Below are 57,671 nucleotides of genomic sequence, written 5' to 3'. Positions count from 1 at the left end.
TCGTCGGCAACGCTGCGGAGCACAGCGCGGCAGTAATGCTCGCGATGAAGAATAAAATAGGAGCCGCGGTTGAGATCGCGATCGGCAGCAGCTTACAGATTGCTCTATTCGTTGCACCAGTTCTTATTCTGGTGAGCACACTGTTTAACAAATCATCCATTATGGACATTGTATTCTCTCCAATTGAGCTGACCGCAATCGGGGTGTCTGTCTTTATCGCCAAATCGGTATCCAAGGACGGTTCGACGAACTGGTACGAGGGTGTCCTGCTGCTTATGCTGTACGTCATTCTCGGCTTTGCATTTTATCTCGTCTAGAAGCTTCAAAAAAAAGTAGTCCCGGGTACTCGGGACTACTTCTTGTTATTCAACGCTTCATAAAGCTTCGCTAAGTTTCGTTCAAGCTTATTGACGATATTACGGCCTACCGATTCTTCTACAAGCCCGGCGCGCACCGCAAAATCAACCTCACGGGAGAAGCCATACATCTGAGTGTCTAACACCTCTTCGTACAGAGGGCATTGACGTGTCGTCAAGTTCTCCATTTGAACTTCAATCAGCTTCTCGATTTTATTTGCATCTTCTTCAAGAAGATAGAGCGCTTTCTGGTGCAAGTGGTCAATCACATTCGGTGAAGACATCATTTTCCCCCCTGTGCGCATTTCCTCGCCGTCTTCTATCCTTTTACTTTATATTAGACGAAAAAGCCAAGAAGTTCAAGGAGGAAACAATTTCAACACACAGCTCAGCGCTAGATGAAGTGGTTCAAACAAAACAAAGCGCCCTTAAAGGGCGCCTTGTTCGAAAGACCGTCATACGGGCTTGATCGTAATCACTATTCGGAAATAACGGTAACGTTCAAGTTGTGCTTCGCGAACACATCCGCCATCGCTTTCTTCGCTTCTTCAGCATCCGGGCCATGTACATGGAGCTCATATGCATGTCCGCCGAGTAACGTTGTGAACAGTCCAAGGATGCTCTTTACATCAATATACTTGTTCTCAGCTTGAAGAACGATCGAAGATCGAAATTGGCTTGCCGTTTGGGAAATCTCTACGATTGCTGCATTGTTGGACATGACAATCCCTCCACCATTCAATTGTAACCATTTCCTGCAATACATTCATCATACCGTGAAAAACAGCAGCGTTCAAGAGAAAAAAGAACCATTCCGCCTAATTTTTCATTTCCAATTGTAAGCTGTCTACTCGGGTAAAATCAATCATCCATCGTGAATAGAATACGCAGGAAGATTTAATTTATACCGGCTTGGTTTTAATCGACCGGATTGAATATAATACAGTATATGCAAAAATATTAGCAAAGGGTGACTGCAATGATAGACCCAAGATTAGACCGTTTAGCTGACGTGCTTGTAAATTATTCAACGACTGTACAGCCTGGCGAGAATGTGCTTGTTGAAGCGTTCGGAATCGATAACGCGCTTGTGAAATCGATTGTCCGCAAAATCCACGCCGCAGGCGGCAGACCGTTCGTAAATATTCGGGATAACCAAATAACGAGAGAGCTGCTGATGAACGCATCCGAAGAACAAATCCGCACATGGGCCGAATACGATGCGGCTCAGATGTTGAACATGCAGGCATACATCGGCATCCGCGGCGGCTCCAACATTTATGAGCTGTCTGATGTACCCGACGACAAAATGAAGCTGTACAGCACAATTTACAGCCATAAGGTTCATTCAACAATTCGAGTAAAGAAAACAAAATGGGTCGTCCTTCGCTACCCGAGCCCATCGATGTCACAGCTTGCTTCTGTAAGCACCGATGCGTTCGAGCAATTTTATTTTGATGTGTGTACGATGAATTATGAGAAGATGAGCCAGGCCATGGATGCCCTCGTCGAGCTGATGAACAAGACCGATAAAGTACGCCTAACAGGCCGAGACACTGACCTGACGTTCTCCATTCATCAAATACCGGCGGTCAAATGCTGCGGCAAACGCAATTTGCCAGACGGCGAGGTCTATACCGCCCCCGTGCGAGACAGCGTTAACGGCGTTATTGCCTATAACACGCCAAGCCCGTACAACGGCTATGTATTCGAGAATGTGAAGCTCCGATTCGAGAATGGCAAAATTGTTGAAGCAACGGCGAATGATACAGACCGCATCAATCAAATATTTGAAACCGACGAAGGCGCTCGCTACATCGGCGAATTCGCCATAGGCGTTAACCCTTACATATTGAACCCGATGAAAGATATTTTGTTCGACGAGAAGATATCTGGCAGCATTCATTTCACACCAGGTCAGTGTTATGATGAAGCATACAACGGCAACGTATCGGGCATACATTGGGATTTGGTGCTCATTCAACGTCCAGAGTACGGTGGCGGTGAGATTTGGTTCGACGACAGACTGATCCGCAAAGACGGCCGTTTCGTCATACCAGAGCTGGAAGGCTTGAACCCAGAGAACTTGAAATAGCTTTAAAATATTAAGGCGTGCACCCAGGTAAACCGGCTCGCACGCCTTGTTTCGATGCTGATGCTCAATCACTCTTAAACGTCACGACACCGCAATGAAATTCCTCTCGGCTTTCCCCATTCACCTCGAAGCGCAGCGTAGAATGCTCGACGACTTTTATAAGCTTCATTGTATGTCGATCAGCTGTTAATTCCATTCGGGTCTCGGCTTGGAGCGAGTCCAGCATAGAAGCAAGCTTTCTTTCCGCTTTAACATAAGCTGCTTCCTTATCGCTTGAAGCTGCCTGCATGGTCTGAGATAATTTGCCGCCAGCAATGGCCTTCCACTCTGCTTCGATACGATGCCGCCATTCCTGCTTCGCTGCCGATGGCTCTAATACGATTTGCACAATCCGATGACGGCTGTTGCCGTCCGATGGTCCATAGGAGACGCTTTTGGCTGCTTCCTTCATTCGTTCAAGCCTATCTAAAGGGTTGATTCCCGCCCATGTACCGACAGACCACGAGGGAGTTGAAGCCCGCAGCCTCATCCTATCCTTAGTTTGAGCAGGCAGCCATTGGTCCGCTCCACGGCGAGTAAGCAGTGTCCAATGACCGTCCACCGACATCGTACCAACACCGCTTACCCCTCCAGCGACATCTCCACTTCCTATCATGCGAACGGTCATCTCAGAATGATCCGTCACTTCCCCTTTGTAGGAAACGGATCCAACCGTAACACCGACCGGCAGCCCAACTCCACTATTTCCTTCAAACGTATAATGGTCAATTCCGGCAAGTCCCGACAGCGAGAGCGACAAAAATTTGTCTGCCGGCATCGACTCTGAAACCGTGCCGCAGCCGGACAATCCAAGCGTTATTGTCAACATGAAAATTAAAACCTTACGAGGCACATCTAAGATCCACTGGTTACGCATGCTTGATGACCTCCGCTTCCGCCTCAAGAGGCTGCTCAAGCCTAATGTAACCATAAAAAAAGGACACTATGCTTGTGTCCTTAACCGATCGATATACAATTCCGGCCAAGCTTCTTCGCTTGATACAATGCCATGTCCGCACGATAAAATAACGACTCGACACTGATACGATTATCCTCGAACGTCCACTCCGAAACGCCACAGGATACCGTTACCGAAGGATTCGTCTTACTTTCGACCTGCACCCGAATCCGTTCCGCTACCCGAAACGCTTGATCCTTGCGAATCTCCGGCAGGTAAACGGCCATTTCCTCACCGCCCCACCTCGCTGCGATATCCGTATCGCGTATAACTGACCGTATGATCTCAGATACTTGAATTAATATCCGGTCACCGACAAGATGTCCATGGCTGTCGTTCACTTCCTTGAACTTGTCGATATCGACGACGATCAGCGAGCCGCATCGGTCTTTGCGCTGCTTGCGTACAATCCGATCGTTCAAGTAATGTCTTGCGCTCAATCCGGTCAGATGATCGGTTATGACCATCCTGCGCACTTCAGCATGCAGAGATGCGTTCGACATCGCCAACCCGATATGACTCGATAATACTTGTAGAAGCTTAAAGTTATCGTATGAGAAATAATGTGGGCTTCGGTGACCTACAAGAATGACGCCAGCCACCTCCGAGCCGACAAGAATCGGCGCTGCAATTAGGGAGCGAGATCCAGATTCTTCCATCCATCGAGACGGTATTGAATTGGTCTGCCAATAATCCGAGACGATAACGGGCTCTTGCGATCGATAGACCAATCCCGTAAATCCATAATCGGATGAAATTTGCTCATTCTCGAACGAAGGAAGACTGCTAGACATGACGAGGAAACGATCTTGCTCCTTATCGTAACTCAGTAAGCTGCAGCAATCCGCATTATAGATACGGAGCAGTTCGCTCGTCGTATAGTGGAACACATCCTTCAGCTTAAGCGATTGGCTAAGACGCTTCGTCAATTCGTTAATAAGCCGAAGCTCGGCAATCAGCAGATTCGACTGCTCGTACAGCTTAGCATGCTCAAATGCATTTCCAGCCGTATCTGCAAACAGCACGAGCGCTGGAAGATCAGCATCGTCCCACTGTTCTTGACGAACTACAAGCCGAAGGACGCCATATACCGCCTGCTTACCCGCCATCGGTATAACGACATCTACACATCCCGTGTCACTCTGGCGAACAGCCGGCTTCGCTTCCAGAAACGATTTCACAACAAAATTACCAGATGGATGGTTGAATTGGAGCGACTTGACTCGTTTATCTCCGTTAACATGATCTTGAGACAAATATAGACGAATGCGCGATTCCGGATATAAGGAGCTTAAGCTTTGCATCATCTCTGACAAGACGGTACCGACGTCTATTCCGTCGTATAACCTCTTCGCTGCAGCGAACAGCGACGCTCGATGATGCGCTTCCGTCTCCGACAGACGCTGCTGGCGCATAATATCCGCTATAAACATCCGTTCAAATCTTCTATAAAAACAGCTTCGTAAATGGAACGTTGCAGAACGAAGCTGTGCCGCGAGCGATTCGTCGACATGAGAAGCAGCAGCAGCAAGTACGGCAAATGGCAGCCGATCGTCAGTTCTTCTCATAATCGGCACAGCAACAGCCATATCCCCCTCGTCCTGCCTGCTCACAGCAGGACGGTTGTCCGCTAATGCGGCGGCGGCAGCCGACCGGACGAGCTTCTCATATCCTACATCCGTATAGGTTAACCCTGCAGCATCGATGATGATCTGATCATCTGTCGATAACAAAAATATTGAGGCTTGTCCAAGGAGCGGCAGACCGGTTGAATCGGCTACCCAATCGCTGAAGCTTTCCTTCAGCAGCGCGTTTAAATAAGGAACATCGCTCTTATTAATATCTTGACCTTCGTACCACAGCTCCGGTTGTTCACCTGCTGAACGAAAGCTAGAGATGTTCGTGTGCAATAAAATATGTTGGCGCATAAATAGGTAGCTCACCATCCTTCCAACTTACCAGGAATGAATGCTTACAATAGCCGATCGGTCGAAAATTCATCCTGCCGAATAAATCTAGTTGACTTTATCATACTTTATTTTCATGAAATATGCACTACTTCTATAGGTCTTTTGAATCAAGGAGATTTATGGAAGACACCCTCTTTCTCCCTTATGATGCCATCTCTTGATCAAGCGATTCTCTTGACAACCAATGCCGTCATCCTATAAAATTTATTAATGATTATTGGGCGGGGCTTTTTGTGTCACCCTTAGGAACGCATTGCTGACAAGCCAGCGGCTGAACTTGTTTGTCAGATCTTTAAGAGTTACTATCTCTTAAAGTGAAGATCGTTTCCGGCGAAACAGCAACCCCCTTTTCAAAATCCCAATTTGAAGAAGGAGTTACACACATATGTCACGTTATACGGGTCCTAAATTTAAACTTAGCCGCCGTCTCGGTATCTCTCTGAGCGGTACAGGCAAAGAACTTGCTAAACGCCCATTCCCTCCAGGCCAACACGGCGCTAACCTTCGTAAGAAAATTAGCGGTTATGGCTTGCAATTGCAAGAGAAACAAAAGCTTCGCCACATGTACGGCTTGAACGAGAAGCAATTCCGCAACCTGTTCGACCGTGCTTCGAAGATGAAAGGTATCTCCGGCGAAAACTTTATGTTCCTGCTTGAAAGCCGCCTGGACAACCTCGTATACCGTCTTGGCTTTGCGAACTCCCGTGCAGGCGCACGTCAGCTCGTATCGCACGGACACGTTACGATTAACGGCAAGAAAGTCGACATCGCTTCTTACACGGTTTCCCCTGGCGAAGTTATCGGTCTGCGTGAGCGCAGCCGCAACCTGAAATCGATCAAAGAAGCTCGTGAAGCTCGTACGCACATTCCGAACTACCTGGACTTCAACGAAGCAGCACTGGAAGGAAAATATGTTCGTCTGCCAGAGCGCGCTGAGCTGTCCCAAGAGATCGACGAGAAACAAATCGTCGAGTTCTACAGCCGTTAATAATTGGTTTCTGCTGCATGCAGAACAACAAGAAACCTTGGACCATTCGGTCCAAGGTTTCTTTGTTTATTAGGACTTGTCCGCGGATATCGTTAGCAAGTCTTCTTCTATCGACTGTCTTCGAAATAACCGATAGGTCAAAGCAGACTGACCGATCATAAATAGAGCGCCTGTTGTCCAATACAGCGGCAATGCAGCCGGTACAGTAAAGGAAAATAACCCCATCGCGATCGGTGATAAATAAACGAGCGCTGCTAGCGGCTGCTGGGGACCTGAGCTTGCTGTAGGTAATAAACGCTGGGATATCACCGTCTGACCCCAATACACACCCGCTACAACGAATGGCATTATCAGATCCTTGGAGCCTAGTTCAAACCATAGGAAAGAGTGCATCGTAAGCTCTGGTGTCATTTGAATCGCAAAATATAAGCCGGTCAAGATCGGGAGCTGAATGAGCAGCGGAAGACAACCTATGGCAAAAGGGTTGACACCGTGCTGCTGATACAGCTGCAGCATCTCTTGCTGCTTCTGCCGCAGAGCATCGGGCTCCTTACTTTCTTTATACTTTTTATTCAGCTGTGCAAGCTCTGGCTCAAGCTTCTTCAGCTTCGCTCGCTGCTTCAGTACGCCAAGCTGCTGACGAATCATCAGCGGCATAAGGACAAGCCTAACGATCAGCGTTAGGAGCATGATCGAGATACCGTAGCTGCCGCTGAACGAGCTGGCGATATGCTGGATCAGCTCAGAGAACGGATAGACGACATAATGATTAAATAATCCTGGCGTGTTGCTATCAATTGTACCGGAAGCACTGCAGCCGCTTATTAGAACGAGAACAAGAAACGAAAGAATAAGAATATAACGACGCGGGATCGGGAACCTTTTGTTTGTAATCTTCATGTTTGCCTCCTCGAATAGTAGAGCATTTATCCATATTCGAGGACAAGCAATCTGAAGCGTCATCATCAGGTGCTTCCTTCCGCTTTACTTTTCGAACGAGACGATGACGATACCATGCCCATTCGCGGACTACACCTTCGATTCGTACTCCATCATGAATGAGCATCCTTTCTCCACCGACCGTATATACCTGTGGTCGCCGATACCAAAGAAAGCAAACATAAGCCAACGAGTACAGCACACTGATGGAAAACAAGTACGGAATGATATCGTGCAATTCAAACATCTGGTTCACCTCCCTTCTTCGCTATGCTTGAAAAGATAAAGGATATGTTAACTATCGGCAGCACTTGCCTGATTAGATCAAAGGCGGTATGCTGAATGCGGTTTATTCATTACAGTAATACGATCAGATTGTTGGAGATGACATCTTAATGTTGAATTACGCAAGCTCTAAACAAAAGTTTCATCCAACACCGCCTCAGACGCTCGCAATCGGCTTTATCATAATCATTTTGATCGGTTCATTCATACTCGAAGCGCCTGCTTCCCATACCGATGGCCAATCTTTATCCTATTTGAACGCGCTGTACATGTCCACATCGGCTGTATGTGTAACTGGTTTATCCGTCGTCAATGTCGGTGCCGATATGACAACGTTCGGCCAAGTAATACTTATGCTTCTCATCCAAATTGGCGGCCTCGGCTTTACGACGATGGCGAGCTTGATTGCGATCGTATTCCGCCGAAGAATCTCGTTTCGCGAACGGCTCATTCTGCAAGAAGCATTAAACCAGTCTACACTGGAAGGCATAATACCGCTAATAAAAAAGATTATCCTTTACTCACTTGTAATCGAGGGCTGCGGCGCTCTTCTGTTCTCAGTACGCTTCATGACTGAAATGCCTGCAGGACAAGCGATATATTTTGGTGTGTTTCATAGTGTATCCATCTTCAACAACGCCGGCTTCGATCTATTCGGCATGTTTCCAGAGTATGCAACTAGCTTCACTCATTATGCGAAGGACCCGCTCATTAACGTCGTATCGATGCTGCTCATTATTTTGGGCGGCCTCGGCTTTATTGTCATATCCGATCTTATTACATACCGCCGTAATAAAAGGCTGACGCTGCATTCGAAAGTCGTACTTACGACTTCCGGTATTCTAATCGTTCTCGGCGCGGTGATAATATTCATCTTCGAATATACGAATAGCCTTACGATGCAGCCGCTCACCATCGCAGACAAAATTATCGGCTCGATGCTGCAATCGGTCAGCTCCCGTTCTGCTGGTGTCAGCACGGTAGATATCGCTTCGCTTCGACAAGCGACTCAGTTCCTTCTTATCCTGTTCATGTTCGTCGGCGCTGCGCCTGGATCGACAGGCGGCGGCATTAAGGTTACGACGCTTGCAGTATTATTCGGCGCTGCGGCCTCAATGATTCGAGGGCGGCAGGATGTCGTTCTGTTTCGTTACCGGCTTGATCAGGAGCGCATTCATAAGGCAATCACCTTCACACTGCTCTCCTTCTTCCTCCTTGTCATTGCGACGATGGTACTAATGACGACGGAGAACGGCCCGTTCCTGTCCATTTTGTTCGAGGTAACGTCCGCCTTCGCAACGGCTGGAATGTCAACCGGTTTATCGAGCGAGTTTTCTCCATTCGGCAAAATATTCATCGTCATCCTCATGTTCGTGGGCCGACTTGGTCCCGTAACTCTCGCTTTCGCTCTAACAAGACAGCCGGAGAAAGAGAAGTTCCGGCGGCCAGAAGGTCGCATTACGATCGGATAACGCTTATCGAATAAGCCGCCTTGGACATCGTCCAAGCGGCTTGTTGTTTACACCCATGTACCTATTCAGACGGTCAATTGCAGTAGGACGGAAAATGTGTCCCCGATGGTAATTCAAACCATGAAAATATGCCTCCAAGGACGGAGATATGCTATAATAGTTCTGTTAATCGGAGGAGGAATTGGCTTTTATGGCAGAAGGGCAGAAGTCACCATCACCCGCGTCACACAGCAAATGGCGAACGTTCGGACTCGTCGTATGGATAACCTTCAAATGGATGTTTATTTTCGGCTTAATGATCGGATTATTCGCTGGAGGAATTGCTGCCGGATACGTCGCTTCTCTCGTGAAGGACGAGCCTGTTCGGCCGCGGGCATTAATCGAGAAGAAAATCGGGGAAGACTCTGAAACCGGTTTCGTCTATTTCAATGATAACGTAACGCCAATCGGCCAGCTGCGCACGCAGGAAGACCGCCGACTTGTCGAACTGAAGGATGTGCCGAAGCAGGTTATCGATGCTGTTCTCGCTACGGAGGACAACAACTTCTACCAGCATTTCGGCATTGATCTGAAAGGCACTGCTCGCGCAGTACTGCAGAAGCTTACGAACAACGAAACGCAGACCGGCGGCAGTACGCTCACTCAACAAATTGCAAGACGGATGTTTCTAAGTCTCGACAAAACCGACAGCCGGAAAGTGAAAGAGATTTTCCTCGCGATCCGGATGGAGCGATTCCTGACGAAAGACGAAATTTTAACCGCCTACTTAAACAAGGTTCCTTTCGGCAATGGTTCGAGCGGGTATAACCTTTACGGCATTAAAGCAGCCGCGAAAGGGATTTTCAACATCAACGATCTCAATAAACTAAATATTGCACAGGCTGCTTACTTGGCAGGGCTGCCGCAGCGTCCTTCCGCTTACACCGCCTATACAGGTAAAGGTGAATGGAACGAGAAAGGGCTGAAGCTTGCGATTGAACGGCAGCGCAACGTGCTGTCCTATATGCTCAAGAAGAATCGAATTACACAAGCTGAGTATGAAGAGGCACTAGCCTTTGATATCCGTTCATCTATGGCACAGCCAACGAAGAAAGCCTATACGACGTTCCCGTACCTTATGCTTGAGACTGAACGACAAGCGTCGATCATCCTGCTTAAGCTGGAGAATCCGGAACTAACTGACAAAGATATCGAAGCGAATCCATCTTTGCTAGAAGAAGCACGTGATCAGCTTCAACGCGGCGGATATCGGGTCTACACAACGATTGATAAGAAAATCTATAATCTAATGCATGAAATAGGCGAGAACCCAGACAACTTCTCACCAGACAGCAAGGAGAAAGGCATGGAGCAGATCGCCTCGATTATGATCGACCATAAGACAGGCGCAATACTGGGCATGCTGGAGGGTCGCGACTTCTATGAGGAGCAAATGAACTTCGCTACACAGATGACGCGACAACCAGGCTCAACGATGAAGCCGATTGCAGCCTACCTGCCAGCGCTTGAACAAGGCTATATTCAGCCAGCTGGCGTTCTCGACGATTCGCCGATCGTGCTTAAGGACGGTCAGAAAGGATACCATATTCCGAAAAACTCAAACAACCGGTATCTAGGACTCGTCACAGCTCGTGAAGCGTTAAATCGCTCTCTGAACTTACCAGCATTGAAGCTGTTCCTGAATGACGTCAAGATCGAGAACGCATGGAATTTCGCTCGTTCTCTTGGCATTACGACGCTGCAGCCAGAAGATGCCCATGCACAGACAGGCGTTATCGGCGGTCTCAGTAAAGGCGTTACGGTCGAAGAGCTGACGAATGCATACGGCTCGATCCCGAACAACGGCGTATTCAACGACGCATATATGATCTCGAAAATTACGGATGCAAGCGGCAAAGTGATTTACGAGCACAAAGCGACGCCGAAACGAGTTTATTCCGAGCAGACGGCATTTCTAATGACTGACATGCTGCGGACCGTTATCTCCGACGCGAACGGAACGGCGCATTCGATTACATCCTCGTTCAAGAACTACGGCAAAATTCCAGTTGCCGGTAAGACCGGTTCGACGAGCGACTACGGCGACGTTTGGTTCATCGGCTTTACACCGGATGTGACGCTCGGCGTATGGGCCGGCTACGAGAAATCAATTCATACGCTGTCGAAGGACGGCCGCTCGCGTGCTCGTTCCATTTGGACGAAGATCATGAACGAAGTTACGGAAGCGAAGCCGGAGCTGTTCTCAACGAAAGAATGGTCGCAGCCCGACGGTATCGTCAAAGCGACCGTATCACGCGTTAGCGGCAAGCTGCCGACCGATCTGACGAAGCAAGCCGGCAAGCTCGTAACCGATTGGTTTAACAAAAAGTATTTGCCTAAGGAATCGGATGACGCACTTGTGAACATGGCGTTTATCCCGTACAACGGCGTGAACTACATTCCAAACGACGCTACGCCTGCCGACATGGTCCGTCAGCAAGTCGTTATTAAACGCGCGAAGCCGCTTGACCAGCTCATGCAGGAGATCGAAAAAGCACAGGCGGCTCTGCCTTCAGGAAGCCGCAGGCCGTTAAGCTTCTACTTGCCGGAGGATGCAAACAATAACGCACCTTCGCTCATCGATCCGCGTGTTGATGACGGAAGTGCGCCGAGTACACCGGCTAACGTTAGAATGAATCCGGTTAGCGCCTCGGAATCGAGAATTACGTTCAACGCAAATCCGGAGAAAGATGTTGTCGGGTACAGACTGTACCGCTCCAGCGGTTCCGGTTCGTTCAGCGCAACCGGAAAGACAGTTCTTACAGGCGAGTCGACCGTGTTCAAAATTACAGCAGCTGAAGCAGCTGCATACAGCTTCTACATTACAGCCGTCGACGTTGTTGGGCATGAGTCACCGCCAAGCCGAACGGTAGGAAAAACGAGCTCGAATCCGCCGTCAAGCGGCAGTACTACTACTACCGAAATTGGCACCGGGACAAAAAGCGAAACGATCATTGACCCGAATACCGGTATACCGGCAGAGCCGAATGACGAAGGCGATACGGACAATGACCGTACGAACAGCGGTTCAACCGACACCCCTCTCTCTGAGCCAAGCGCTCCTACTGGCGTAAAGGTTGAAGCGACGGGCCTCGGCGTACAGCTTACGTGGAGCTTGAATCCGATATCCGATCAAGTAACCCAATATAACGTATATTACAGCGCCGAAAGCAGCGGTAATTATGTGTTACTGGGGTCCACCTCGGAAGATCATTTTGAATATGTAGCCCTAATTACGAAAGGCACGTATCAAGTGCGTGCACAGAACGATAAAGGCGAGTCTTCGGGGGCCTCCGTGGAATTTAACGGATAAACAATCGTTTACAGCAGCACAAAAGCGGTCCATACAGCGGTCAACCTTCCGCTGGTATGGACCGCTCTTTTATGTCTCATACAGCACAAACAAAAAGGCTGTTCAAAAGTGAACAGCCCCTTAAATAATTATGCTTAGCTTAGTCTTCAATTGTCGACAAGTCACCTGTCGGTAAATTCAGTTCCCAAGCTTTCAGTACTCGGCGCATAATCTTGCCGCTGCGCGTCTTCGGAAGCTTATCTTTAAACTCAATCTCGCGAGGCGCCGCATGAGCCGACAGCCCCACTTTCACGAATTTGGAAATGTCCTCCTTCAGCTCGTCGGAAGGCTCATACCCTTCGCGTAGTGCAATGAACGCTTTAATAATTTCTCCACGCAGTGGGTCCGGCTTGCCAATTACACCTGCTTCAGCTACAGCAGGATGCTCGACCAGCTTGCTCTCTACCTCGAACGGACCAACCCGTTCACCAGACGTATTAATGACATCGTCAATCCGGCCCTGGAACCAGAAGTATCCATCCTCGTCCATATAAGCCGAGTCACCAGATATATACCAACCATTAATTCGGAAATACTCTTCGTATTTCGCCTCATTGTTCCAAATCCGGCGCATCATCGACGGCCATGGTGTAGCAACCGCCAAATTACCCATCCGATATGGAGGCAGCTCATTACCTTGATCATCAATAATCGCAGCGCGTACACCTGGGATCGGCTTACCCATCGAGCCTGGCTTAATATCCATAGACGGATAGTTACAGATAAGCTGCCCGCCTGTTTCTGTCATCCACCATGTATCATGAATACGTTGATTGTACGTTTTCAAACCCCAACGAACGACTTCAGGGTTAAGCGGTTCACCAACGCTGAGGACATGGCGAAGACTCGATAGATCGAAGCTAGACGCGACATCGTCACCTGCCCCCATCAGCATGCGGAAGGCGGTTGGCGCGCTATACCATACAGTAACGCCGTATCGTTGAATCGTACCATACCAATCCTGCGGACTAAACCGCCCGCCACGAATCACGTTCGTTGCGCCGTTCAACCATGGTGCGAATATGCCGTAAGATGTACCCGTCACCCAGCCTGGGTCGGCTGTACACCAATATATATCATCCTCACGAAGATCGAGTACGACCTTGCCTGTATAGTAATGCTGAATCATAGCATTCTGAACATGGAATACACCCTTCGGTTTGCCCGTTGAGCCCGACGTGTAGTGGAGAATCAAACCGTCCTCTCTTCCAAGCCACTCAATTTCCGCTTTATCGGAAGCAGCGCTCATCTCCTGCTCATAGCTTACAAGGCCGCTATCGGATTGATCCGTTTCGCCGAAGACGATAATATGCTTCAGCTCAGGCAATTCATCACGTTTAATCCGGCCCAGCAGCTGCGGCGTCGTTACGATCGCTTTAGCACCGCTGTCAAGCAGACGGTCTTTGACAGCTGTTTCCATGAATGCCTCAAACAGTGGACCAACAACCGCTCCGACCTTCAGTATGCCAAGCAGACTGATGTAAAGCTCTGGTGTACGCGGCATAAAAATAAATACACGATCGCCTCGTCCAATGCCGTACTTACGGAGAACGTTGGCAAATCGATTTGAATGTGTGCTCAGTTGCTCATAAGTCCAGCTCTCGTCTCGAACCGCATCGCTGTAATATAAAGCAACTTTACTTCCCTTACCCTCTTCCACATGACGGTCAATCGCTTCATAAGCCATATTGACTAAGCCTGTCTTGTGCCAAGTAAATCGTTCTTCAACCTGTTTCCAATCAAATTGCTCGCGTGCCGTCTCATAGCTACCCATATTAGAACGGCTCGTTGTTGCCGGAATTCGTTCTTGATGTAAGTTGATCATAAACGTATCATCTCCCCATCTAGGCTATCCGAATTGAATGACAAACTGGTTTCAAGAATGCGTTTTCATTTTACGTAGGCTATTATAGCATAGAAAAATCAACTAGACTATTCTTTTCAATACTTAGTAATTTTGCTATAAGTGTAGTAGCAGTAATAATAGGCAATGATGCAGCATCACCATTACATCAAGGTTGAAGAGGGTGACATATTGGAGCATATTAAGCGGCTTCAACGGATGACCGTAACGCTACACGACCGCGAGTTAGTTATTGAAGGTCCAATCTCGCCTGATCGATTACGCACATTACAGATGCATCAAGGCTTGCACGCCTTTCGTCAGCCTGCCGATCAACTAGAAGCTTTAATTGAAATCGCCGGCTTGCCAGAAGGCAGAATCATTGTATGCCGGGACGGCGATACAATTGTCGGCTACGTGACGTTCCATTATCCCGACGAGCTTGAGCGATGGTCTGATGCGGGAATGGACGATCTAATTGAGCTGGGCGCTGTTGAGGTTGCTGCAGAATACCGTTCGGGCGGCATTGGTAAACGGATGATTCAGATTGCATTTGCCGACGGACAGCTAGACCGGATGATCGTATACACGACGGAATATTACTGGCATTGGGATCTTGAAGGCATGAAGCTATCAGTGTGGGAATACCGCAGCATGATGGAACGGGTCATGAAGTCGGTTGGCATGGTGTGGTTCGCAACGGACGATCCGGAAATTTGCTCGCACCCTGCGAATTGCTTGATGGTTCGAGTCGGCCCTGAAGTCCCCTTGTCCTCCGTTGAGAAATTCGATCGAGTCCGGTTTCGTCAACGGTTCATGTACTAACATACGAGCTTATACGATTGTATACTTATGTTCGTTTGCAAGCGTAATGAGCGGAAGAAAGGGGTTTCATCCTCATGACGACGGCTAATGCCGTATTCATCCACCATCCCGGTTCCGAGCTGTACAAGTTCAATGATCATCACCCCTTCAATCCCATTCGTCTCAGATCCACTATCGATCTACTTATTCGATGTGGGGCGCTGGATAAGGAGCATATGATTACTCCGGCAGCTGCAGACGATCGGATGATTATGAACGTCCACCGTGAAGACTATGTACGTGCTGTACAGCAATTGAGCGAAGCAGCATCTATTGCTGATGCTTCTCTATTAGCAGACTCATACGGGTTATCCGATGACGATACGCCTTACTTCAGAGGTATGCACGATGCGGCAGCCGCGATCGTAGGAGGCTCCGTCTATGCCGCCGAGGCTGTGATGAGCGGCCGCACGAAACGCGCCTTTCATATGGCAGGAGGACTGCATCACGCTTTCCCTCATCGCGGCGCCGGGTTTTGTATCTACAATGATGCGGCTGTCGCAATCCGACATATTCAACGCAAATACGGAGCGAGAATTATGTACATCGATACCGACGTACATCACGGTGATGGTGTCCAATGGGTTTTCTACGATGACCCCACTGTGTTTACATATTCGATTCATGAGACAGGCAAGTTTCTATTCCCGGGAACTGGCTTCATTCATGAGCGCGGCATCGATTCAGGCGTAGGCGCATGCATGAATGTTCCGCTGGAGCCGTACACAGAAGACGAATCCTGGTTGAACAGCTTCCGTGCGACAGTTGAGGCAGCTGTCCATATGTTCAAGCCGGATCTAATTGTAAGCCAGCACGGCTGCGATGCTCATGCATTCGACCCGCTCTCTCATATGCAGTGCAGCATGCGTATTTACCGCGAGATGCCGCTCATCATTCGTGATCTAGCCGACCGATATTCGCAAGGACGGTGGACGGCGCTGGGCGGAGGCGGATATGACATTTGGAGAGTTGTACCGCGCGCCTGGTCATACGTATGGCTCGGAATGACGAACAGCCCCATTGTGACTCAGACAGCCCCTGGCTCCGATTCTGTCCCCCTTCCTAGTGATTGGCTAACCGCTTGGGAGAATGAGGCCGGCGGCGTGGAAGAGCTGCCCAAGCATTGGCTAGACTCGACAGAAGACTGGACGCCAATGCCAAGACGCAGTGCCATTCAAGCTGCGAATGAGCAGACCTGCAATCGAGTGCTGCATCAATAACTATACAATGATATTCGTAACAAATAAGGGAAGGACAGCCTCTCCGATTGAATGGCTGTCCTTCCCTTATTCGATGCGAATCGATTATTCGTTCATATGGCTGACGATATGATCAATGATATGGAACGAATTGTTCGCTGCTATAACCGTAAATTCGGCGAAATTGACATGTGCGGAGCCATCCGCTCGATCTGACATGGAACGGATTACGACGAACGGAACGCTGTTCATATCGCACACCTGCGCAACCGCCGCTCCTTCCATCTCTGTACATGCGCCGCCCAGCTCCTCGTAGAGCTGCTTGACCGTCTCGCGGCTGGCAATAAATTGATCACCCGACAGCACTTTGCCTAGGCAATACTTGCCCGGGAACAGATCATCCGCTGCAGCTTGTGCAAGCTGAATAAGTGCCGAGTCCGCTCGGAAATCCCAATTGTCCTGATACGGAATTTGACCTCGCTCGAATCCGAGAGGCGTCACGTCCATATCATGCTGTACGCATGAGGAGGAGACAACAATATCTCCGATATTAAGGACCGGATCGACTGCACCTGCAACACCTGTAAACAGGATACAATCTGCACCCATATCAATTAGCTTCTGCGTGCATACCGCCGCATTCACTTTGCCAACGCCAGATTTGCAATAAACAACGTTCTTGCCGTGCAGTACACCTTCAAAATACGTAATGCCTGCTTGGCTCTTCTCTGTCTTAACATCGACATGCTGATGCAGCAGCTCGATCTCCTCCACCATTGCACCAATAATGCCGATCGTGTTGTATTTCATCTAAGCAGGTCCTCCTACCGAATTGCGGGTTATAATTTCATGCGGTAGAATGACCCTCGCCTGATCTACCGATTCTTTCTTCATCAATTTCGTAAGAAGACGCATCGATACAGCGCCGATATCGTACATCGGCTGCGCCACCGTCGTTAACTGAGGACGAACCATAGAAGCCATCCGGCTGTTGTCAACGCTGATGACTGATATATGATCCGGCACCTTCAAACCCGCATCTTGAATGCTGTGAATCGCACCGATCGCCATCTCATCCGTCGCAGCGAATACGGCCGTCGGACGTTCTGGTAGCTCAAGAAAATATTTAACCGCGTCTACGCCTGATTCATACCGGTAATTGCCTGTCCGAACGTAGTCCTCCGATATCGCAATACCAGCTTCCTCTAATGCACGCTTATAGCCATGGTACCGCGCATATCCATTCGAAGGGTCCTGCAGCGTACCGCTGATCATCGCAATTCGGCGATGACCTTTAGCAATAAGTGCGCGGACAGCGTCATAAGCCGCTTCCTCATGATTAATATCGACGGAAGGAATGATACCATGCTCGTCGGTTGTCGCACATAAAACAACAGGCACGTTAGCTGTTTTAAACGCTTGCAAATGTTCATCTGTGACAGCGCCGCCCATGAACAGCAAGCCATCCACCTGCTTCTCCAGCAGAGTGTTCACGACACGAATTTCTTTCTCTTTGCGCTTGTCGGCATTACATAGAATAATATTATAATGATACATGTTCGCGATATCTTCGATACCGCGCGCTACTTCCGCAAATATCGCATTCGAAATATCGGGAATTACAACGCCTACAGTTGTTGTCTTCTTGCTGGCCAAACCGCGTGCAACAGCATTAGGACGATAACCGAGACGTTCAATCGCTTCGTATACTTTCTTGCGAGTCTGAGGCTTTACATTCGGATTGTTATTTACAACCCTCGACACAGTGGCCATTGATACGCCTGCTTCTCTCGCTACATCATAAATGGTTACCGTCACGTTCTTCTCTCCATTGCTTGGAATTTTTATCGCACCGTATCATTGTTAACGTAATAATACGACAAAAATTTACTTTCCGCAATGCGCACGAAGATGTTCTTCTATAGAGTCATAGGTAATATGCCAATGAGATGTATTCCATACTACTTGTCCGTTAACGATTAACAGAGCTTGAGGAGATGCATGGGTAACTCCCGTCTGCTCAGCAATTGCATTAGATACCGGACGGTCCTCAACGACATTGACAAGCGTTTGACGAATACCAGATTGTTGATTATCTTCAAGCCACTTATTCCAAGCCTCGATCGCTTCTGCGCTTACCGAGCAGCGAGTGCTGTGCTTAAAGACAAATAACGGCTGAGCTACCGAGGAAGCTGCTGCTTCCTCCCATTGTTCTACCGTTGTCAGCGTTTCATATAATGCCATGATGATTATTTCCTCCTTCGATTCGATAACGCATACAAATTCGAATTGCTGCTCATCGTTACCTATTACTATTCACGAAACTACAGCGGTTTTATGTATAGAGAGCGAATGGCTAAGCTGTACAAGCCGCTTCGAAAGCTCATCTTTCCATTCCATGTCGCCAAGTTTATCAGCCAATGAATAAAGATCGAGCAGCATGTCGATCCGGTCAGCCTTAAGCTTTTCGACAACAGCCGGGTCAGGCAGCTGTTGATTCGTCCCTATACACGACTCCACCAAAATATGAGCCCATTCATTCCATTCGTTAAACTTGAAAATCTGCTTCTTCGGACGAGAGCCGAGCTTGCCAATCAGACCTGTTAAATCCGTCTTCACGACCGGATACACTTCGCTGCGGCTGCACATTTTGCAAGTATACACAGGAACGTTATCAATTTCTACTTTACCTGAATATATGACAGTACGAAGCTTCATTCGCATCATCTGTCCGCATGAACATGTTTTTTGCAACCAAAGTCACTCCTTCACCTGAAGGGCAGTTACGCTGCATGCCGTATAGACAATCGCAACGGATACTGTTTCGACTTCGTTCGTATAAAATCCTTCTCATGAACAGATGTAATTTTTACTATCCGATAAGCCGCCGCCATCGCTTTCGGACCGGCGGGATCGAAAACAGCAGCATTGCCGTGCAGGCGCCGATTCCATCGTGCAGAAGATCGTTCAAATCAAACATTCTGCCTTCAACACCGAGCTGATGGAGTTCGTCGGTCACTCCGTAGACTATACAAGCCAGTACAATCCAGCCCTTGACAGCTAGTCGATCCGAACGCGCCCCGGCATAATAATCAAATGCGACGGCGAGAACGAAGTAAGCCGCATAATGGCCCCAGTTAAAGTCTGACATTGCCGGAAACAGATTCTGAAACCATGGTAGGAAGACGGTGTTCAGCTCCTTCCCCGGCTGTGCTGACAAATAAAAGATTATCGCCATGACGAGGATAGATGGAATACTTCGAATATGGGAGTAGGATTGCGCTCGCCATGGTCGGTCTACGGCCTGATTCGCTGTTTGCTTCATAGCTTCACCTTCGTTACAATGAGAATGCGTAAGGATTGGCAATAATGAATGAATGGAGAGAGGTTCCTTATGAGTCTGCATAATCAAACCGTCATCTGCCTGTTAGATGACGAATTCGAAGATTTAGAGCTCTGGTATCCCGTTTACCGCGTACGCGAGGAAGGTGCTACCGTTCTGTTCGCCGGACCAGTTAAAGGCAAACAGCATATCGGCAAATACGGCGTTCCTGCCGTCGCTGATTTGTCGTATGATGAGCTAAGCAGTGAATCAATCGACGGCTTACTCGTTCCCGGTGGATGGGCGCCTGATAAAATCCGCCGCTATCCGAAGGTATTGCAGCTCGTGCAGCAATTGAACGAACAGAACAAACCGATCGGTCAAATATGCCATGCGGGCTGGGTGCTCATATCGGCCAAAATATTGAACGGCCGCAAAGTAACTTCTACGCCAGGCATTCGCGACGATATGGAAAATGCCGGCGCTATCTGGCTCGATGAGCCTGTCGTCGTGGACGGCAATCTCATATCCGCCCGCAGACCGCCGGACCTTCCCGAGTACGGACAAGCGTTCGCAAAAGCTCTACGTGACCGCAAAGTTTAACTTACAATAAGGATTACAGCCGGCTGGCCGTTTCAATCGTTAACGTTCAGCCGGCTTTTATATGCCTGTCATCAATGTATGGAGGAAGCGAATGCACTGAGCTTCTCACGAATGTCTTTGCTCATGCTGCACTGCAGCAATTCGCTGAATAGCTTCTTACTTTCTTCCTGTGTCGTCCGAAGCAATCGCTCCTTCAATTCCAGTATCGCATGACCTGACATGCTGAGCTCGTCTACATCAAGCGCTAACCAAATCGGTAATGCATTAAGATCGCTAGCCATCTCTCCGCATACACCAATCTTGACGCCGTTCTTCTTCGCAGCCTCAACAGTCATTCGCAGCATCCGTATTATTGCAGGATGAAATGGATCGTACATGTGAGAAATTTGCTCATTCATCCGGTCCACCGCCAGCGTAAATTGAACAAGGTCATTCGTTCCGATGCTGAAGAAATCGACCTCCTCTGCCAACAGATCAGCAATTTGCACCGCAGCAGGCAGCTCAATCATAATACCCGTCTCGATCGTATCGCTAAACGGCAGGCCTTCACTGCGCAGCTCCTGCTTCACCTCGTCCAGCAAACGATTCGCGCTCCGTACCTCCTCCACAGAAGAGATGAGCGGATACATGATTTTCACATGGCCGTAATGGCTGGCGCGCACAATGGCCCGCAGCTGTGTCTTGAATAAATCCGTTCGGTCGAGACTGATTCGGATTGCCCGGTAACCGAGAAACGGATTGTCCTCTTCCGGCAGCTCGAAATAATCAAGATGCTTGTCGCCGCCTATATCGAGCGTTCGAATGATAAGCGGCTTGCCTGCCAATCGCTCCGCAACACTTTTATAAACTTCAAATTGCTCGTCCTCACGCGGGAACCGGTGGCGATCCATATATAAAAATTCTGTGCGAAACAACCCTACGCCGTGTGCCCCGCTCTCAAGTGCCACTTCAAGCTCCTTCATGGAGCTAATATTCGCAGCCAATCCAAGCTCCTTCCCGTCAGGTGTAACTGGAACGACGTCAGCAAAGCTTCTAAGACGCTGCTTCGCTTCCTGCTCGCGCCGCTGAAGTTCCGAGTAATGATCAATTTGCTCGCTAGTAGGATTGATCCAAATGAGCCCTTCTGTCCCATCAATGATAACCATTTCGCCCGTCTGAATCGGTATCGTATCGGCTTGCGCGGGCTCGACCTCCACCCCGACAACAAGCGGAATACCAAGCGCCCGCGCCATAATGGCAGAATGCGATGTCTTGCTGCCAGTCAGCGTTATAATACCCAGTACATGCTGCGGATTCAGGTGCGCAAGCTGTGAAGGAGACAGCTCCTTCGCGACGAGAATGAACGGCTGCGTATCAGACGGCAATGTAATTTCCGGAGCGCCGAGCAAATGCTTTAACAGCCGGTTCCCGACATCTTTGATATCAAGCGCACGCTCCTTCATGTATTCGTCGTCAAGCAGGTCGAACATTGCAACGAAATGATCGATCGCTTCCTTAACTGCCACTTCAGCTGCCTTGTACTGCCGCTGAATCATGCCTTGAATCTCGTTCATGAATGCCGGATCGTCAAGTATAGCAAGATGAGCGTCAAAAATGGTGCTCTCTTCTGTACCAACAACCTCCCGCAGTTCATCCTTCATTTGTTCAATCTCATGTTTAGATGTACGGATGCCTTCGTACAGACGATCAAACTCGCGAGCTAAGTCCGCTACGTCGATTTTCTGGTCTGTCAATTCCCACTCCCAGTTCGGAAGAACAAACGATTTGCCGATTGCAATGCCCGGCGATGCACCTATTCCGTTCATCATCGTTTCTCCCCCTCAGCTTCTCTTTCTGTTAACACAACTGACATTACGGAAGCCTGTCCTTTCTTTACTGCCTTAAATGGCGCAAAACGCCAAGTTTTCACCATGTCGGAGTTCGTAATAATCATCGGCGTAGCGAGCGACTTACTCGCCTTGCGAACGCGATTCAAATCAAATCGAATTAATAGCTGCCCTGGAATGACGGTATCTCCCTCGCCGACGACAGCTTGAAAATATCCTTTATCCGTTAATTTAGACGTCTCGATGCCGATATGCAGCAGCACTTCCAATCCCTCATCCGTTCGAATGCCAATGGCATGCATCGTCGGATACAACAGAATGATTTTGCCTTTAACCGGTGACACTAATTCGCCTCTATCCGGCATGAAGGCGACACCTTGACCGACGAGCTTACCAGCAAAAATAGGGTCTGGAACTTCTTCCAGCGGGATCATGCGTCCCTGCACTGGCGAGAAAAATAACACTTGCGATTGCCCGGTACGGATTACCTTATTCATCTCTTCTTTGATCAACTCAGAAAATGTACCAAACACGATCTGAACATGACCACCGCCAAGCCTTATAACGCCGGCTGCACCTAAATTGCGGAGCGAGTTAATATCGAGCAGTTTTTCGTTCGACACTTTAATGCGAAGGCGCGTAATACAAGCTTCCATCTGTACAATGTTCTCTTTACCGCCAATCGCTTCAAGTATGAGCGGCGCGCGGTACGGGATGTCTCCCGCCCACTCGTCCAGCTGTGAGCCTTCCTCACGACCCGGCGTCGGGATACGGAATTTACGAATCGCCCAGCGGAATAAAACATAATAAAACAGACCAAATACAAGACCGATCGGCAGAATGAGCCAGCCTCGCGTCGCCAAATGCTCATTAAGCAAGTAGTCGATCGCCCCAGCCGAGAATGAAAACCCGTGCCGAATTCCTAACTCGTATGTAACCCACATCATAACACCGGAAATAAACGCGTGAACGACAAACAAATAAGGCGCGACGAACAAAAATGCGAACTCGACCGGCTCTGTAACGCCTGTCAAGAATGAAGCAAGCGCGGCAATCGCAAAGGTGCGACGGATTTTGGGCTTTAAGTCTTCACGCGCCTCTTGGATGATGGCCAGCGCAATAGCGGGCAGAGCGAACATCATGGTCGGATAGAGCCCCGCCATGTATGCGCCAGCTGTCGGATCACCTGCAAAAAATCGCGGCAAATCGCCGAACGAGACCGTCCCGTCAGAAGCTGTATATCCGCCAACCTGGAACCAGAACACATGATTAAGCAGATGATGCAGCCCGAACACGACAAGTATCCGATGAATAAATCCGTATAAAAAAACGCCGAAGCCTCCGGCTGAATCCACGATGTCGCCAAGCTCTATAAGCCCGTTATGGATATGTGGCGCGACTCCCACCATACAGGAGGCGAATATGACAGCGAAAAAGCTGACGAACAGCGGTACGAATCTAGGACCGCCAAAAAACTGGATATATTCCGGAAGCTTTATATTTTTAAATCGTTCATGGCTAAGTCCCGAGACAAGACCGATAATCGCGCCGATCAGTACAGTCGGCTCTATTTCTGCATGTCCTGAGTTGGTGACGCCAGCATAAATGAACATCCCGACAAGTGCAGCCATGCCGGCCGTTCCTGCATTGCCCGCCATCCCCATGGCAACACCAATTGCAAATAGGTAAGGAAGAAACGTGAAAATCGAATGGCCGGCTAACAACAAATATTCGGCCATAGATGTAAGACCGATTCGTTCCCATGGCAGATTGCTTAAGCTTAAAAATATCGATGCTGCGGGCAACGCGATCATCGGCAGCATGAACGATCTGCCAAGCTGTTGCAGCCTTCCGAGCACGTTCACGAAGGTGCTTCCTCCTCTCGTTAACTATTAAGATCGTAAACGCTCAACACCCATTTGTCAAAATGAATGCATAATGAGGGCTGCTTCCAGCCTAGCCGGAAACAGCCCTTCAAATTGTTACCTGTAATTCGACTCGTAGCCGCCATAATGCTGGATGACAGGCCCCGCTTGCTCATAAGCATGGGTCGCTTGATATACCGGATGTTGACTCGTCTGTGAGCCGTAGCTTGTTGTGTGCAGCGGCTGATGCTGGAACGCATTATAGCCTTGCTGTTGAAAAACAGCGTTGACAGGACTGCGAGTATCAGGACCTGCTTGATAGCCATAGCGCGAAATAACCGGCTGATTCGGATAGCTTTGCGAGATAGACGAGCTCGAATGAATCGGGCTATTCACTGGTGTATAGCTGTGCAGCGGCTGATGCAGATCAGGACCTGCTTGATAGCCGTAACGCGAAATAACTGGTCCAAGTGACGGCGATGTCGGCGTAATATTCTGATAGCCCGATGGTGTAGTTGAATACGTGTGGCTCGCCTGCGAGGCGAACGGATGAGGTGATGGAATGATCCCCCCCTGTCCGAAGCTCGGCTGACTCAACTGGCCTTGATAATGAGATTGGACATATCCGCCGCTTGATTGGAATGGCTGGTGTACATTCGTTTGGAACTGCGAGCCTTGTTGATTGGCATACATTCGTAGTCGTCCTCCATTGCAATTAAATTTCGGTATCCGATTGGAACCCCCTCTTATTGTGGGAGACGACTCTTCATTTTATCCCTTCAACTTTTAGATTTTCCTCCAGGCAGTAATATCGAGTCCTCGACCTTGATACAGCGGTCCATGACAACGAAAAGTCCGCCCTTCTCCGCGATTTGAGCCGCTTCTTCATTCGCGATACCAAGCTGCAGCCATATCGCTTTGGCGCCGATCGCTACCGCTTCCTCCGCAACCGGAGGCGTATGCTCGCTTCTGCGGAATACGTTTACGATATCAACGGACTCTGGAATATCCTTTAGGGAAGCGTAGCTCTTCTCTCCCAATATCGTCTCTGCATTCGGATTAACCGGAATAATACGGTAGCCTTTTGCCTGCATCGCCTCGGATACCATATAGGACGTACGGTCCGGTTTATCGGACAAGCCGACGACCGCAATGGTGTTCGAGCGCTCTAGCAGTTCGCGAATCTGATCTCTAGTCGGATGCGTATATGCCAATAATATTTCCTCCCTGATCTTAGAATGCCACGAAGGACGGCTGTTCGCCGTCCACATGGGATTAGTTTATATTCCTCCGTATGAACGGTATCCTATACGAACGATTATGACATCGGGAGCAATGCTTCTACTCCACCCATTCTACTTGCGCTCCAAGTGCCTTCAGGTGGTCGAAGTAGATCGGGTACGATTTCGCAACATGGTGCGCATCCTTAATCCGAATCGGCAGCTTCGAGCGTAATCCGACAACCGTTAGCGCCATAATAACGCGGTGATCGTAATGTGCGTCAATCTCAACACCGCCCTCAACGCCTTCCGGACGGCCATGAACGATAATTTCACTTTGACGCTCTTCCACGTTTGCGCCGGCCTTGCGCAGCTCGTTCAAATAGTCGGTAATACGGTCGCACTCTTTGTAACGCAGATTTTCTACATTGTAGAAACGAGAAGTTCCATCAGCGAATACAGATGCCGCTACCATCGCCAGCACCGCATCCGTCGCCGCATCACCGTCGAACTCTACCGCTTTCAGCTGTTTATTGCCTTGAACGCGGACAACAGAATTCTCGTGCGTCAGCGGCACGTTCATCATTCGGAGCACATCGACGATTGCACGCTCACCCTGCTTGCTCGTCTCGGACAACCCGCGAAGCGTAACGTCCGATTCCGTTACCGCCGCTGCAGCGAGCACCGCAGCTGAGCCTGGATAATCGCCTTGAACGCGGTACGTTTGGGCCTTATACTTCTGACGGCCAGGAATGCGATAGTGCATCAAATCTTCGCTGGCATGAATGACTACGCCGGCCTGTTCGATAACCTCGAGTGTTTGGCCGATTACAATCTTCGACTTCAAATCATGTAAAACCTCGATCTCACTGTCTTCCTCGAGCAGCGGCGTCAGGAACAGAAGCGCGCTAAGAAACTGTGAGCTGATGTTGCCGGATACCGTAATTTTACCGCCCTTCAAATTGCCGCCGCGAATCGTAATCGGCAGCTTCCCTTCGCGGTGCTCGATCTTTGCTCCGAGCTGCTGCAGCGAGTCGATCAAGTCGTCATGCGGACGCTTACCGAGCGAATCCGGGTACCGGTTAATAAATGTTACTTCCGGGCTGAGCGAAGCGATAGCCATCAGGAAACGAAGCACGGCGCCGGCATTGCCGACGTCAAGCTCCTTCACGTTGCTTGGACGGCTTCCGAAGCCTGTAATGACGATTTTCTCCTCATCCTCTTCGATTACAGCTCCGAGATCGCGAATACAACGGCGCATAGCATCGCTGTCCTCGCTGTGTGCAGGATAATAAACGGTGCTTGTCCCTTCAGCCAGTGCTGCGACCAGCAAATAACGAGTCGTATAGTTTTTGGAAGAGAGCGCTTGAATATCGCCCTGAAGCTTCGGTGTAGGCGTTACGATAACGTCCATAATCGTCGAATCTCCTTTATTAAAATTGTGATGGATAGATGACATTCCATTGCTGCACGATGGCCTCACATACAGCCTCCGGTGTCAGCCCGGTCGTATCAACAATAAAAGGTGCAAAATCATAAGCTGTTCTCCGCTCCTCGAGCAGACGGCGAACATTCGCTGCAGCATCTCCTTGAAGCAGCGGTCTGCCCGAATCGTTCCCTACGCGAGAAATAATATGCTCTACATCTGCTTTCAAAGCGACGACGAATGAATGCTTGAGCATGACAGCACGGTTGCCTTCCCTTAGGACGGCGCCGCCTCCAGTCGCGATAACAGCAGGCTCATTCGAAGCCATCAAAGCGTTCAGCGTTTCCGTCTCCATATCGCGGAAATGCTGCTCTCCGCCTTCTTCGAACAGCTCAGGTATCGATTTACCGGTACGCTGCACAATCTCCTCATCCGAATCGACTCTTCGCCAGCCAAGCCGCTCAGCAAGAAGCTTCGAAACAGTCGATTTGCCGGTGCCCATAAATCCGACCAGAACGATCTTATTAACCATCTCTGGCTTCGCAGCATCCGTACGAGGATTAGGTCGTTCAATCATAAGAATCCTCCTTTAGCATTCCGCCTTATCATACCATTTTTTATGTATGGCCGGGTATAAAAATCTTTCATTTGCCGTAAGGATGATAGTAATGCCTTACGTATGAAAGGAGATGAATACCGATGACGAGTAATCCACCCCCGAATAAGGCAAGCAGCATTGCTGCAATTCGTGTCAATCGGCTGCTTGATAACAGCTATCCGCTTTGCCGAGAGGATGTCATCTGGATTCTCGAATATATAAAAAAGAAAGTGGCTGACGAAGATCCGAAATTGCTGGATCTGTCGCAGCCACATTTGCTCAAAATGTTTCATTCATTCGCCGAAGCATCGATGAGCCTTATTCAGCGCAAGCACGGAGATTACGAGATCGACCGTCTTCGCCGTTGGCTAAAGGATGCAGTGGATGGGATTGTCTCCCTGTAATTAGGGACAACCTTATCCAAGTAGGCGATTAGTTGCCCATCCAGTTGTGGTGGAACGTGCCTTCTTTATCCACACGTTTGAACGTATGAGCACCAAAGTAGTCACGCTGCGCTTGCAGCAGGTTCGCTGGCAGACGCTCCGTACGGTAGCTGTCGAAGTATGCGATTGCGCTCGCGAACGAAGGCACTGGAATACCATGTGCGACAGCTGTTGCAACAACTTCACGCCATGCGCCTTGATAGGACTCCACGATCTCTTTGAAGTAAGGATCGAGCAGCAGGTTGCTCAGTGCTGGATCGCGGTCGTAAGCATCCTTGATGTTCTGCAGGAAGCGTGCACGAATAATGCAGCCGCCGCGGAAGATCATAGCGATATCGCCGTAACGGAGGTTCCACCCATACTCGTCCGATGCTGCGCGCATTTGCGCGAAGCCTTGCGCGTAGGAGCAAATTTTACTTGCGAACAGCGCTTTGCGAACGGACTCGATGAATGCTGCTTTATCACCTTGGAATGGAGCAGTCTTAGGTCCTTTGAGCAGCTTGCTTGCAGCTACGCGCTCTTCTTTCATTGCCGAGAGGAAGCGTGCAAATACGGATTCCGTAATGATCGACAGCGGAACGCCGAGATCAAGCGAGCTTTGGCTCGTCCATTTGCCCGTACCTTTTTGGCCGGCAGAATCAAGAATGACGTCAACCATCGGTTTGCCTGTCTCAGGATCATATTTCGAGAAGATGTCAGCCGTAATTTCGATAAGGTAGCTGTCCAGCTCTCCTTTATTCCACTCCGTGAAAATTTCGTGAAGCTCTTTCGCATCCAGACCAAGCACCGATTGGAGCAGGTTGTATGCTTCGCAAATCAATTGCATATCACCGTATTCGATACCGTTATGTACCATTTTGACATAATGGCCAGCACCGTCAGGACCGATGTATGTGCAGCATGGATCGCCGTCCACTTTAGCCGAGATGGCCGTCAGGATCGGTTCAACAAGCTTGTATGCCGATTCTTGTCCGCCTGGCATGATAGCCGGGCCTTTCAGCGCGCCTTCTTCACCGCCGGATACGCCCGTACCGATGAAGCGGAAGCCTTTGGCTTCGAGCTCTTTGCTGCGGCGCTGTGTATCAGGGAAATACGCGTTGCCGCCGTCGATAATGATGTCGCCTTCCGACAGATGCGGTACAAGCGAATTGATCGTTGCATCAGTACCTGCACCTGCTTGTACCATGATCAGAATTTTGCGCGGGACTTCGAGCGATGCCACGAACTCTTCGATCGAATACGTCGGTACAAGGTTTTTGCCCGCTGCTTCTTTCATCAGATCGTCCGTTTTCTCACGGGAACGGTTGTACACCGATACCGTAAAGCCTCTGCTCTCAATGTTAAGAGCCAAGTTTTTACCCATGACGGCAAGGCCGATAACGCCAATTTGCTGTTTAGACATATGTTTCTTCCATCCTTTTTCTCTCATAGTGTGGTTCACAATACCTCTTATTGTACTCGTTTTGCTCGCCGATGAAAACTAGCGGTAAGGAAAAAAAAGCAGCATTCCATTACATTTTCTAATTATACTATTAAGCAAACGTTATAACTTATACATGAACAAACGGGATTGGTCCTCGCAAGAGGTGCCAATCCCGCTTCACATTTTGCACATTCGCATTGTCTATACACCTTTATTGTTTGAATATTAGACGGTTATCTATTTATAGCTCCAGCTGCAGCATTTCGGCTCTTAATCCGATCAGTCTTTCCTTAGAAGCCTGAATCGTTTCCTCATCATGGTTCGATAACGCTTCGTACAGTACCGACAGCTCATAGTCGAGCTCATAGCGTAGAACGGCCGCACGTTCCTCCGCTCTTTTCGATTGGAACGCCTGAATCATCTCTTCGATCGTAACAAACGGTTTTTTTTGATAAATAATCCGATGTTCCATGCCGGACACCTCCACTAAACGTATAATTTCACCGAACATAATGTTTTCAATCACGATTTGCCGATCTTTGATTCGCTTGACGACGGCGTGACCCCTTGTGTCATTAATCAGCTTCTCGATTAACTCCGACAGCTTTTCATCTTTGATCAAATAGTCCCCGACGATTTTGTAACGCTGCTTGATGCGCTGGAACCGAAGCTTAACGAGCTTACGTCCGGTTCGGATCGAAATCAGAAATTGATACTCCGTCTCGCTCCAATACAATGAATAGCCTTCCTGGATAAGATCCCGAATGAGATTTTGGATTTGCCGGCGGTCGAATCGCAGCTCCAAATTACAATATTCAACTTCGTGGCTCTTATTCACGGCAATCCCTCCCTTACTTCGGTAGTAATCCGTCAGTTTTCAAAATGTTCTGACAATTGCTTCTTATATCTAGTTTATACTTCATCATATGTTCTGGCAACTTGGATTATGGACTATTTTTGAACGCTGGAGCGCCCGATTTGTCCCGGCCGTTAGACAATCGACCGCCAGCACTGGCTGGTTGTGTTCCTGTTAAAGAAGAGGGGTATTGTCATCCTATTCACAGTACCCCGTTCAATATCCATATTCCGCGAAAAAAGATCTTGCTCTGCGCGTCCGCTCTGCAACGCACAGTAATGCCCTTTCAATCGGAGCACAAGAATGAGGCGCAACCAGCCGAAGCTTGGCGTTGCGCCTCTTGTTGGACAATCTTATCTAGCTAACAGCCTTCCGATTCGGGCGAAGCACGGCTGCACCGAATGCGAGCAGCACGAGCGCGAAAAGAAGAATGACGGCAAGCGGAATCGCGATGTCGGAAGCGCCTCCCCCAGCGGACAACCGATCCGCTGCTTCAAGCACCCACTTCTGTGGAACTAAATTGGCAAGCTTCTGCATATACTCCGGCATCATCGAAATCGGCCAAAAGCAGCCACTCAGCATACAAGTCGGCGTAATAATGATCGCGCTAATTTGACCCATCTGCATACCGTTGCGAACAAGCCCGGCGAAAGCCGAAGATAAGCCGACTGCTGCGAGCAGGAAGCATTCAAGCAGCACGAACAGCTCCAACGGAGCGAAGCCTGGATCGTAACCAAATACATAACAGGACAGCGCAACCATAATCGCTACTTGAATCGTCCCGACTAAGAAGCTGCCCAAGAAATTGCCAAGAGCAATTTGGTAAGCTCTCACAGGCGCCGTGAACATCCGCGCCATCGTACGCTGTTCGCGGTCTTCAAGAATTAGCGTGATTGATCTGGTTACTAGCAGCAGCACGAACATAAGCATCAGTCCGATCACCATCGGCTGCGAGATCGTACTTCCAAGCTTCGAATCGGATTTCGTGGACGTAATCAGCTGCTTCTGATCCTGTTCAAGCAACTTCGCAAAATTCACTTCATTAAGCGAGCCGCTTCCTGCAAGAAGCTGTGCCGCGTGCTGCATCCGATCCGTCTCCGCTTGAAGCGTCAGCAGCAGCGAAGCATTCCACAGCTGCTCATTCATACGGTACATGATAATCTGAGGATTGTTGCCAGCTAGAAGCGATGAAGAGAAAGAAGCTGGAATGATGACTGAAGCGTCGGCATCCCCATCTTGAACCATCTGCTTCAGCTGCTCTTCTGTTCCGTTCTTATAAACTTCAATTTCGTAACGGGACTCTTTCTCTAGCATCGAAACCAAATGTTGACCATATGCACCTGTGTCACCATTCAATACTTTAATATGCGCTTTCTCATTCATTTGGGAAGCAAACACCCCGACGATAACAGCAAGCACGACGGCAGGAAGGATGAGACCTGTAATAACATCGCGCCGGGTTGCAAACATTCTTTTGACAAGCATCAAGGCGATGACGAAGCTAGGCATGCTGTTTCACCACCTTTGACAAGCGCATAGCGCCTAATACGATTAATCCAATTGCTGCAGCGGCCAAAATGCCGACCGGTTCCCACAACTGTGTTCCGCTCACTCCATTCATGACTTCTCTCAGCCCTTTCGTCGCCCAATAATTAAGTGTGAACTTCCCGATGTCGCCGAGCGTTCCACCTAAATTCGCTACCATCCCGCCGCTTAAGAACAAAGCGACGAACGATATGACTTGATAGATCGACTGGAACGATTTGGACGTCTTTGTTAGTGATGCGATGACGACTGACAGTCCTATCCCAGCTAGTACAATTAGTAAACATACCAATACAACAAGATCAAGTCGGTTGCCCCAATCTAAATCATAGACTTGCGAAGTGAAGGCAATTATAAAGACAGACAATAATAGACCTAAGCAAAGTACACCACCCAGCTTGCCATACACAACGAGCTTAAATGAAACCGGTTGCGAGTAGATACGTTGTAGCGTATTACTGTTCTTCTCCGCCAGCAAAGACGACATCCCGGTCATTCCGACCAGCAACAGGAATAAAATCAGATTCGACGCCGCGTAATATTGCATGGCCGATACGGAGCCAAATTCATGATTCGCACCCGCGCCAAGCGTTCCAACCACAACAGATGGTTCTGTATTGCCTCCATCAAATTCACCTTCTGTCTGCAGGGCATTCACTCCTACACTGTCAAAGCCAGCCATAGCCGCGGCTTGCTGCAGGTTCGCTTCGGACAGAAATCGTTCTGCCACCGCTCTTGCCGCAATATTCCGTTCCACATCGTGACCTTCCATGAGCTCCCATTGTGTCGGTAGACCTTCAGCGACTCGGGAGGAAAAGTCATCCGGAACGATAACGCCGAAGTCTGCGTTCCCTTTCTCAACGAGCAGCTTTACATCGTCAGCCGACTTAGTCAACCGCACTTCTGCATAAGGTTTTATTTGATCCGAATGCCAAAAGGCGTCTATCGCCCCGTTCATTGTCCCTTTATCGCCTATATAAAGAGCAACTTTAGCAGGCTCCATCTGCCCACCGAACGTGCTTCCAAGTAGAAATATGATAAGCAGCGGCAGCCCGAACATAATCAGTATGACGTTTTTCATCCGAAAGAACGTTAATAGTTGATACTTTGCAGCCGTCCATAGCGTATACATTCATCTCACTCCTTTGTTCAATTACGCATCCCGCAGGGAGCGGCCCGTTAATTGCAGGAACAGTGTTTCCAATCCCGGCTCGATTCGAGTTAACTTGCGCACCGTTACATTATGTTTATTCAGAATGAACAGCAGATCCTGAAGTACAGTTGGAGAGTCCTTAATTCCGATTTCCAAATGGCGTTCATCCACTTGCTTCACATTGTTGACACGTGGATGGCTACTTATCTCAGATACAGCATCCTGTGAATCGCGGTCAAGCTCGAATTCGAGCTTATCCTCTTGACCGGATTGCAGGATCAACTGCTCCTTCGTCCCAAGTGCGATCAGCTTGCCGCGATCGATAATCCCTACCCGTGTACAAATGGCTTCAACTTCCTCCATATAGTGGCTCGTATAAATAATGGTCGAGCCAAGCCGATTTAACTCTCTGACTGATTCCAATATATGATTGCGGGATTGAGGATCAATGCCCACCGTAGGCTCATCCATAACAATCAGCTTCGGTCTGTGCACAATTGCACATGCAATATTGAGACGTCGCTTCATACCACCGGAAAACGTCGAGGGCTTATCTTTTGCTCTATCTGTTAACCCGACGAATTGAAGAGCCTCGTCTACACGCTCTTGAAGCAGCTTCCCGCGTAAGCCGTACAGCTTACCAAAGAAAGTCACGTTCTCTCTCGCCGAGAGCGTTTCATACAACGCTAGATCCTGAGGGACTATACCGATTTGCCGTTTCACATCAATTGGGCTCTTTTTGACTGAGAATCCGCCAACTACGATGTCTCCGCCGCTCATCTCTACCAAACCCGACAGCATGCTGATCGTGGTGCTTTTGCCAGCTCCGTTCGGCCCGAGCAAGCCGAAAACTTCCCCTTCCTCGATGTCCAGCGTCAAATAGTTGACCGTCGTAACGGCATCATATTTTTTGACAACCTCTTTAAACTCTACTAATTTGCTCATGTTCGATTCATCCTCTCGTTTCTTTATCCTTGATCTCATTGTAATGCCTCTAGCTCTATACCACAGGTCTCAAAAGTCATAAGACGGAAATGACAAAAGTCATTTTGTAGAACGATGACAAAATTAATTGTGTTATAATGTAAGAAAACATTACAGGGAGTTCATTACATGACGATGCTCATGAGGTGGCTTCGCCACTTATTCATTATCATTCCAGCTGGTGCCACCCTATTGATTCGTCCGATTGAACTGTCTAGTGACCTATTGATCATTTGTATCCTGCTAGCGCTGCTTGCCGCACGTTTGAGCGAGCATTATCCTCGCTATACAACAATCATAGCCATTATGGAGTTCATCGGTTTTGGCTACATGTCATATGAGTGGGGCGGCTTCCTGTACTTACTTCCCTACTCGACATTAATAGCGGTATTCTCCTTATCTCTTCCTCTAAGTGCGCTCATTGGATGGACTGTGGGCGGATTAGCGATTCAATTCATTGCACTGGATCAACGATCGCTTGAACTAAGGCTACCAGACGGTTTGCTGTGGCTGATGCTCGCGGCAACTCTAATCACAGCACGACAGCTAGCCGATCGGCGGCAGCACACTGAACAGCTCTATGATCAGTTAGCGAATCAACATGAGGAATTAGAGGCAGCAAGACGCAGACTGCTCGAATATGCAGCACAAATCGAGCTTCATGCACAGACCGAAGAGCGAAACCGAATCGCCAGAGACATCCATGATGACCTTGGTCATCAGCTTATTCGAGTAAAAATGATGTCCGAAGCCGCCCTTCATCTATTCGAAGTGGATATCGGCCGTGCGCGCAGTACAGTGGAGCAAATAAGGGATCAACTGCAGATCAGTATGGAACGTATGAGACAGACGGTACGCAAACTGTCCGCGCCAGATGCAAGCAGCAACGTATATTCTATGGAGAAGCTTGTGAAAGAAGCGCGCTCATCGCTCGGTATTAACATATTTCTCTCCTACGCAGGTCAACCGCATACTCTTTATCCAAGTATAGAATATGTGCTGTACCGGAATGCGCAGGAGGCGATCACGAACGCCGTCCGTCATGGCGGTGCAACAGAGGTAACGATCATTGTCGATTATCGCGAAGACGGGACAGCACTTATTGTCTCGAACGACGGTAGCGTTCCTGAAGGACCTCTAACGAACGGGATCGGAATGCGAGGAATGGTCGAAAGAGCATCGCTTGTAGGCGGAGTAATCGACTGCGAATGGCAGAACAGTCAGCGGTTCACCGTTACGACCTGGCTTCCCGCCCTGCAGGATACAACAAGATAATTCCATAGAGAGTAGGCCTGAATATGATCTCGATATTAATCGTCGACGACGATCCGTTTATTCGTGAAAGCATGCAAGTAATACTCGGGTTAGATCCGGAGCTTTCGGTTGCCGGCACATGCAAGGATGGTAAGGAGGCTTATGAGTTCGTTGCAGCAAGCCCCGTCGATGTCGTATTAATGGATATGCGCATGCCCGGCTGTGACGGAGTAGAAGGCACCCGCTTGATCAAATCACTCACTCCAGCCCCCGCAGTTCTAGTCCTGACGACATTTGACGATGACGAGTACATTGCGGCAGCCATTCGTCACGGCGCTAACGGCTATCTGCTCAAAAATGTTCCGCCAAGCCGCATTGTCAGCGCCATTAAAACGGTATATGAAGGCTCATTGCTCATTCATCCTGACATCGCCCGCAAACTTTTTGGCATGATTCAATCCCCGTCTGCAGAAAACTCAGCGGCAAACGCTATACATCAATCTGCTCCCTCAGACCGTGTACGCGATTTGAGCGCATTTGGGTTAACAAGCGCGGAGCAAGCAATCGTCCGACATATCTCAGACGGCTTATCGAACAAAGAGATCGCCGCAGCGTTATTTTTAAGCGAGGGGACCGTCAAAAATTACATTTCCGAAATACTGGATAAGCTAGAGCTGCGAGACCGTACACAGATCGCGATTTTTTATTTGAAATTGCCTTAATTCCATACATTTAAGCAAGGAGCGAAGTATCCCATCATGACACAAACTCAACCAACTCAAGCATCAATCCCCATTCAAGATGCAGGCTTTAACAGAGCCGACTTTGACGTTTTTACAATAGATGGATTGGAGCAGCGCATGGCTGCGATACAATCTCGTATTAGACCGAAATTCCAAGCGCTTGGAGAACGGCTGACCGCCGAGCTGGCTCCATTAGCAGGCGGCGAGCTGTTCCTTCATATCGCTAAGCATGCGCGCAGAACGGTGAACCCACCTAAAGATACTTGGTTCGCATTATGCGAGAATAAGCGCGGCTACAAAGCGCATCCGCATTTTCAGCTCGGTTTGTTCGACGATCATTTGTTTATGTGGCTAGCCTTTATATATGAGCTTCCATCCAAATCAGCCGTTGCTGCAACGCTGCTTAATGAGCTCGATACAGTCATAGCAGCTGTCCCTGAAAATTATGTCATTTCACTCGATCATACGAAGAAAGAATCGACCCCTGTCTCCCGCATGAGCAAGAATGACTGGCGCGACGCACTTATTCGCTTCCGGGACGTCAAATCAGCCGAGCTGCTGATCGGCCGACACCTTCAACCGGACACCTCCGCTGTTCTTAATGGTATAGAGTTGTTTCAATACGCACAGCAAACATTCGAAACATTGATGCCGCTATACCGCCTCGCAACAAAACAATTGTAATAAGCAGTAAGACTGAGTCCTTACCCGTCAAGTTAACATTACCAATCAGCAAATTAAGCGGCCTTCGTCCAGCATTCCATGAGACTAAGGCCGTTTCATTCTTCCTACTCTGTTACTGCTTTCATTACTCTAATTATTCCTTTGGTCTAGTATCCCTTCTGCTCAGGGCAGCTTCCATTCGAATCTTTATTACTTTTTCTGTAAAAATGTAATGAAATAAGAACCCTTGTTCGGTATAATATCAATAGGAACGTATGTTCCTTATCTATGAAGTTCTAGTAAGGAGCGTACAGGATGTGGGATAAATCATTCGATGCGTTCAAAGCCCGCTTTTGTAACGAAGAGGCTTGTGCCGCTTATTTATATAAATTGAAATGGCCTGCGGGCTTTCGCTGCACTTGCTGCGGGAACATGAAGGCATATATGATTTTGACTCGCAGGCTGCCTCTGTACGAATGCTCAAGATGTAAACACCAACACTCCTTGACGACTGGTACTGTAATGGAGAGAAGCAGAACATCGCTTCAGCAGTGGTTTGCAGCTATTTATCTGTTCACTCAAGGAAAGAATGTCATCAATGCATTCCGTTTAAGCCAGCTCATTAAAGTGACTTACAAGACAGCTTGGCTGATGCTGCATAAACTTCGTGATGCCATTGATCATGATAATAACCGTTCACTTCTCAGCGGTATCGTACGCATTCAAGGCGGAGCTTACGGTAATCCGTTCAACCCTTACACAGAACGAGATCCCCAACGACAGCCGCTACTCGCTGCATGCTCGGTTCATGAATCAGGTGCTCTTACTGATCTCCAGCTGGTCATTATGGAGCCACATCAAATCCAGCCTAACGGCCATATCATGCAGTCCGCAGTCCAGCAATTTATTGAACATAATGTTTCCCCCGATGCGGTGGAAATTCAAGCTGTTCGATTCAGGCTGCATATGTACCGCTATCGACCTCTCGTACACTTTATTACCGAATTCAACCTCTGGGCCAGCGAGGCATTTCACGGGCTTAGCCGCAAATATTTACAGGCCTATGCTAATGAATTCACCTTTCGCTATAACATGCAGCACAAGCCGCAGTTATATCTCACGCATTTTTTTCATCTATGTACACATATCTTAAATCCACCGACCCGCTTATCACTAAGAGCTAAATATGAAACGTTGAAAGCAAGCTGATTACAAATCAATTGCGTTTGCTCTCTCATTATACCGAGCCTTATATAACAAGCCAACGGGAATCTGCATCCGATTGTATTCCATTATACTGACCTGGCCCGCACTGCTCGTCGTCTAAGCTCATTAATTTGTAACGCTTGAGTCATTCGTCATGACACTCTGGCCGGCCATTCGGGATGATTATTCCGTTCATCTTATGTTCGGACTTCATTTGCTATTCAGCTATATATTTTCGGACTTCGCTTCTATTTAGCTATCTCTTCATTTTCCTGACCTGAGCAGGTTCTCATCCCCCTGTTTTCCTGAGTAGTTGGAATAGTAAAGCAAAGAAAACATGAAGCAGCATGTGTTTGATAAATAAAAACCGCCCCATCAATGAAGACGGGACGGCATTGGCTGCATTCATATCCAGCTATTATTAGACCACTACATTTTTCAATTGTGGTTGAGATGCTGCTGCAGCGGCTAATTTACGCTGCTCACGCGATTTGCGGAAGAAGAACAGCTCATAGACGCAAGGGATAACGATCAGCGTTAATAATGTCGCAGCAGTCAAACCGCCGATTACGACGATTGCAAGGCTTTGCGAAACGATGCTGCTGCTGCTGTGAGAGCCGAACAGCAATGGAAGCATAGCACATACCGTTGCGATAGCTGTCATCACGATTGGACGCATTCGAGTCGTAGCTGCTTCTATCAACGCTTCCCGAATGGTCATCGTTTTCTCATTTTGCTTCACTCGGTCAATAAGAACGATTGCATTCGTAACTACGATACCGATAAGCATGAGTGCACCGAATAGCGCTGTAATGTCCGGCGTAACGTTCGCAATGATCAGACCGACAACTGCACCGATCGATGCTAGAGGCAGTGAGAACAGGATTGCGAGCGGAGCACGCAATGTCTTAAACGTCAGAACCATAATGAGATATACGATACCGATTGCGATAAGGGCTGTCATCCCCATGTCAGCGAAATCACCGGATTGATCAACGGATGCTCCGCCTACATATAATTTGATATCATCCGGCAATGTAAGAGCGTTTGCCTCTTTCTGAATATCGCTGCCGACAACGGACAGTTTATCCGAATCTACCTGTGCCGTAATACGAACATATGGTTTTCCATCCTTATGATAATACAGACTTGGCTCTTCCGATTTCACAAGCTTAGCAATGGTTGTAATCGGAGCAGGTCCATTATCAGTAATCACCGTCAAGCCGCTTAAGCTTTGCTCTGAATTAGCCTTAACAATCGGTTGAAGGGTTACTGCAGATTCGTGACCATCCAATGAGATCGTACCTATTGTCATCGGATTCAGCATAGCCTGAAGCTGCTCAGCAACCTCGCTGCCGCGTGCTTTTAGCGGATCAACCTCGAATGAATATACAGGTTTCTTCTGTTCCTGATTGCTCGATACTTTAACGATTCCATCAATAGAATCCATTTTTGCCATCAATTGTTCAGAGACTGTCTCAAGCTTCGCAAGATCTTCTCCAACGACATCGACGAATACGGTGGAGCCGCCTCCGCCCATCAAGAAGTCAGTTGCTTCAACTTGAATGTCGCCGCCTGTCAAATTCGCTTTCTGCGCTTTCGTATCTTCTATCATTTGTTCTGCATCCGCCCCGTCCTGCAGCTGCAGCATATACGAGACGATAGTAGGAGAAGAGACGCTAACATATTCAGCATTCTCGGCACTGTTACCGTATTGCATGAAGACCCATTTCACAGATGGATGATCCGCAAAATACTTCTCCAGCTTCTCGCCATTTTCGAGCACTTGCTCAACTGTCGTATCACTCGGATATTCAAGCGTTACGTTAATCTGCTCCGTACTCGAAGAATCAATTGCGCCTTTCGGAATTCCGATATATGTCGCAATGGAACCGGCGCATAGTACGATTGCGATTAGCAGCGTTGCCCATTTGTGCTTCAAATTCCATTCCAGGAACTTAGCGAATCGTTTCGAGCCCTTATGTTCCTTCTGTTTCGTATTGCGAAGCAGTACGGCGCTAAGAATCGGTACGACCGTAAGCGCAACAAGCAGGGATGCGAGAAGCGAGTAACCAACCGTCAACGCGAACGGCAAGAGCAGCGCCTGCAGCGAGCCGCGCAGCAGCGCCATCGGCAGGAATACGGCTACCGTAACGAGCGTCGAAGAAGTAATTGCAGTCGATACTTCCTTCGTCGCATCGATGACCATTTTTAACGTGAACTCTTCCTTCTGCGCTCTTCTATAAATGTTTTCGATTACGACGATGCTGTCGTCAACCAAGCGTCCAACCGCGACGGCAACACCACCGAGTGTAATGATGTTGAGCGAGATTCCGCTGATTTGCAGTAAATACAGTGTAATGCCAAGCGAGAGCGGAATCGAAACAATCGTAATTAGCGTTGCTCTAACATTCCGCATGAATACGAGAATGACCACTGTTGCGAACAGAGCGCCCATCAACACTTCTTGAAGCATGCTATTAACCGAGCTGACAACTTGATCCGAGGTACTGAGCAATACAGCTGCCTCGATACCTTTATTCTCAGCATTAATACGCTCCACAGCTTTATCAAGCGACTTACCAACCGAAACGGCGTTCGCTGATGCAGTCTTCGCTACCGTAATCATCAACATATCTTTACTGTTGAGACGACTTATACTTTCTTGATACTTGGAGAGTTCTACGGATGCTACATCCTCCAATATCACCCCTGGTCCAACAGGCAGCTTGCGAAGTGTCTCCAGACCATCAATCGTGCCGTTTACTTTAATATTGCCTGCTGCACCGTCGATATTTTGTTCCCCGATCGAAGCCGTTGCTCCGCGGCCTTGTAGAACGCTCATGATCGCTTGTACTGAAACACCTTTGTTTGCCAGCTTCGTTGTGTCCGGCGTAATGCTTACTTCAGGGGCAACTCGACCGTTAACGGTAATTTGCCCTGCTCCATCGATCTGTTTTATTTGCGTTTCAATCTCTTTAATTTTAGCTTCTTTATCCGCATCACTAATACTCTCGTCAAATGTGACAGACACCCATGCCACCGGAATCATTGAAGTATCGTATTGAACGACGAACGGCTTCATGACTCGCTCCGGAAGCTGAACGGCACCTACGCTTCGTTCGATCTCTGCTTTTGCTTCCTTCATATTCGTCTTCGAATCGAAAGCAATTTGAATACTGCCGTATCCGTTGCCTGTAGTAGAGAACATGCCAGTATTGCCCTTGGCGAATTGCACCGCTCGTTCAAGCGGCTCAGTTACCAGTGTTTCTACTGATTTCGCGTCGTATCCAGGCGCAATTACAGTGACCGACACACTCGGATCGTCCATCTTAGGTAAAAACTCCATCGGCAGTCGAGCGTAGCTCATGGCTCCAATGCCAAGTGCCATAACGATCAGCAGTGCAACTGCCGACCGATTACGAAATGCCCATTCCGTTAATTTATTCATCATCCTATCCTACTCCTTTATTTTCCTTCTCTCTTATTTCCACAAGTAATGATACAGGAGCAGGCTTTCAACGAGAAACGTCCAAGGTCGGTTTTATGACTCGCCCAAGGTTGGAATTTCATCTCAGCCTAGAGACTGAGCTGACCCAAGACAATCGCTCGGTATTAGCCAAGGCATCACGGTCATCGTCGCAGCTCATATAACAAGAAGTCTTCCTCACGCTAAGTGCAAAAGGAAGACTCCTTGTTATTGCTAGTCGGCAGACCGCAGCGCTTCTGCTGGCGCCAGCTTCAATGCTCCGCGGGCTGGACCAAGGTTAACAGCAACAGCAGCCGCTAACAGCATAATCAATATAGATAAAATAAGTACGTACGGGTAGTCAAACGTCAGAGGTGTTTCACCCGGAGATACGTCGCTCGTTAACGTTCGGACAAACACTGCTGAGCCAGAGCTGCCAATCATCCATCCAACAAGTAGCCCAATTATTCCAATCATACTGCCTTCAAGGATGAACATGCGCTTAATCTGTTGGCCAGACAATCCGACGCAGCGCAGCATTGCGATTACGGCAGCCCTTTCCCCAACTGCTCGTAATTGAACAATGGCTAGTCCAAACAGACCAATCAGCGCTGAAATAGCTGTAAAGCCGATAAACCCTCTCGACATTTGCATATTAACGAGCTGCTCAGCCCGTTTGTTCACAAAAGGTGACTGGAAAGTCGATACTCCGCTTAGAAGCATTTGTTCTTCGATGCGCTGCGTTTTCTTTATATCATGATAATCGAACTGCAGGAGAACGTAGCCCAGTTCATCGTGTTCGGGCCACTTCGTGCTATATGGTCGCAGCTGTTCATGTACAGCTGCATTCATGTAGAGCGGACGGAATAACGCCGTACTGAGCTGTGAAGCGCTATTGTTCTCGGCAAACCCGGCCACGACAAACGACCTCGTCTCCACCGGTCTCCACTGTTCATTAATCGAACGAAACGGTTTATTCTCATAGATTGGAAGCTCTATCGTTTCTCCCGCCTTTGCAAGCACTTGACGATCAAAGCTTGCACGGTCTGATCTCGTGTCAGCATACAAGTAATCTAAAGGGAGAATGATATATTCCTCATGATCTCGAACAGCCTCCCACGCCTCTTGTTCGCTCGCGAACTGAGATGCCCATTCCCGCAAATGGAGTCCTCCACCTTCCAACAAGCTCTCCGTAACCGGAACGATTGAATTATCCATCCCATTGTCTTTAATAAGCAGCATATAAGGCTCAACGTACGTTGAATGCGATACGTACTGCTGAATCGTCTCATTCGTCTCGACCAATTGCAGTATCCGTTCCTTCTGCTCCACCGTATGATATCCAACATATCCGCCAAATCCGAGCATCGTTTGGTTCGTTCGTTTAACGTCATTTTCTTTCAGAATCATTGTCGACATACTGGCTGTGAACGTGATCGTCATCATTATGAGCGCAAACAACAGTATTATCGTAACGGTTCGGGAAGGATGCTGTCGCGTAAATTTGCCAGCAAGCAGGACCGATACGTTCGGAAACCGAAATGCCCGCGCAACTGCACCGATAGGACCAGCTGCGTTCGCAGCCAGCCTCGATGCGATAAGCACCGTACCAATAACTGCTGCAAGCCAAAGTACCAAAATAGTGAGCAAAGAGCTGCCAGTCGCTTCTGGGGGCTCGCCGAACAGCTGCGACAAATGTGCCGCAATAGCCGCAGCAGAAAATATCACCACCATCCCCATAAACGGCCGTTTCATGCTGCTGCCTGACTGGTTCGAGGAAACTGTTCGGCGAAGTGCATCAACGATTCGCGTTCGATTCACAGCTCGAACTGCAAACAAGGCGATAAGGGCAAGAAACATGACGATTATGGCCCATACGATTACTAATGCGCCTACCGATACATGCGGCTCAACGGGAATATTAGCACCGGTCACGCGAGCAAGCTCCTGCGCATATTTCCCATAAAACAGCTTAACGAGCAGGAGCCCTCCCCCCGCACCAAGCAACGTTCCGATTACTGCGCTTATCCCAGCTAACAACAACGCTTCTGCTCCGAACAAGCCGCGAATTTGCTGCTTAGAGAATCCAATCGCCCGCAGCACGCCAAATAGCTCGCGCCGCGAGTCAGCGATCATAATGAGCACTTGCCTCATCAGCAATGCACTGGATACAACGGCAACCGCGCTAATCATTGTGACGATAAACATTTGGCTGCTCATTTTATCCGCTCTCAATTGCGCATTCCACTTCATCATATTCGATCTAAACTTATCTTGGATCTCTGCCGGATAAGACAGCCCTTGCAGAACGGTTGAATCGGAGGTCGCAAGCAGCACCTTATAGCCATCCTCTAGCTCGGCTAGTTTCCTAGCCGATGCCTCTGACACAATGACCGTTGCTGCTGATTCCGCACTCGGCCCCCGATAACCAGTCAATCCTTCGGGCTTTACAATTTGACGAATTTGAAAGGTGAGCTCGATGCCAGAGGCTGACTTCAACCGAACAGCATCCCCTTCAGACAACTTAAGCAGCTTAGCTGCACCTTCGTCGATTATCGCAGCGTCATCTGACAGACTCGTTGACCAAAGTCCCGAATGCTCCGGGTCGAATGAAGCCGCAGCAGCGAGATCGAATCCCATCGTCTGAGCACCTGCCAATGCGTTCGATAGCTCGCCTTGTTCATCAAGCTTAAACAAGATCGACTGACTTTGAACAATCGGCAGCATTCTATATCCTTCAGAAGATAGATATTCTTCATAAGCATTGATGATCTCCTCTACATCTGTACGGCTGAATATCTCCTTGTTATCGGTCGGCGACAACTCCCACTTCATGTTGCCATAATGCCGATCCAGCCATGCCTTACTGCTATAATTTGTTGAAGCGTAATTCACATACGAAACAACAACAAGCATAGCTCCAATGGCACCGGCGAATACGGTAAGCAGCGTTTGTCTCCAGCTCCGGCTAATGTTCGCCAACGCCATCTTCCATACGATGTGCCGCTTCAGCATACAACTGCGCCTCCATCATGAATGACGCGACCATTATGAAGCCGTATCATTCTGCTTGCTCGCGACGCAATACTGTTGTCGTGCGTAACGATAACAACGGTCGTTCCATCGTGTTTGTTCAACATCTCGAGCAGCCCGACAATCTGCTCTGCCGCTTCCGAGTCAAGTGCACCGGTCGGCTCGTCCGCCCACAATATTTCTGGATTGCCGACTATCGCCCTCGCAATGGCCACCCGCTGATTCTGTCCGCCTGACATCTCCGACGGATATCGTTTCGCATATCCCGCCAAGCCAACACGTCTGAGTGCTTCTCTGGCTTGTCTGTTCGCTTCCGATTGCCGAATACCCCTGGCGATTAGCGGCAGCGCAACGTTATCAAGTGCCGTGAGCACTGGAACGAGATGATAGGACTGGAATATAAACCCCATTCGTTCCAGCCTCAATCTTGATATATCGTTCTCCGACATTTCATGCAGAGCCGTTTGATTAATCCACACTTGTCCTGCATCCAACGACTCAATACCAGCTAGTACGTTAAGCAACGTCGTTTTGCCGCACCCGGATGGACCGGTAATCGCCACATACTCTCCTCGCCCGATCTCCAAGCTCACTTCCCGCAGCGCGTATGTTTGAGCGCTGCCTTGCCCATAAGATTTCGTTAATCCGGTAACTCGAATCATGGTCAGCCTCCACCTCTATGTTTGTTTATCGATATGTAAAAGGTAACAGACCAATGTGCAGCTATCGTGGAGCAAATATGCAAAAGTTGTGCAGATTATTTAATAGGTCGTTCATTTGAGTTAGGCGATTACCGGAAGCTGCACTTTGAATGAGGTTCCTTCTCCCCACCGGCTGACCACAGCTATTGAGCCGCCATGAGCTTCTGCATACTGCTTCGCAATAGCCAATCCTAAGCCAAGCCCGCGCGAATCGCCAGATAACGGTATCGAGGAGCCGCGATAAAAACGCTCGAATAGGTTCGGCAGCTGCTCCTCCTCAATCCCGTATCCGTCATCCGTAACGGACCATACGACTTCAGCAGCGTTCAACGAAATATCCACCATGACTTGCTTTCTAGCATGCCGGATAGCGTTCCCGGTCAAATTGACAATAAGCTGCCTTATTCTTGCCGAATCCGCATAGACGACTATATCCTTATCCGCTTGCAGCGTTACCATGACCGCCCGCTCCTCCGAATCGACCTGGAGAGCCTCAATTACCGCCTCGCTTAACTTTCGAAGCGAGAACCACTGCTTCTCCAGCGGAAGCTTCCCGGATTCGGCCAAAGCCAGCTCCTGGAGATCATGAACAAGCTTGGACAGATGCAGCGTCTCGTCATGCATTGCCGCCGCCTTCGCAAGCGGCAGAGGGACGCCGGCATTAAGCGTATTCTCTAGTTGAGAACGTATGACGGCAAGCGGCGTACGAAGCTCATGGGCAAAATCAGCGACCATCGAACGCCGAACGGTCTCAAGCCTTGCCATGTGAGCTTCAACCTGCTTAACCACATGCTCAAGCCTACTTATGAATGATACGTCTATGTCGTTGTAATTCTCATGGTCATCACCAGCTGAACCAGCTTCCTGCACTGCTGACGATGGAATAAGTGCAGCCATTCGGTGGTACAGCCGTTCGAAATGCTCATCCAGCGCAGCTTCCTGCCGGATGCGCTGCAGCTTCCATATTCCGAACCCACAAGCACCTGCCGCTGCTGCAAGTATCCAGCTCATGATTGGCAGCCTCGTTCCGTGATGAACGATTGCTTCCGAATAGCCGATTATACTGCCGTTGTCTACAATCGGCTTTCTTACCGTATCGTAAGAAGCCGAACTGCTGCCGTAACGAGCAACTACATGGCCATCTGCATTCAGAATAACGACAGCTAAAAATTCAGGCCCGGGATACTCTTCGGCCGCTACTTGCAGCTGTGACGTAATGCCGTACCAGCCGCTGTGCAGCTTATAATAGTTGGCCGCATACTGGTTCCAGAACAACGCGACCCGCTCCGAACGGTCATGTGAAGCATTCGAATAAGCAATGAATGATCCGGCAAGCACAAGCAGCGGCAGTAGAATCGCCGCCGCTCCGCCGAGCAGCAGCTCCCATTGATTCCTAATCCCTTTCAGTGTCCTCAGCATCCTGCCCCATCCTTTTCGTCCCGACTATCCCGTTTCACCGAATTTGTATCCGACTCCATATACCGTTACGATATATTGAGGCTCCGCCGGATCTTCCTCCAGCTTCCGCCGCAAATTCCGAATGTGCGAATCGATCGTACGTTCAAATCCGAGGTAATCGCCCCCAAGCGCTGATTCCATCAAATGCGTCCGTGTATAGACTCGCCCCGGATGCTTAGCCAGCTGCCAAAGCAGCATAAATTCAGTCCGGGTCAGCTCAATGACGCGGCCATTCAGCTCCACCTGATGTCGATCCGAATCGATCAACAGAGCTCCTCGGCTAATGACCGTGTCAGAGGCGGCTTCAGCTTTGCCACCGGTTCCATCAGCTGCCGCAGCTCCGCGACCCGTCCGGCGAAGCACCGCCTTAATGCGCGCACTCAATTCACGCAAGCTATACGGCTTCGCCATGTAATCATCCGCTCCGAGCTCCAGAGCGAGCACCTTGTCGAATTCATCGCCTTTTGCCGTCAGCATAATGATAGGCAGCTGCCACTCCCGCTCATTACGCTTGCACAGATCAAGCCCGCTGCACCCTCCCGGCAGCATCCAGTCGACGAGAAGCAATTGCGGCTTTAGTCGATCAATCAACTCCACCGCTTCCTCACAGCTGCCGACGCCATACACCTCATACCCTTCCGTTAATAAGAAATGTATCCCTTCAGCAAGCAGCGCCTGCTCGTCCTCTACCCAAACGATAGTGGTTGACATTCCTCTATCAGCACTCCTCTATCACCTGTTCGTTCTCCTAATCTATCATACACCAAAAAACCGGCCCGTCATCCTATTAATGGATAGCGGGCCGGCTTGTAATAACCGTACATTCTATTACTTCTTCTTATTCTGGCTAATAGACGCACATATCATATATTGTTATGCCGTCTTCGTGTGACTGGCCGATGCTAAACTGCGGTCAAGCCGCCTAAATTGAGCCAATAATAGAAGCGCGGCCAATGATAAAATACCTCCGATCAAAAAAGGCAGCTGCAGGTTCAATTCGAACAAATAGGCGCCAAGCAGCGGGCCCGTAATTCTTCCAAGGCTGTCCATCGATGAGCTTAAGCCCGAAGCAACCCCTTGTCCAACCGTTGTCTTCTGTGTAATAAGTGAGGTAACGCATGGACGAATAAGCGCATTGCCGACTCCGAATACAGCCAACGCCGTTGTGGCCCATGTAAGCGAATGGGCGTATAGCAGCAAGAAAAATCCAACAGCCGAGATGATTAGGCCGAGCATAATATATTTCGGCTCCTCGCCCTTTTTAATCCGTCTGCGAACGACGCCTCCTTGAATGAGCGCCCCTACGATTCCACATACAAAGAACATGAAGCCGACTTGTCCCGGTGTAACATCAAAGCGTTGTATGCCGAAGAATTGCAGCGTAGCCTCCATACCTGCAAGCGAGAACGATACGAGGTACGCCAGCACATATAAATATTTCAAAGGTCCTGTAAATGCCGTCCATCGGGATGGACGCTTATCGGCCGCCTTCCGACGCCTCTCCTGAGGCAGCGACTCATTCAGCTTTGCAAGCGCCAGCAGAAACGTAAAGCCGGACAAGCAGGCAGCTGTATAAAACGGTGCCTCAAGCGAAATGCTGCTAAGCAGTCCGCCAACTCCGGGACCGATCGTAAAGCCAAGACCGATCGACATACCGACCAGCCCCATCCCTTTGGTCCGCTGCTCTGGCGGTGTAATATCGGCCACATATGCAACGATAACAGAAGTGACGGCTCCCGAGAATAAGCCCCCCAATACACGCGAGGCGTACATTAACGGAAGATTACCTGCGGCAAGTCCGAACAACAGAAAGCTGACCGCGAAGCCGACAATTCCCGTCAGTATGACCGGCCGTCTTCCGATTCGGTCGGACAAGCCCCCCCACAGTGGTGACAAAATGAACGACACCGCAGAATACAACGCCAGCATCCAACCGGTATGCCTCTCCGCCAATTCCGTATCCGTAGCTAATATAAGCTCCGGCATGACCGGAATGATGATGCCGAAGCCAACGAATGTAATCATTAGCGTGGCCATGACAACAAGCAAACGTTTATCTTTCATTTGGACAATCCCTCCAATCGCTATCGTACCATAACCGTCCGCTTCCTAGTCATGAACAAATGGAGAACAAACAGTGTAACGAGTACGAAACCACTCACTAGAAATGGCGAATGTGGACCGAAGCTATCCCACATTTTACCCGACAGAATGGAGCCTAGCACCATACCGGAGCCTTCAATTGTTAAAAAGAAGCCCCATACAGCGCCACGTTCCTCCTTCGGAATCGCTTTAGCAATAAGTGCGTTCCATGCCGGAATAATGCATGCATAGCTAAGTCCGACCAACGCGACGATCGGCAGCACAAGCAACAAATCGCGCGTGTAGCCGAGCGTCGGCAGTGAAATGGCCGCACCGAGAAAGCCAGCATGCAGAAATATTGAAGTACCATACTTATCCACCGCTTTACCAACCGGGATGAGACCGAGTACGGTAACGGCTCCACCCGCGAGCAAATAAAGGCTGTACTGCTTCGGAGTAAGCTGCAGTACCGTTCGCGCATACAGCGTCAAGATAGGTACAAGAAGACCAAGCGCAAAATTTTGTAGGAACATCGCTGGATACAGCAGCCTGCTAGCATGCATTGAGCTTCTTACTTTGTCTAAATATTTGCGAATGCGTTCTCCTAAGGGACGAAACGGTTGCTCTTGCTTCATTTCCGTGTGAGCCGTCAGTCCTTCTAACGCTCTCGACCTCGTCCTCCCCGGTAAAAAAACGGTGACGATTGAGGCTACGACCATCATAACAATCAGCAGTTGGAACGCTGGTACATACGACTTCACGATAAAAAAATTGATGACGATGGGCCCGATTCCAACCCCTGTTAGCCATGCCATATAAACAACGCTCATGATTGTGCCTCCCGCTTCCGTACCAGCAACGGCAGTCGCACCGGTAATGACACAAGGCCACAACGGAGACGTGCCAATGCCGATCAATACACATGCGAACACGATCCAAGGCAGCGCCTCCAAGTAGGCTACGATCACGATTGCTGCAAACGTAAGCAGGACGCCCACTAGCATTACGAGCCGGTATCCCGCCCGGTCAATAAACCAGCCGAGCGGACTTCGAAACGCATTGTCACCAATATACTGCAGCGCAAGCGCCCAGCCGATCGCATAAGCAGACAGCCCAAGCACCTCGCCCATATATACGGGAAGAATGGATACCATCATCGCACCTTTGACGAACTCGACAAAAAACATAATGATCAACAATTGAAGGACAAAGGGAGAGGTCAGTACTCTTCTCCCCGCGATCGCTGTACTCATGCTTGACATGCCTTACTCCTTTCAATAGTGCAGACCAGTTCCATTCCGCCGTGCATCAACTAGAGGACCGGGAAGCTGAGCATCCAAAAAAGCTGCTTGCATTCCCCCCTGTTTTTGCTATACTCAACCTTGTTTGTTTAACTTAGAAGAAGCTACAGTGAAAGGCTGGGATGAAGCAATGGATCATCACGAAACTCCGCTCTTCAGCGCGCTTCGCCGCCATGCAGAGCATAATCCTTTGCAGTTCCACATTCCCGGACATAAGAAGGGCCTGGGCAGCGATCCAGAGTTCCGGGAATTTATCGGCGAGAACGCTTTATCTATTGACTTGATTAACATCGCACCGCTCGACGACTTACATCAGCCGACGGGCGTAATCGAACAAGCACAAAAATTGGCAGCCGACGCCTTCGGTGCCGATTATACCTTTTTTTCTGTACAAGGTACAAGCACCGCCATTATTACGATGATTATGGCTGTCTGCGGACCGGGTGAGAAAATTATTGTGCCGCGCAACGTACATAAATCCGTTATGGCCGCGATTATTTTCTCCGGGGCGCGTCCAGTCTTCATCTCACCTGCCCGCGACGGCAACCTGGGCATCGACCATGGCATAACGACCCGCTCGGTGCGCCGTGCGCTGGAGAAGCACCCGGATGCGAAAGCAGTGCTGGTCATTAATCCGACTTACTACGGCATCTGTGCCAATCTGAAAGAAATCGTCGACCTTGCTCACAGCTACGACATTCCAGTGCTTGTCGACGAGGCGCACGGCGTGCTCATCCATTTCCATGAGAAGCTGCCAATGTCCGCAATGCAGGCAGGCGCCGATATGGCTGCAACGAGCATGCATAAGCTTGGCGGCTCGATGACACAAAGCTCGATACTGAACGTACGAGCCGGGCGTGTCAATCCGACCCGCATTCAATCGATCATCAGTATGCTGACGACGACGTCAACCTCCTATATCCTGCTCTCTTCGCTGGATACGTCCCGCCGCCATCTGGCGATTAACGGACATGAGCTCGCGGAGCAGGCGATCGAGCTGGCTCAATATGCAAGAACCGAGATAAACCGAATCAAAGATCTATACTGCTTCGGTGAAGAGATCTTAGGCGGAGAAGCTACTTACGATTATGATCCGACGAAAGTGACCATTCATGTCCGCCATCTCGGCATTACCGGCTACGAAGCAGAGAACTGGCTGCGGGAGCGGTTCAACCTTGAGGTTGAGATGAGCGATATGTATAACATTTTGTGCCTGATTACGACAGGTGATACTCGTGAGTCCGTTGACCAGCTGCTTACGGCACTTCGGACGATGTCCGATGAGTTCCATGCCAAGGGAGAAGTGCATGAGTTAGTCGTTAAAATTCCGGAAATTCCTCAGCTGTCATTGACGCCACGCGATGCGTTCTACGCAGAAACCGAGCTTGTTCCGTTCAAAGAATCAGCCGGGCGGATTATTGCCGAATTTATATACGTCTATCCGCCGGGAATTCCGATTCTGCTCCCTGGTGAGGTTGTATCGCAGCAGAACATTGATTACATTGTCGACCATGTCGAGGTCGGCCTGCCGGTCAAAGGACCGGAGGATCGCAGCATAGAGTACGTCAAAGTAATCGTCGAAGAAGAAGCAATTTTCTAGAGTACCACGAAAGCAGCCCATGCTGCCGCGCAACTGTGCAGCGGCATGGGCCGCTTTTTTTATAAAGATTGGCTCAAGTTATGTTTGTCAGCTTTTCCCACACCATGCTATGATGAGGGAGGAGGTGTGTCCGTATGAGTCAAACCGCTTACATTCGGCTAGTGCCCAGCTCAGCCGCACCGGAAGGGATTTCTCTTTCCGACTTGGAGCTAAAGCTGCATGCTTACCAGGACGCGGTTCGCCGCACCGGAAGCCAGCTCAATTGGGAGTACGAGAACGCCGCCTTTCCTTACACGATCGAACCGGTTACGCCGCCTTCGGAGAATAAGCCAAGCTGGCTTTATTTGCGAGGCCGCGCAGCCCGTTACCGCCACATCGCCTTAAGCACCGCAACACCCGCTCCTGGCTCGGAAGACAGCTGTCCGATCATTCAGATCGTTCTTCCCGACGGAGCAACACACGGAGATAAAAGCAAGGCGAACGAGCTCAGTCGGTTTATTGCACGAAGTCTCAAAGCAGAGCTGCAGCTGTTCAACGGTCGAATCATGTATTACAACCCACGCAAATAATCATCATCCTATGAAAAAACCGCCTGCGGCATTATGCCGCAGGCGGTTATCATTATCGGGCAGTAAGGCTTAGTTACCGCCTTGCTGCGCTGCGATCTCTTCGTACAGCTTCGTAACGCGGTCCCATTCTTCGTCGTCTTCAATACCGACCAGGAATGCTTCCTCGTTCTCTTCCTCGATGCGGAAGATAAGGCCGTCCGCTTCCGGATCGTTGCGGTCGATCAGAACCGCATACACTTGGTCCTGCGATTCGAACGTGTAGACCATTACCATCTCATGCTCTACGCCGTCCTCATCCGTCATAATAAATACATGCTCTTCATGCTCATGATCGTGGCCGCAACCGCAATCGTCGCCATGCTGATGCTCATGCTCGCTCATTGTTTAACCCCATTTCGCTCATTTATACGCTCTATTGCGCGTAATCCATTGTATCGTATCATGTTCCAAGTGCATGGTCAAACGAAAAGCTCCGATCCTTCCAGATATTGGATAAGGAGGACGGAGCCGACTGTTATTGCGCTGTAATTAACTTCTCTGAAACTTGACGCCATTCATCGGTCTCGGTTGCCTTCATATAGAATCGGACCGAATATTTGCCTGCAGAATCGAAATTGTACTTAATATCTTCTGTCCGGAACCAGAAGTTATCCTTCGATACGTTCACATTCTGCTGCTGAATAATTTTCTCCCCGCCGAACGGATCGGAGATCGTCACCTTGACAGCGGCTACATCGGTTAACAAATTATCAATCTGAGCGAACACCTTAAACGTATACTTGTTGCCTTTATTTACATTGCCGAATATGACATTGTCTTGGAACAGGAACATATGAACATTGGGTTTATATACAGTAACCTTCTTCGCATTCTCGTCCCACGTAACGAGCGCCTGCAAAGTTCCGGCAATCTGACGAAGCGGCAAATAAGTCTTGCCATCCTGCAGCAGTCCAGCGTCATCCAGCTCGCTGCCATTCACGATAACTCGAACCTTCTGTACGGCGGAATCGGCGAAAATCATACTCCCTCCCCACACCGACAGTAAAATCAGCGCAATGATTACTTTTCTCGCTTTCATGAATGTAAACCCTCCATCGCAGTTCTGATGAAAGGTTATACTCACCATTTCGTCCAAAGTTGCGCCACATGATGTATCATTTACAGATAACTTAACAAGCTGTTACACACTGCCGCATCATGTAGAAACATGCGCTTCCCCGGGAAATGCATATATCACCAAAATACATTTATTCAACTATGTTCATTGATAATATTTCGTCAGTGGACAAGGAACACCCTTGCCAAGGGCACCCGGCTCTTGCATACGTTCCCAATAACGGATGCCGCGTGCGCAAGGCGTTTTGCATACGGCACATGTGTCCGATAGCACCAGCTTCATAAACATTTGTTTACGGTCCGAGGCGGTCCTTTTCTTCTTCTTCGACGCTTTCGATTTTCCCTTGCTCATTCGTCCACACCTTCATTCGCATAATCATAGCATTGATTTAATCCATGATATGTAGATGCGGACGGACGCGTACCGAAGCTTCGAAAGGATTGGGCGCAGCATTCGGCGCAACGATATAGCCCCGTTTGCACCATCAGCCCCATAGTGCTATTGTATAAGCAAAATCTAAGAAACGAGGCATTACCGATGTCAGCCACGATTACGATGATCGGAACCGGCAACGCATTCGCTCAAAACTATTTCAACAACAATGCGGTAATCGACTCTGATGACTTTCGCCTGCTCGTTGACTGTGGAATCACCGGTCCTGCCGCTTTGCATGAGCACCGTATCCCATTTGGCAGCCTGGACGCCATACTAATCAGTCACACGCACAAGGATCATGTTGGAGGATTACCAGAGCTTGTTACCCATATGCTGCTTAACTATCGACGGAAGCCAGTGCTTTATTTGCCGGAGACGCTGCATGGGCCGGTATGGGAACATATTCTGAAAAGCAAGCTGGCTTTAAAGACGCCGCCGCATTCATTGGACGATTTGTTCGACGTCAGATTAATGCCGATTGGCAGACCGACTTTTATTGCACCGAAGCTCGTCGTCGAGCCGATCCGAACCGAACACATTGCTGGAAGGGACAGCTATTCGTTCATTATTAACGAACGTTTTTTCTACAGCGCGGATATGCGGTTTAATCCGGCGTTGATCCATTCGCTGGTGAACGACCGTGGCATTCAGCTTATTTATCACGATTGCCAACTGATTCCCCCTGGTGCTGTACATGCTTGTCTAGATGAGCTGCTAACACTTCCAGAATCTATCCAAGCGATAACCAAGCTAATGCACTATGAGGATACGATGCCGAATTATATCGGCCGGACAGGTCGAATGAAGTTCGTCAAGCAAGGTGCAGCATATCCGATCTAACCCCGGTTGGAGACAGAAAAAGGATCGGCAGCGGCTACTGAAGGAGATCCCCCTTCAGCCGAACCGATCCCTTTATATCAAGTACACGAATGACTCTGCTGCATAGAATCAGAATAGTGGCAGCTGATCCAAGTTATTCGTCGGGTCACCGTCAGCATCCCCACGAATATAGGTATCACCATCTTTACCTTTAAAAGCGTTAACGCCTGCAATCTGACCTGCTTGCACGAGCTGCAACGCTTCCTCATAGGATAGCTCACGTCCCGATGACGTTTTGAACGCGGTCAAATCACCATCCCCATTTTTGCGTACCGCTACAATGGTTTCGCGATTGTCCTGCATTATATTACACTCCTCTAGTTTGTCATTCGGACGAAAGTCCGTCCTGCATAGTTGGTGTATACAGCTTGTCCAATTGATTGGAAGGCGATTGATAGCCGTTCATGGACTCGCCTTTCCACTCGCCATACACTTGCTCTCTTACGCTGCTGTCATATACTTGCGATCGTACGACTGAGGTGGCTGTCGATCGGCCGAACCACCCCTGTTCATGCGCGGCATGATATGCCAATACGCATAGAAGCGACGCAGCCATGATACCAACGGCTGCGCCGGACCATGCCGACACTCCTTGCTTCAACTAACAACGCCTCCATTGCTTATACGTATGTGTCAGAATGTACATTGTTAGTGTTGCCCGTTATAACAAAATTCAATCTTGGCGTTCTTTCGGCAGCTTGCGCTGCCAGACGAATGACTCGTCGTATGCAAGTGAGTCCTTCATCACAAATCTTGCCACATATCCGATGACAATACCGACAATGCCGAATAATCCAATCAGCCAGACGACAAGCTTGGCGTACTCCTCCGCCATCCAAGCATCCGCCTCCTATCATCTTTAGTACACCTTATGCGCTTTCGGGGCGAAATAGAACAACGAATGACGAATAGAGGCAACGCCTCGAGTCATACTAATGGCGGTTCCATCATTACTCATTACGGCTGGAAAGGAGTGTCGTCGATGACGCACAATTTAGAATCCGATTACGATTGCGCTAACGCTTCTAACGATTTGCCTGAACTAATTGCTCAGCTCCAAAGCTTGCGCAGCCAGCATCCGCTGTCAGATAAACAGCAGCAGCTCGCGAACCATCTGGACAATCAAATTCGGTTCATTCGCAACAAATGTGATATTCCGAAGGAGCAATCTTAACGGCTTGAATTGGATGAACACGGCTGCTTTTGCCGCCTCCACGGCAGGCAGCCATATTTTTTTGAATAAAGTGTTGACTGGGCCGAACCGATATGATATATTAATAATCGTTCCTTATCGAATAAACCTCCTAATACGATCTGTTAGCTCAGCTGGGAGAGCACCATCTTGACAGGGTGGGGGTCGGCGGTTCGAGCCCGTCACAGGTCATAACGCGAAAGCCTTGAGAAATCAGGGCTTTTTTGCTTTTTCTAGACACCCATACTGTCAACATAGTCTCTCCATATTTCAATTTGGTCACGTTTTGGTCACATGACCTTTTTGGTCACATAACCGATTGAGATTACTGTACATTCTTGTTTGAGTTGAAAAGCAAGTTTCCGATTTCATTGGCGGCATCTTGTTGCATGTTCGGCATCAAGTGAGAGTAGGTATCCAATGTAATTTGAATCTTAGAATGTCCGAGCCGTTCAGAAACTACTTTCGGATGTATGTTCTGCCTAAGCATTAGCGAAGCGTGAGTATGTCGTAAATCATGGAATGTAATGTCTGGCAGTTCATACCGTTCAATAATTCGCTTATAGGTTCGGTTTAGATTGCACGGGGAAACTGGTGTGCCTAAGCTGGTGCAAACAACTAAGTCCATATCTTTGTATTGCGAACCTAAAGCCATCTTCTCTTTAATAACCATTCTCCGATGTTTCTTTAATGCTTCAACTGTTTCTGGGTCTATTGCTACATTCCGAATACTGCCCGCTGTCTTTGCCCCTGCATTAAGCGTCTTTCCGTCATGGCTTCCAGCCATGCAATTTCCTCCATAAAGTTGATGTTTAAAGCGGGACAAATAAGCCCCGCACTTATCCTGCCATTGATTCATCATTGCCATTGAGCCAGTTTATAAAGACTTCTTTGGAAATCTTAATGCTCTTTCCAACTCGGACAGTATGGAACTGCCCAGAACCAACTAACTCGTATGCTTGCCTTCTGCCGATACCCAGCATTAACTGAATGTCTTTAACGTCCAGTATCGGCGGGTATTCAGAAATGGGTTTCCTTGCCATGCGGTTCACTCCTTTTCTTCCTTCAATAATGAGATTTCAAACTGAATCCGCTTAATCAGCATGTCGATTTGGCGGGGCGATAGATTGACGGTTTCACTGTAACTACTTCCATCAGCAGATATGTTGATATTGCATGTGATTGTTTGTTGTTTTGCCGCCCTGAATCCGCCAATGGTGAAGGGTCTCGGATTGTTCTTGTAATATTCATCGAAAAGGACTTCGCTCGGAATACGGTAATAATCTGCCAATGCGTTGATTGTTCGGGCAGAAGGGTATTTCGTCTTGCCCATCTCAATAGCACTAAGCCCCTGCGCGGTAATGATGCTTTCAGCTTCGTCATTGATGTTCTTTGCAACTTGGTTGATGGTGTACCCCTTCTTATACATGTCTTGTAGCTGTTCTCGTATCCATTTTAATCGTTCTCCTTGTGTCATCCGTTCAAGCTGGCTTAATTCTATTTCCGTTACTGTCTTCATGTGTCTTCACCTCCTTTCTGAATTAATTTATAAACTGTGATTGATAATTTCTTCAAGGAAAAACGCCAAATATAATATTATACTATAAATTGTGGTTTATAAAACAATTATCTAATAAGATGTGCCGAATTATCGAAATGAAATCGTTAATATATAGCATCTGGGCATAACACGGCATAAGCCGTCGCAGTTTCAAAAGAGTATGAGATAGCTAGAAATAAACCAAACACATAAAGGGGAAATGAAACGGTGGAAAATTTAGTTAAGGCGATAGAGGTATGTACGAAGTTCAGCATTAGCAATCGCACACTATGCCGTTGGAAGAACGAAGGTCTGCCTTCTGTCCAGCTTTCTTACAACATGGTGCGTTACAACTTAGAAGCTGTTGAGAAGTGGATTCTAGAAGTTAAAGTTAAGTCGGCAAGGGCAGATGTAGAATGAGAACTTACAGAGATGAAGATACGGGTTTCTTAATGGCTGATGGAGTGAACTTACACGATTAAGATTTAGTGGACAAGGAAGAAAAAGAACGCTTAAAAAAGGCTATTAACAGAAAAAAAGAAATCGAGATGTATAGAGACAGGACGGACAATCTTGTGTGCGGCAAGGTGAAAAAAGCATAAGCAAGACAATGGATATTTGTTCTGATGATTGTATCCTAGGGTGACTTGATGTTTGTGTGACCATGAATACTTTCCAATTTCCTACTCCAACAAGTGATTGGAAATGCTATAATAGGCTAAATACATAGCATTTGAACTGGGGAGTTCCAATGGAGCGAATAGAA

The 57,671-nt window shown here is 48.8% G+C and carries 56 protein-coding genes and 1 tRNA gene (1 of these 57 running past the window's edge); 19 read left to right on the top strand and 38 right to left on the bottom strand.

Translation table 11 applies throughout. The features are described 5' to 3' along the window. Positions 1-317, top strand: the end of a protein-coding gene (cax, locus tag PXY01_RS05700) for a calcium/proton exchanger (RefSeq protein WP_127568205.1). The gene continues 748 nt to the left of window position 1, outside the view; 317 of the gene's 1,065 nt are visible here — the last part of the coding sequence; its start codon lies beyond the left edge, outside the window; its stop codon occupies positions 315-317. Positions 318-352: 35 nt separating this feature from the next. On the opposite strand, the gene PXY01_RS05695 is transcribed toward cax, so the two are convergent. Continuing rightward, positions 353-640 (bottom strand): Fpa/YlaN family protein, encoded by a 288-nt coding sequence (locus PXY01_RS05695; RefSeq protein ID WP_127568798.1) that lies wholly within the window; start codon positions 638-640, stop codon positions 353-355. A 194-nt stretch (positions 641-834) separates the two neighbouring features. After that, positions 835-1,077, bottom strand: coding sequence for an HPr family phosphocarrier protein (locus PXY01_RS05690; protein ID WP_127568203.1), 243 nt, complete (start codon positions 1,075-1,077; stop codon positions 835-837). Positions 1,078-1,335: 258 nt separating this feature from the next. On the opposite strand from PXY01_RS05690, the gene PXY01_RS05685 reads away from it, so the two are divergent. After that, on the top strand, positions 1,336-2,451 hold the full coding sequence (locus PXY01_RS05685) for an aminopeptidase (protein ID WP_127568201.1): 1,116 nt from the start codon (positions 1,336-1,338) through the stop codon (positions 2,449-2,451). 64 nt (positions 2,452-2,515) lie between these two features. Here PXY01_RS05685 and PXY01_RS05680 read toward each other — a convergent pair whose 3' ends face one another. Together PXY01_RS05680 and PXY01_RS05675 are read right to left on the bottom strand one after the other, a co-directional pair. After that, a complete protein-coding gene (locus tag PXY01_RS05680; protein ID WP_127568199.1) occupies positions 2,516-3,367 on the bottom strand; it encodes a hypothetical protein in 852 nt (283 codons plus the stop codon). Positions 3,368-3,447: 80 nt separating this feature from the next. Continuing rightward, positions 3,448-5,376: a sensor domain-containing diguanylate cyclase gene (locus PXY01_RS05675; RefSeq protein ID WP_127568197.1), complete on the bottom strand. Its 1,929-nt coding sequence runs from the start codon at positions 5,374-5,376 to the stop codon at positions 3,448-3,450. Between the two features lie 427 nt (positions 5,377-5,803). Between PXY01_RS05675 and rpsD the strand changes: the two genes are divergently transcribed. After that, complete coding sequence (gene rpsD, locus PXY01_RS05670; protein ID WP_127568195.1) at positions 5,804-6,406, top strand: 30S ribosomal protein S4; 603 nt, start codon at positions 5,804-5,806, stop codon at positions 6,404-6,406. Positions 6,407-6,475: 69 nt separating this feature from the next. On the opposite strand, the gene yidC is transcribed toward rpsD, so the two are convergent. After that, positions 6,476-7,306: a membrane protein insertase YidC gene (gene yidC / locus PXY01_RS05665; protein WP_127568193.1), complete on the bottom strand. Its 831-nt coding sequence runs from the start codon at positions 7,304-7,306 to the stop codon at positions 6,476-6,478. 434 nt (positions 7,307-7,740) lie between these two features. Here yidC and PXY01_RS05660 point away from each other — a divergent pair, with 434 nt between their 5' ends. Further along, positions 7,741-9,102 (top strand): TrkH family potassium uptake protein, encoded by a 1,362-nt coding sequence (locus PXY01_RS05660; RefSeq protein WP_127568191.1) that lies wholly within the window; start codon positions 7,741-7,743, stop codon positions 9,100-9,102. Between the two features lie 190 nt (positions 9,103-9,292). After that, positions 9,293-12,454, top strand: coding sequence for a transglycosylase domain-containing protein (locus tag PXY01_RS05655; protein ID WP_127568189.1), 3,162 nt, complete (start codon positions 9,293-9,295; stop codon positions 12,452-12,454). 139 nt (positions 12,455-12,593) lie between these two features. On the opposite strand, the gene acsA is transcribed toward PXY01_RS05655, so the two are convergent. Continuing rightward, the gene (gene acsA / locus PXY01_RS05650; RefSeq protein ID WP_127568187.1) at positions 12,594-14,318 is read right to left on the bottom strand and encodes an acetate--CoA ligase; all 1,725 of its coding nucleotides are present in this window, start codon (positions 14,316-14,318) and stop codon (positions 12,594-12,596) included. Between the two features lie 210 nt (positions 14,319-14,528). Between acsA and PXY01_RS05645 the strand changes: the two genes are divergently transcribed. Both PXY01_RS05645 and PXY01_RS05640 read left to right on the top strand, forming a co-directional pair. Next, entirely contained in the window at positions 14,529-15,161 is a 633-nt protein-coding gene (locus PXY01_RS05645) for a GNAT family N-acetyltransferase (protein WP_373864279.1), read from the top strand. 74 nt (positions 15,162-15,235) lie between these two features. Then, entirely contained in the window at positions 15,236-16,420 is a 1,185-nt protein-coding gene (locus tag PXY01_RS05640) for an acetoin utilization protein AcuC (protein WP_127568180.1), read from the top strand. Positions 16,421-16,504: 84 nt separating this feature from the next. On the opposite strand, the gene PXY01_RS05635 is transcribed toward PXY01_RS05640, so the two are convergent. The 5 genes from PXY01_RS05635 to PXY01_RS05615 all read right to left on the bottom strand — a co-directional run bounded on the left by PXY01_RS05635 (position 16,505) and on the right by PXY01_RS05615 (position 19,724). Continuing rightward, positions 16,505-17,209 carry a 5'-methylthioadenosine/adenosylhomocysteine nucleosidase gene (locus PXY01_RS05635; protein ID WP_127568178.1) on the bottom strand — a complete coding sequence of 235 codons (705 nt, stop codon included), beginning with the start codon at positions 17,207-17,209 and terminating at the stop codon, positions 16,505-16,507. Further along, on the bottom strand, positions 17,210-18,217 hold the full coding sequence (ccpA, locus tag PXY01_RS05630) for a catabolite control protein A (protein ID WP_127568176.1): 1,008 nt from the start codon (positions 18,215-18,217) through the stop codon (positions 17,210-17,212). A gap of 69 nt (positions 18,218-18,286) precedes the next feature. Next, positions 18,287-18,643, bottom strand: coding sequence for a bacillithiol system redox-active protein YtxJ (gene ytxJ, locus PXY01_RS05625; protein WP_127568174.1), 357 nt, complete (start codon positions 18,641-18,643; stop codon positions 18,287-18,289). A 72-nt stretch (positions 18,644-18,715) separates the two neighbouring features. Beyond that, a complete protein-coding gene (locus PXY01_RS05620; protein ID WP_127568172.1) occupies positions 18,716-19,153 on the bottom strand; it encodes a flagellar protein FliT in 438 nt (145 codons plus the stop codon). Positions 19,154-19,271: 118 nt separating this feature from the next. Beyond that, the gene (locus tag PXY01_RS05615) at positions 19,272-19,724 is read right to left on the bottom strand and encodes a VanZ family protein (RefSeq protein WP_127568171.1); all 453 of its coding nucleotides are present in this window, start codon (positions 19,722-19,724) and stop codon (positions 19,272-19,274) included. A 69-nt stretch (positions 19,725-19,793) separates the two neighbouring features. On the opposite strand from PXY01_RS05615, the gene PXY01_RS05610 reads away from it, so the two are divergent. Further along, a complete protein-coding gene (locus PXY01_RS05610; protein ID WP_127568169.1) occupies positions 19,794-20,324 on the top strand; it encodes a type 1 glutamine amidotransferase domain-containing protein in 531 nt (176 codons plus the stop codon). Between the two features lie 71 nt (positions 20,325-20,395). Here the strand turns inward: PXY01_RS05610 and ptsP are convergent, their stop codons facing one another. From ptsP to PXY01_RS05580, 6 genes are all read right to left on the bottom strand, one after another. Beyond that, positions 20,396-22,132, bottom strand: coding sequence for a phosphoenolpyruvate--protein phosphotransferase (gene ptsP, locus PXY01_RS05605; RefSeq protein ID WP_127568167.1), 1,737 nt, complete (start codon positions 22,130-22,132; stop codon positions 20,396-20,398). Continuing rightward, on the bottom strand, positions 22,129-24,015 hold the full coding sequence (locus tag PXY01_RS05600) for a glucose PTS transporter subunit IIA (RefSeq protein ID WP_127568165.1): 1,887 nt from the start codon (positions 24,013-24,015) through the stop codon (positions 22,129-22,131). Before PXY01_RS05600 ends, ptsP begins: the two co-directional genes overlap by 4 nt. Positions 24,016-24,132: 117 nt before the next feature. Beyond that, positions 24,133-24,708, bottom strand: coding sequence for a hypothetical protein (locus tag PXY01_RS05595; RefSeq protein ID WP_127568163.1), 576 nt, complete (start codon positions 24,706-24,708; stop codon positions 24,133-24,135). 86 nt (positions 24,709-24,794) lie between these two features. After that, on the bottom strand, positions 24,795-25,229 hold the full coding sequence (locus tag PXY01_RS05590) for a CoA-binding protein (protein WP_127568161.1): 435 nt from the start codon (positions 25,227-25,229) through the stop codon (positions 24,795-24,797). 127 nt (positions 25,230-25,356) lie between these two features. After that, entirely contained in the window at positions 25,357-26,649 is a 1,293-nt protein-coding gene (gene aroA / locus PXY01_RS05585) for a 3-phosphoshikimate 1-carboxyvinyltransferase (RefSeq protein ID WP_127568159.1), read from the bottom strand. 19 nt (positions 26,650-26,668) lie between these two features. Then, on the bottom strand, positions 26,669-27,238 hold the full coding sequence (locus tag PXY01_RS05580) for a shikimate kinase (protein ID WP_127568157.1): 570 nt from the start codon (positions 27,236-27,238) through the stop codon (positions 26,669-26,671). Between the two features lie 122 nt (positions 27,239-27,360). Between PXY01_RS05580 and PXY01_RS05575 the strand changes: the two genes are divergently transcribed. Beyond that, positions 27,361-27,663, top strand: coding sequence for a hypothetical protein (locus PXY01_RS05575; protein WP_127568155.1), 303 nt, complete (start codon positions 27,361-27,363; stop codon positions 27,661-27,663). A 28-nt stretch (positions 27,664-27,691) separates the two neighbouring features. On the opposite strand, the gene gnd is transcribed toward PXY01_RS05575, so the two are convergent. From gnd to PXY01_RS05550, 5 genes are all read right to left on the bottom strand, one after another. Beyond that, positions 27,692-29,104 (bottom strand): NADP-dependent phosphogluconate dehydrogenase, encoded by a 1,413-nt coding sequence (gene gnd, locus PXY01_RS05570; protein ID WP_127568153.1) that lies wholly within the window; start codon positions 29,102-29,104, stop codon positions 27,692-27,694. 262 nt (positions 29,105-29,366) lie between these two features. Then, entirely contained in the window at positions 29,367-29,963 is a 597-nt protein-coding gene (locus PXY01_RS05565; protein ID WP_127568151.1) for a YkzI domain-containing protein, read from the bottom strand. Positions 29,964-30,338: 375 nt separating this feature from the next. Further along, positions 30,339-31,490 carry an ABC transporter permease gene (locus tag PXY01_RS05560; protein ID WP_127568149.1) on the bottom strand — a complete coding sequence of 384 codons (1,152 nt, stop codon included), beginning with the start codon at positions 31,488-31,490 and terminating at the stop codon, positions 30,339-30,341. After that, positions 31,483-32,658 carry an ABC transporter permease gene (locus PXY01_RS05555; RefSeq protein ID WP_127568147.1) on the bottom strand — a complete coding sequence of 392 codons (1,176 nt, stop codon included), beginning with the start codon at positions 32,656-32,658 and terminating at the stop codon, positions 31,483-31,485. The genes PXY01_RS05560 and PXY01_RS05555 overlap by 8 nt, the downstream gene beginning before the upstream one ends. Before the next feature lie 21 nt (positions 32,659-32,679). Then, positions 32,680-33,624, bottom strand: a complete 945-nt coding sequence (locus PXY01_RS05550; RefSeq protein WP_127568145.1) for an ABC transporter ATP-binding protein — start codon at positions 33,622-33,624, stop codon at positions 32,680-32,682. A gap of 168 nt (positions 33,625-33,792) precedes the next feature. Between PXY01_RS05550 and PXY01_RS05545 the strand changes: the two genes are divergently transcribed. From PXY01_RS05545 to PXY01_RS05530, 4 genes are all read left to right on the top strand, one after another. After that, positions 33,793-34,938 carry a sensor histidine kinase gene (locus PXY01_RS05545; RefSeq protein ID WP_127568143.1) on the top strand — a complete coding sequence of 382 codons (1,146 nt, stop codon included), beginning with the start codon at positions 33,793-33,795 and terminating at the stop codon, positions 34,936-34,938. Positions 34,939-34,961: 23 nt separating this feature from the next. After that, on the top strand, positions 34,962-35,639 hold the full coding sequence (locus PXY01_RS05540; protein ID WP_127568141.1) for a response regulator transcription factor: 678 nt from the start codon (positions 34,962-34,964) through the stop codon (positions 35,637-35,639). Positions 35,640-35,675: 36 nt separating this feature from the next. Continuing rightward, on the top strand, positions 35,676-36,344 hold the full coding sequence (locus PXY01_RS05535) for a YktB family protein (protein WP_127568139.1): 669 nt from the start codon (positions 35,676-35,678) through the stop codon (positions 36,342-36,344). 294 nt (positions 36,345-36,638) lie between these two features. Then, positions 36,639-37,532, top strand: a complete 894-nt coding sequence (locus PXY01_RS05530) for a transposase (protein WP_127568137.1) — start codon at positions 36,639-36,641, stop codon at positions 37,530-37,532. A gap of 418 nt (positions 37,533-37,950) precedes the next feature. Here PXY01_RS05530 and PXY01_RS05525 read toward each other — a convergent pair whose 3' ends face one another. The 7 genes from PXY01_RS05525 to PXY01_RS05495 all read right to left on the bottom strand — a co-directional run bounded on the left by PXY01_RS05525 (position 37,951) and on the right by PXY01_RS05495 (position 49,534). Next, entirely contained in the window at positions 37,951-40,983 is a 3,033-nt protein-coding gene (locus tag PXY01_RS05525) for an efflux RND transporter permease subunit (RefSeq protein ID WP_307719368.1), read from the bottom strand. A 249-nt stretch (positions 40,984-41,232) separates the two neighbouring features. Continuing rightward, a complete protein-coding gene (locus PXY01_RS05520; protein WP_127568135.1) occupies positions 41,233-44,013 on the bottom strand; it encodes an ABC transporter permease in 2,781 nt (926 codons plus the stop codon). Beyond that, positions 44,007-44,693, bottom strand: coding sequence for an ABC transporter ATP-binding protein (locus tag PXY01_RS05515; protein ID WP_127568133.1), 687 nt, complete (start codon positions 44,691-44,693; stop codon positions 44,007-44,009). Before PXY01_RS05515 ends, PXY01_RS05520 begins: the two co-directional genes overlap by 7 nt. 120 nt (positions 44,694-44,813) lie before the next feature. Then, positions 44,814-46,151 (bottom strand): sensor histidine kinase, encoded by a 1,338-nt coding sequence (locus PXY01_RS05510; RefSeq protein WP_127568131.1) that lies wholly within the window; start codon positions 46,149-46,151, stop codon positions 44,814-44,816. A gap of 24 nt (positions 46,152-46,175) precedes the next feature. Continuing rightward, positions 46,176-46,901: a winged helix-turn-helix domain-containing protein gene (locus PXY01_RS05505; RefSeq protein ID WP_127568129.1), complete on the bottom strand. Its 726-nt coding sequence runs from the start codon at positions 46,899-46,901 to the stop codon at positions 46,176-46,178. A gap of 162 nt (positions 46,902-47,063) precedes the next feature. Continuing rightward, positions 47,064-48,254 carry an MFS transporter gene (locus PXY01_RS05500; protein ID WP_127568127.1) on the bottom strand — a complete coding sequence of 397 codons (1,191 nt, stop codon included), beginning with the start codon at positions 48,252-48,254 and terminating at the stop codon, positions 47,064-47,066. Between the two features lie 20 nt (positions 48,255-48,274). Then, positions 48,275-49,534 carry an MFS transporter gene (locus tag PXY01_RS05495; protein ID WP_246027812.1) on the bottom strand — a complete coding sequence of 420 codons (1,260 nt, stop codon included), beginning with the start codon at positions 49,532-49,534 and terminating at the stop codon, positions 48,275-48,277. 169 nt (positions 49,535-49,703) lie between these two features. Between PXY01_RS05495 and PXY01_RS05490 the strand changes: the two genes are divergently transcribed. Both PXY01_RS05490 and PXY01_RS05485 read left to right on the top strand, forming a co-directional pair. After that, the gene (locus tag PXY01_RS05490) at positions 49,704-51,173 is read left to right on the top strand and encodes an aminotransferase class I/II-fold pyridoxal phosphate-dependent enzyme (protein WP_127568791.1); all 1,470 of its coding nucleotides are present in this window, start codon (positions 49,704-49,706) and stop codon (positions 51,171-51,173) included. A gap of 134 nt (positions 51,174-51,307) precedes the next feature. Further along, a complete protein-coding gene (locus tag PXY01_RS05485) occupies positions 51,308-51,742 on the top strand; it encodes a DUF1885 family protein (protein ID WP_127568125.1) in 435 nt (144 codons plus the stop codon). Positions 51,743-51,811: 69 nt separating this feature from the next. On the opposite strand, the gene PXY01_RS05480 is transcribed toward PXY01_RS05485, so the two are convergent. The 3 genes from PXY01_RS05480 to PXY01_RS05470 form a co-directional block, all read right to left on the bottom strand. Next, positions 51,812-52,123, bottom strand: a complete 312-nt coding sequence (locus PXY01_RS05480; RefSeq protein ID WP_127568123.1) for a DUF1292 domain-containing protein — start codon at positions 52,121-52,123, stop codon at positions 51,812-51,814. Between the two features lie 133 nt (positions 52,124-52,256). Then, complete coding sequence (locus PXY01_RS05475) at positions 52,257-52,820, bottom strand: stalk domain-containing protein (protein WP_127568121.1); 564 nt, start codon at positions 52,818-52,820, stop codon at positions 52,257-52,259. Positions 52,821-53,003: 183 nt separating this feature from the next. Then, positions 53,004-53,210 (bottom strand): hypothetical protein, encoded by a 207-nt coding sequence (locus tag PXY01_RS05470; RefSeq protein ID WP_127568119.1) that lies wholly within the window; start codon positions 53,208-53,210, stop codon positions 53,004-53,006. A 186-nt stretch (positions 53,211-53,396) separates the two neighbouring features. Here PXY01_RS05470 and PXY01_RS05465 point away from each other — a divergent pair, with 186 nt between their 5' ends. Beyond that, on the top strand, positions 53,397-54,134 hold the full coding sequence (locus PXY01_RS05465; RefSeq protein ID WP_127568117.1) for an MBL fold metallo-hydrolase: 738 nt from the start codon (positions 53,397-53,399) through the stop codon (positions 54,132-54,134). A 108-nt stretch (positions 54,135-54,242) separates the two neighbouring features. On the opposite strand, the gene PXY01_RS05460 is transcribed toward PXY01_RS05465, so the two are convergent. The 3 genes from PXY01_RS05460 to PXY01_RS22275 all read right to left on the bottom strand — a co-directional run bounded on the left by PXY01_RS05460 (position 54,243) and on the right by PXY01_RS22275 (position 55,008). Continuing rightward, on the bottom strand, positions 54,243-54,476 hold the full coding sequence (locus PXY01_RS05460) for a DUF3892 domain-containing protein (protein ID WP_127568115.1): 234 nt from the start codon (positions 54,474-54,476) through the stop codon (positions 54,243-54,245). 22 nt (positions 54,477-54,498) lie between these two features. Further along, the gene (locus tag PXY01_RS05455; protein ID WP_127568113.1) at positions 54,499-54,774 is read right to left on the bottom strand and encodes a hypothetical protein; all 276 of its coding nucleotides are present in this window, start codon (positions 54,772-54,774) and stop codon (positions 54,499-54,501) included. A gap of 72 nt (positions 54,775-54,846) precedes the next feature. Continuing rightward, positions 54,847-55,008, bottom strand: coding sequence for a hypothetical protein (locus tag PXY01_RS22275; RefSeq protein WP_164744313.1), 162 nt, complete (start codon positions 55,006-55,008; stop codon positions 54,847-54,849). A gap of 147 nt (positions 55,009-55,155) precedes the next feature. On the opposite strand from PXY01_RS22275, the gene PXY01_RS05450 reads away from it, so the two are divergent. Together PXY01_RS05450 and PXY01_RS05445 are read left to right on the top strand one after the other, a co-directional pair. Next, positions 55,156-55,347: a DUF2524 domain-containing protein gene (locus tag PXY01_RS05450; protein ID WP_127568111.1), complete on the top strand. Its 192-nt coding sequence runs from the start codon at positions 55,156-55,158 to the stop codon at positions 55,345-55,347. Between the two features lie 137 nt (positions 55,348-55,484). Next, positions 55,485-55,557 (top strand) — tRNA-Val (locus tag PXY01_RS05445). 133 nt (positions 55,558-55,690) lie between these two features. On the opposite strand, the gene PXY01_RS05440 is transcribed toward PXY01_RS05445, so the two are convergent. Genes PXY01_RS05440 through PXY01_RS05430 form a run of 3 tightly spaced genes read right to left on the bottom strand, consistent with a single transcriptional unit; the run spans position 55,691 to position 56,884 of the window. Next, entirely contained in the window at positions 55,691-56,152 is a 462-nt protein-coding gene (locus PXY01_RS05440) for a site-specific integrase (protein ID WP_246027811.1), read from the bottom strand. A gap of 52 nt (positions 56,153-56,204) precedes the next feature. Then, the gene (locus PXY01_RS05435) at positions 56,205-56,408 is read right to left on the bottom strand and encodes a helix-turn-helix domain-containing protein (RefSeq protein ID WP_127568789.1); all 204 of its coding nucleotides are present in this window, start codon (positions 56,406-56,408) and stop codon (positions 56,205-56,207) included. Between the two features lie 5 nt (positions 56,409-56,413). Further along, on the bottom strand, positions 56,414-56,884 hold the full coding sequence (locus PXY01_RS05430) for a helix-turn-helix domain-containing protein (RefSeq protein WP_127568107.1): 471 nt from the start codon (positions 56,882-56,884) through the stop codon (positions 56,414-56,416). Positions 56,885-57,133: 249 nt separating this feature from the next. Between PXY01_RS05430 and PXY01_RS05425 the strand changes: the two genes are divergently transcribed. Then, positions 57,134-57,325, top strand: a complete 192-nt coding sequence (locus PXY01_RS05425; RefSeq protein WP_127568105.1) for a helix-turn-helix transcriptional regulator — start codon at positions 57,134-57,136, stop codon at positions 57,323-57,325. Positions 57,326-57,671: the final 346 nt, after the last annotated feature.

It is taken from the genome of Paenibacillus xylaniclasticus (assembly GCF_004001065.1).
Classification (GTDB): Bacteria; Bacillota; Bacilli; order Paenibacillales; family Paenibacillaceae; genus Paenibacillus_T; species Paenibacillus_T xylaniclasticus.
This window is presented reverse-complemented; position numbering and strand designations above follow the sequence as displayed.

Bases quoted from the DNA above. Each gene is read 5' to 3' on its own strand.
- PXY01_RS05560 (WP_127568149.1), bottom strand. From the start codon at position 31,490: ATGCCTAGCTTCGTCATCGCCTTGATGCTTGTCAAAAGAATGTTTGCA.
- PXY01_RS05550 (WP_127568145.1), bottom strand. From the start codon at position 33,624: ATGAGCAAATTAGTAGAGTTTAAAGAGGTTGTCAAAAAATATGATGCC.
- PXY01_RS05545 (WP_127568143.1), top strand. From the start codon at position 33,793: ATGACGATGCTCATGAGGTGGCTTCGCCACTTATTCATTATCATTCCA.
- PXY01_RS05435 (WP_127568789.1), bottom strand. From the start codon at position 56,408: ATGGCAAGGAAACCCATTTCTGAATACCCGCCGATACTGGACGTTAAA.
- PXY01_RS05505 (WP_127568129.1), bottom strand. From the start codon at position 46,901: ATGTCAACCACTATCGTTTGGGTAGAGGACGAGCAGGCGCTGCTTGCT.
- PXY01_RS05475 (WP_127568121.1), bottom strand. From the start codon at position 52,820: ATGAAAGCGAGAAAAGTAATCATTGCGCTGATTTTACTGTCGGTGTGG.
- PXY01_RS05695 (WP_127568798.1), bottom strand. From the start codon at position 640: ATGTCTTCACCGAATGTGATTGACCACTTGCACCAGAAAGCGCTCTAT.
- rpsD (WP_127568195.1), top strand. From the start codon at position 5,804: ATGTCACGTTATACGGGTCCTAAATTTAAACTTAGCCGCCGTCTCGGT.
- PXY01_RS05515 (WP_127568133.1), bottom strand. From the start codon at position 44,693: ATGATTCGAGTTACCGGATTAACGAAATCTTATGGGCAAGGCAGCGCT.
- PXY01_RS05490 (WP_127568791.1), top strand. From the start codon at position 49,704: ATGGATCATCACGAAACTCCGCTCTTCAGCGCGCTTCGCCGCCATGCA.
- PXY01_RS05555 (WP_127568147.1), bottom strand. From the start codon at position 32,658: ATGTATACGCTATGGACGGCTGCAAAGTATCAACTATTAACGTTCTTT.
- PXY01_RS05520 (WP_127568135.1), bottom strand. From the start codon at position 44,013: ATGCTGAAGCGGCACATCGTATGGAAGATGGCGTTGGCGAACATTAGC.
- PXY01_RS05640 (WP_127568180.1), top strand. From the start codon at position 15,236: ATGACGACGGCTAATGCCGTATTCATCCACCATCCCGGTTCCGAGCTG.
- PXY01_RS05465 (WP_127568117.1), top strand. From the start codon at position 53,397: ATGTCAGCCACGATTACGATGATCGGAACCGGCAACGCATTCGCTCAA.
- PXY01_RS05480 (WP_127568123.1), bottom strand. From the start codon at position 52,123: ATGAGCGAGCATGAGCATCAGCATGGCGACGATTGCGGTTGCGGCCAC.
- PXY01_RS05530 (WP_127568137.1), top strand. From the start codon at position 36,639: ATGTGGGATAAATCATTCGATGCGTTCAAAGCCCGCTTTTGTAACGAA.
- PXY01_RS05525 (WP_307719368.1), bottom strand. From the start codon at position 40,983: ATGATGAATAAATTAACGGAATGGGCATTTCGTAATCGGTCGGCAGTT.
- PXY01_RS05615 (WP_127568171.1), bottom strand. From the start codon at position 19,724: ATGAAGCAAACAGCGAATCAGGCCGTAGACCGACCATGGCGAGCGCAA.
- PXY01_RS05575 (WP_127568155.1), top strand. From the start codon at position 27,361: ATGACGAGTAATCCACCCCCGAATAAGGCAAGCAGCATTGCTGCAATT.
- PXY01_RS05685 (WP_127568201.1), top strand. From the start codon at position 1,336: ATGATAGACCCAAGATTAGACCGTTTAGCTGACGTGCTTGTAAATTAT.
- PXY01_RS05460 (WP_127568115.1), bottom strand. From the start codon at position 54,476: ATGCAGGACAATCGCGAAACCATTGTAGCGGTACGCAAAAATGGGGAT.
- PXY01_RS05470 (WP_127568119.1), bottom strand. From the start codon at position 53,210: ATGAGCAAGGGAAAATCGAAAGCGTCGAAGAAGAAGAAAAGGACCGCC.
- ptsP (WP_127568167.1), bottom strand. From the start codon at position 22,132: ATGATGAACGGAATAGGTGCATCGCCGGGCATTGCAATCGGCAAATCG.
- acsA (WP_127568187.1), bottom strand. From the start codon at position 14,318: ATGATCAACTTACATCAAGAACGAATTCCGGCAACAACGAGCCGTTCT.
- PXY01_RS05500 (WP_127568127.1), bottom strand. From the start codon at position 48,254: ATGAAAGATAAACGTTTGCTTGTTGTCATGGCCACGCTAATGATTACA.
- PXY01_RS05690 (WP_127568203.1), bottom strand. From the start codon at position 1,077: ATGTCCAACAATGCAGCAATCGTAGAGATTTCCCAAACGGCAAGCCAA.
- PXY01_RS05635 (WP_127568178.1), bottom strand. From the start codon at position 17,209: ATGAAATACAACACGATCGGCATTATTGGTGCAATGGTGGAGGAGATC.
- PXY01_RS05595 (WP_127568163.1), bottom strand. From the start codon at position 24,708: ATGTATGCCAATCAACAAGGCTCGCAGTTCCAAACGAATGTACACCAG.
- PXY01_RS05510 (WP_127568131.1), bottom strand. From the start codon at position 46,151: ATGCTGAGGACACTGAAAGGGATTAGGAATCAATGGGAGCTGCTGCTC.
- aroA (WP_127568159.1), bottom strand. From the start codon at position 26,649: ATGGACGTTATCGTAACGCCTACACCGAAGCTTCAGGGCGATATTCAA.
- PXY01_RS05430 (WP_127568107.1), bottom strand. From the start codon at position 56,884: ATGAAGACAGTAACGGAAATAGAATTAAGCCAGCTTGAACGGATGACA.
- PXY01_RS05495 (WP_246027812.1), bottom strand. From the start codon at position 49,534: ATGTCAAGCATGAGTACAGCGATCGCGGGGAGAAGAGTACTGACCTCT.
- yidC (WP_127568193.1), bottom strand. From the start codon at position 7,306: ATGAAGATTACAAACAAAAGGTTCCCGATCCCGCGTCGTTATATTCTT.
- PXY01_RS05655 (WP_127568189.1), top strand. From the start codon at position 9,293: ATGGCAGAAGGGCAGAAGTCACCATCACCCGCGTCACACAGCAAATGG.
- PXY01_RS05450 (WP_127568111.1), top strand. From the start codon at position 55,156: ATGACGCACAATTTAGAATCCGATTACGATTGCGCTAACGCTTCTAAC.
- PXY01_RS05680 (WP_127568199.1), bottom strand. From the start codon at position 3,367: ATGCGTAACCAGTGGATCTTAGATGTGCCTCGTAAGGTTTTAATTTTC.
- PXY01_RS05675 (WP_127568197.1), bottom strand. From the start codon at position 5,376: ATGCGCCAACATATTTTATTGCACACGAACATCTCTAGCTTTCGTTCA.
- ytxJ (WP_127568174.1), bottom strand. From the start codon at position 18,643: ATGGCATTATATGAAACGCTGACAACGGTAGAACAATGGGAGGAAGCA.
- PXY01_RS05610 (WP_127568169.1), top strand. From the start codon at position 19,794: ATGAGTCTGCATAATCAAACCGTCATCTGCCTGTTAGATGACGAATTC.
- PXY01_RS05540 (WP_127568141.1), top strand. From the start codon at position 34,962: ATGATCTCGATATTAATCGTCGACGACGATCCGTTTATTCGTGAAAGC.
- PXY01_RS05580 (WP_127568157.1), bottom strand. From the start codon at position 27,238: ATGATTGAACGACCTAATCCTCGTACGGATGCTGCGAAGCCAGAGATG.
- gnd (WP_127568153.1), bottom strand. From the start codon at position 29,104: ATGTCTAAACAGCAAATTGGCGTTATCGGCCTTGCCGTCATGGGTAAA.
- PXY01_RS05440 (WP_246027811.1), bottom strand. From the start codon at position 56,152: ATGGCTGGAAGCCATGACGGAAAGACGCTTAATGCAGGGGCAAAGACA.
- PXY01_RS05485 (WP_127568125.1), top strand. From the start codon at position 51,308: ATGAGTCAAACCGCTTACATTCGGCTAGTGCCCAGCTCAGCCGCACCG.
- PXY01_RS05660 (WP_127568191.1), top strand. From the start codon at position 7,741: ATGTTGAATTACGCAAGCTCTAAACAAAAGTTTCATCCAACACCGCCT.
- PXY01_RS22275 (WP_164744313.1), bottom strand. From the start codon at position 55,008: ATGGCGGAGGAGTACGCCAAGCTTGTCGTCTGGCTGATTGGATTATTC.
- PXY01_RS05535 (WP_127568139.1), top strand. From the start codon at position 35,676: ATGACACAAACTCAACCAACTCAAGCATCAATCCCCATTCAAGATGCA.